At 41.4% G+C, this 57,671-nt stretch carries 48 protein-coding genes and 1 other RNA gene (2 of these 49 cut by a window edge); 5 read left to right on the top strand and 44 right to left on the bottom strand.

The window, feature by feature from the left end; all coding sequences use genetic code 11:
• The 14 genes from G631_RS0103630 to G631_RS0103560 form a co-directional block, all read right to left on the bottom strand.
• Positions 1 to 958: the 5' portion of a 1-deoxy-D-xylulose-5-phosphate reductoisomerase gene (locus tag G631_RS0103630; RefSeq protein WP_026488291.1), read on the bottom strand. The gene continues 185 nt to the left of window position 1, outside the view; the window shows 958 of its 1,143 coding nt (coding positions 1-958); the start codon lies at positions 956 to 958; its stop codon lies off the left edge, out of view.
• Between the two features lie 1,210 nt (positions 959 to 2,168).
• A complete protein-coding gene (locus G631_RS0103620; protein WP_026488290.1) occupies positions 2,169 to 2,993 on the bottom strand; it encodes a phosphatidate cytidylyltransferase in 825 nt (274 codons plus the stop codon).
• Positions 2,994 to 3,015: 22 nt separating this feature from the next.
• Positions 3,016 to 3,732, bottom strand: a complete 717-nt coding sequence (locus tag G631_RS0103615) for an isoprenyl transferase (RefSeq protein ID WP_026488289.1) — start codon at positions 3,730 to 3,732, stop codon at positions 3,016 to 3,018.
• 51 nt (positions 3,733 to 3,783) lie between these two features.
• On the bottom strand, positions 3,784 to 4,335 hold the full coding sequence (gene frr / locus G631_RS0103610; RefSeq protein WP_026488288.1) for a ribosome recycling factor: 552 nt from the start codon (positions 4,333 to 4,335) through the stop codon (positions 3,784 to 3,786).
• Positions 4,336 to 4,368: 33 nt separating this feature from the next.
• Positions 4,369 to 5,064 carry a UMP kinase gene (pyrH, locus tag G631_RS0103605; RefSeq protein WP_330365637.1) on the bottom strand — a complete coding sequence of 232 codons (696 nt, stop codon included), beginning with the start codon at positions 5,062 to 5,064 and terminating at the stop codon, positions 4,369 to 4,371.
• 30 nt (positions 5,065 to 5,094) lie between these two features.
• Positions 5,095 to 6,144, bottom strand: a complete 1,050-nt coding sequence (locus tag G631_RS17850; RefSeq protein ID WP_051196791.1) for a polymer-forming cytoskeletal protein — start codon at positions 6,142 to 6,144, stop codon at positions 5,095 to 5,097.
• 25 nt (positions 6,145 to 6,169) lie between these two features.
• Positions 6,170 to 7,153, bottom strand: a complete 984-nt coding sequence (locus tag G631_RS0103595; protein ID WP_026488286.1) for a polysaccharide deacetylase family protein — start codon at positions 7,151 to 7,153, stop codon at positions 6,170 to 6,172.
• A 114-nt stretch (positions 7,154 to 7,267) separates the two neighbouring features.
• The gene (locus tag G631_RS0103590; protein WP_026488285.1) at positions 7,268 to 7,948 is read right to left on the bottom strand and encodes a hypothetical protein; all 681 of its coding nucleotides are present in this window, start codon (positions 7,946 to 7,948) and stop codon (positions 7,268 to 7,270) included.
• 137 nt (positions 7,949 to 8,085) lie between these two features.
• Positions 8,086 to 9,708: a DUF5722 domain-containing protein gene (locus tag G631_RS0103585; RefSeq protein ID WP_026488284.1), complete on the bottom strand. Its 1,623-nt coding sequence runs from the start codon at positions 9,706 to 9,708 to the stop codon at positions 8,086 to 8,088.
• A 26-nt stretch (positions 9,709 to 9,734) separates the two neighbouring features.
• Positions 9,735 to 10,481 carry a tRNA pseudouridine(38-40) synthase TruA gene (gene truA / locus G631_RS0103580; protein ID WP_026488283.1) on the bottom strand — a complete coding sequence of 249 codons (747 nt, stop codon included), beginning with the start codon at positions 10,479 to 10,481 and terminating at the stop codon, positions 9,735 to 9,737.
• Positions 10,482 to 10,629: 148 nt separating this feature from the next.
• Positions 10,630 to 11,814 carry an NAD(P)-dependent oxidoreductase gene (locus G631_RS0103575; protein ID WP_026488282.1) on the bottom strand — a complete coding sequence of 395 codons (1,185 nt, stop codon included), beginning with the start codon at positions 11,812 to 11,814 and terminating at the stop codon, positions 10,630 to 10,632.
• A 96-nt stretch (positions 11,815 to 11,910) separates the two neighbouring features.
• Complete coding sequence (locus tag G631_RS0103570; protein ID WP_035789288.1) at positions 11,911 to 12,483, bottom strand: hypothetical protein; 573 nt, start codon at positions 12,481 to 12,483, stop codon at positions 11,911 to 11,913.
• A gap of 135 nt (positions 12,484 to 12,618) precedes the next feature.
• Positions 12,619 to 14,052, bottom strand: coding sequence for a 23S rRNA (uracil(1939)-C(5))-methyltransferase RlmD (gene rlmD / locus G631_RS0103565; protein WP_026488280.1), 1,434 nt, complete (start codon positions 14,050 to 14,052; stop codon positions 12,619 to 12,621).
• Positions 14,053 to 14,163: 111 nt separating this feature from the next.
• Complete coding sequence (locus G631_RS0103560; protein ID WP_026488279.1) at positions 14,164 to 14,556, bottom strand: hypothetical protein; 393 nt, start codon at positions 14,554 to 14,556, stop codon at positions 14,164 to 14,166.
• 198 nt (positions 14,557 to 14,754) lie between these two features.
• Between G631_RS0103560 and G631_RS0103555 the strand changes: the two genes are divergently transcribed.
• On the top strand, positions 14,755 to 16,341 hold the full coding sequence (locus G631_RS0103555; RefSeq protein ID WP_026488278.1) for a hypothetical protein: 1,587 nt from the start codon (positions 14,755 to 14,757) through the stop codon (positions 16,339 to 16,341).
• Positions 16,342 to 16,493: 152 nt separating this feature from the next.
• Positions 16,494 to 18,065: a serine hydrolase domain-containing protein gene (locus tag G631_RS0103550; protein ID WP_026488277.1), complete on the top strand. Its 1,572-nt coding sequence runs from the start codon at positions 16,494 to 16,496 to the stop codon at positions 18,063 to 18,065.
• A gap of 52 nt (positions 18,066 to 18,117) precedes the next feature.
• On the opposite strand, the gene G631_RS0103545 is transcribed toward G631_RS0103550, so the two are convergent.
• Genes G631_RS0103545 through G631_RS0103535 form a run of 3 tightly spaced genes read right to left on the bottom strand, consistent with a single transcriptional unit; the run spans position 18,118 to position 20,276 of the window.
• Complete coding sequence (locus G631_RS0103545; protein ID WP_026488276.1) at positions 18,118 to 19,539, bottom strand: DUF4153 domain-containing protein; 1,422 nt, start codon at positions 19,537 to 19,539, stop codon at positions 18,118 to 18,120.
• 31 nt (positions 19,540 to 19,570) lie between these two features.
• Complete coding sequence (locus G631_RS0103540) at positions 19,571 to 19,783, bottom strand: helix-turn-helix domain-containing protein (protein ID WP_026488275.1); 213 nt, start codon at positions 19,781 to 19,783, stop codon at positions 19,571 to 19,573.
• Positions 19,784 to 19,793: 10 nt separating this feature from the next.
• Positions 19,794 to 20,276: a DUF2975 domain-containing protein gene (locus G631_RS0103535; protein ID WP_026488274.1), complete on the bottom strand. Its 483-nt coding sequence runs from the start codon at positions 20,274 to 20,276 to the stop codon at positions 19,794 to 19,796.
• A gap of 264 nt (positions 20,277 to 20,540) precedes the next feature.
• Here G631_RS0103535 and G631_RS20880 point away from each other — a divergent pair, with 264 nt between their 5' ends.
• Positions 20,541 to 20,708, top strand: coding sequence for a hypothetical protein (locus G631_RS20880; RefSeq protein ID WP_155833869.1), 168 nt, complete (start codon positions 20,541 to 20,543; stop codon positions 20,706 to 20,708).
• A gap of 32 nt (positions 20,709 to 20,740) precedes the next feature.
• Here G631_RS20880 and G631_RS0103525 read toward each other — a convergent pair whose 3' ends face one another.
• The 13 genes from G631_RS0103525 to rnpB all read right to left on the bottom strand — a co-directional run bounded on the left by G631_RS0103525 (position 20,741) and on the right by rnpB (position 37,281).
• The gene (locus G631_RS0103525; protein ID WP_026488273.1) at positions 20,741 to 22,687 is read right to left on the bottom strand and encodes an asparagine synthase-related protein; all 1,947 of its coding nucleotides are present in this window, start codon (positions 22,685 to 22,687) and stop codon (positions 20,741 to 20,743) included.
• Between the two features lie 11 nt (positions 22,688 to 22,698).
• Positions 22,699 to 23,595 carry a hypothetical protein gene (locus G631_RS0103520; protein ID WP_026488272.1) on the bottom strand — a complete coding sequence of 299 codons (897 nt, stop codon included), beginning with the start codon at positions 23,593 to 23,595 and terminating at the stop codon, positions 22,699 to 22,701.
• A 150-nt stretch (positions 23,596 to 23,745) separates the two neighbouring features.
• Entirely contained in the window at positions 23,746 to 25,614 is a 1,869-nt protein-coding gene (locus G631_RS0103515; RefSeq protein WP_026488271.1) for a glycoside hydrolase family 35 protein, read from the bottom strand.
• Positions 25,615 to 25,847: 233 nt separating this feature from the next.
• Positions 25,848 to 27,476, bottom strand: a complete 1,629-nt coding sequence (locus tag G631_RS0103510; protein WP_026488270.1) for an ABC transporter substrate-binding protein — start codon at positions 27,474 to 27,476, stop codon at positions 25,848 to 25,850.
• A gap of 84 nt (positions 27,477 to 27,560) precedes the next feature.
• Positions 27,561 to 28,481, bottom strand: coding sequence for a carbohydrate ABC transporter permease (locus G631_RS0103505; protein ID WP_026488269.1), 921 nt, complete (start codon positions 28,479 to 28,481; stop codon positions 27,561 to 27,563).
• 20 nt (positions 28,482 to 28,501) lie between these two features.
• Positions 28,502 to 29,458, bottom strand: a complete 957-nt coding sequence (locus G631_RS0103500) for an ABC transporter permease (protein WP_026488268.1) — start codon at positions 29,456 to 29,458, stop codon at positions 28,502 to 28,504.
• A gap of 256 nt (positions 29,459 to 29,714) precedes the next feature.
• Positions 29,715 to 30,770, bottom strand: coding sequence for a LacI family DNA-binding transcriptional regulator (locus G631_RS0103495; RefSeq protein WP_035789286.1), 1,056 nt, complete (start codon positions 30,768 to 30,770; stop codon positions 29,715 to 29,717).
• 69 nt (positions 30,771 to 30,839) lie between these two features.
• On the bottom strand, positions 30,840 to 32,135 hold the full coding sequence (locus tag G631_RS19880; RefSeq protein WP_155833868.1) for an HD-GYP domain-containing protein: 1,296 nt from the start codon (positions 32,133 to 32,135) through the stop codon (positions 30,840 to 30,842).
• A gap of 230 nt (positions 32,136 to 32,365) precedes the next feature.
• Entirely contained in the window at positions 32,366 to 33,391 is a 1,026-nt protein-coding gene (locus tag G631_RS0103485) for a sugar kinase (RefSeq protein WP_026488266.1), read from the bottom strand.
• 210 nt (positions 33,392 to 33,601) lie between these two features.
• The gene (locus G631_RS0103480) at positions 33,602 to 34,561 is read right to left on the bottom strand and encodes a bifunctional 4-hydroxy-2-oxoglutarate aldolase/2-dehydro-3-deoxy-phosphogluconate aldolase (protein ID WP_026488265.1); all 960 of its coding nucleotides are present in this window, start codon (positions 34,559 to 34,561) and stop codon (positions 33,602 to 33,604) included.
• A gap of 74 nt (positions 34,562 to 34,635) precedes the next feature.
• Positions 34,636 to 35,490: a gluconate 5-dehydrogenase gene (locus tag G631_RS0103475; RefSeq protein WP_026488264.1), complete on the bottom strand. Its 855-nt coding sequence runs from the start codon at positions 35,488 to 35,490 to the stop codon at positions 34,636 to 34,638.
• Positions 35,491 to 35,850: 360 nt separating this feature from the next.
• Positions 35,851 to 36,714: a 5-dehydro-4-deoxy-D-glucuronate isomerase gene (gene kduI, locus G631_RS0103470; protein ID WP_026488263.1), complete on the bottom strand. Its 864-nt coding sequence runs from the start codon at positions 36,712 to 36,714 to the stop codon at positions 35,851 to 35,853.
• A 218-nt stretch (positions 36,715 to 36,932) separates the two neighbouring features.
• Positions 36,933 to 37,281, bottom strand: an RNA gene (rnpB, locus tag G631_RS19960) — RNase P RNA component class A.
• Between the two features lie 181 nt (positions 37,282 to 37,462).
• Here rnpB and G631_RS0103465 point away from each other — a divergent pair.
• Positions 37,463 to 38,014 (top strand): QueT transporter family protein, encoded by a 552-nt coding sequence (locus G631_RS0103465; RefSeq protein ID WP_026488262.1) that lies wholly within the window; start codon positions 37,463 to 37,465, stop codon positions 38,012 to 38,014.
• A gap of 157 nt (positions 38,015 to 38,171) precedes the next feature.
• A complete protein-coding gene (locus tag G631_RS0103460) occupies positions 38,172 to 39,623 on the top strand; it encodes a cell wall hydrolase (protein WP_026488261.1) in 1,452 nt (483 codons plus the stop codon).
• A gap of 126 nt (positions 39,624 to 39,749) precedes the next feature.
• On the opposite strand, the gene G631_RS0103455 is transcribed toward G631_RS0103460, so the two are convergent.
• From G631_RS0103455 to G631_RS0103390, 14 genes are all read right to left on the bottom strand, one after another.
• On the bottom strand, positions 39,750 to 40,676 hold the full coding sequence (locus G631_RS0103455; protein ID WP_155833867.1) for a hypothetical protein: 927 nt from the start codon (positions 40,674 to 40,676) through the stop codon (positions 39,750 to 39,752).
• Positions 40,669 to 41,166: an RNA polymerase sigma factor gene (locus G631_RS0103450; RefSeq protein ID WP_035789283.1), complete on the bottom strand. Its 498-nt coding sequence runs from the start codon at positions 41,164 to 41,166 to the stop codon at positions 40,669 to 40,671. The genes G631_RS0103455 and G631_RS0103450 overlap by 8 nt, the downstream gene beginning before the upstream one ends.
• A 161-nt stretch (positions 41,167 to 41,327) precedes the next feature.
• On the bottom strand, positions 41,328 to 43,007 hold the full coding sequence (locus G631_RS0103445; protein WP_242829055.1) for a vWA domain-containing protein: 1,680 nt from the start codon (positions 43,005 to 43,007) through the stop codon (positions 41,328 to 41,330).
• 154 nt (positions 43,008 to 43,161) lie between these two features.
• Positions 43,162 to 44,820 carry a nucleoside kinase gene (locus G631_RS0103440; protein ID WP_026488257.1) on the bottom strand — a complete coding sequence of 553 codons (1,659 nt, stop codon included), beginning with the start codon at positions 44,818 to 44,820 and terminating at the stop codon, positions 43,162 to 43,164.
• A 66-nt stretch (positions 44,821 to 44,886) separates the two neighbouring features.
• The gene (locus tag G631_RS17840; protein WP_051196787.1) at positions 44,887 to 45,774 is read right to left on the bottom strand and encodes a class I SAM-dependent methyltransferase; all 888 of its coding nucleotides are present in this window, start codon (positions 45,772 to 45,774) and stop codon (positions 44,887 to 44,889) included.
• 2 nt (positions 45,775 to 45,776) lie between these two features.
• Complete coding sequence (gene rpoD, locus G631_RS0103430) at positions 45,777 to 46,991, bottom strand: RNA polymerase sigma factor RpoD (RefSeq protein ID WP_026488256.1); 1,215 nt, start codon at positions 46,989 to 46,991, stop codon at positions 45,777 to 45,779.
• A 439-nt stretch (positions 46,992 to 47,430) separates the two neighbouring features.
• Positions 47,431 to 49,209: a DNA primase gene (gene dnaG, locus G631_RS0103425; protein WP_026488255.1), complete on the bottom strand. Its 1,779-nt coding sequence runs from the start codon at positions 49,207 to 49,209 to the stop codon at positions 47,431 to 47,433.
• 3 nt (positions 49,210 to 49,212) lie between these two features.
• Complete coding sequence (locus G631_RS0103420; RefSeq protein ID WP_026488254.1) at positions 49,213 to 50,220, bottom strand: deoxyguanosinetriphosphate triphosphohydrolase; 1,008 nt, start codon at positions 50,218 to 50,220, stop codon at positions 49,213 to 49,215.
• 158 nt (positions 50,221 to 50,378) lie between these two features.
• Positions 50,379 to 50,684, bottom strand: coding sequence for a hypothetical protein (locus G631_RS0103415; RefSeq protein ID WP_051196785.1), 306 nt, complete (start codon positions 50,682 to 50,684; stop codon positions 50,379 to 50,381).
• Positions 50,685 to 50,686: 2 nt separating this feature from the next.
• Positions 50,687 to 51,145 carry a DUF6465 family protein gene (locus G631_RS19875; protein ID WP_051196784.1) on the bottom strand — a complete coding sequence of 153 codons (459 nt, stop codon included), beginning with the start codon at positions 51,143 to 51,145 and terminating at the stop codon, positions 50,687 to 50,689.
• A 28-nt stretch (positions 51,146 to 51,173) separates the two neighbouring features.
• Positions 51,174 to 55,013, bottom strand: a complete 3,840-nt coding sequence (locus tag G631_RS0103405; protein ID WP_026488252.1) for a SpaA isopeptide-forming pilin-related protein — start codon at positions 55,011 to 55,013, stop codon at positions 51,174 to 51,176.
• Between the two features lie 29 nt (positions 55,014 to 55,042).
• Positions 55,043 to 55,486: a hypothetical protein gene (locus G631_RS0103400; RefSeq protein WP_026488251.1), complete on the bottom strand. Its 444-nt coding sequence runs from the start codon at positions 55,484 to 55,486 to the stop codon at positions 55,043 to 55,045.
• A gap of 871 nt (positions 55,487 to 56,357) precedes the next feature.
• On the bottom strand, positions 56,358 to 57,164 hold the full coding sequence (locus G631_RS0103395; protein ID WP_155833866.1) for a hypothetical protein: 807 nt from the start codon (positions 57,162 to 57,164) through the stop codon (positions 56,358 to 56,360).
• Between the two features lie 274 nt (positions 57,165 to 57,438).
• Positions 57,439 to 57,671 carry the 3' end of a class I SAM-dependent methyltransferase gene (locus G631_RS0103390; protein WP_026488249.1) on the bottom strand. The gene runs 583 nt beyond the window's last position, so 233 of the gene's 816 nt are visible here — the last part of the coding sequence; its start codon lies beyond the right edge, outside the window — the gene reads right to left on this strand; it ends in the stop codon at positions 57,439 to 57,441.

Raw genomic sequence — 57,671 nt, 5'->3', positions numbered from 1 at the left:
TGCTTCCACCTGCATAAGCCGCATCAAAAGCAAGCTTAAGTCCTCTGAAGGTATCTGTATCAGGCTTTTCAAAGGTCAGACTTCCAAGTTCAAAGAGGTCAAGTCTCTTTTCCGCCATTGGTCTTCTGTCAGGGTAAAAGAGTGCGTACTGGATAGGAAGTCTCATATCAGGCACGCCAAGCTGAGCAATAACTGCTCCGTCCACGTACTGAACAGCGCTGTGAACTATGCTCTGAGGATGGATCAGCACCTGGATGTTATCAAGGCTAACGTCAAAGAGCCATCTAGCCTCCATTACTTCTAGTCCCTTATTTACAAGTGATGAAGAGTCTATAGTAACCTTGGGCCCCATATCCCAGTTAGGATGTTTGAGCGCATCTGCAGCAGTCATGGTTGCAAGTTCCTCTCTCTTCTTGCCCCTGAAAGGTCCGCCGCTGGCTGTTAAAAGAATCTTCTCAACCTTATCTCTAGGTTCTCCGTTCAAAGACTGGAAAATTGCACTATGTTCGCTGTCCACAGGAAGTATCTGCACTTTCTTGCTAGCTGCAAGAGGCATGATGATATGTCCTGCGCATACTAATGTTTCCTTGTTAGCAAGAGCAATATCCTTGCCGCTTTCTATAGCCCTTATAGTTGGCTGGATTCCGATCATTCCAACAACTGCAGTAAGCACAGTGTCTGCCTCAGGAACTGATACTATTTCTAAAAGTCCTTCCATTCCTGCAAGAACCTTGATTCCTGTGTCCTTAATCTTTACCTGAAGATCCTTGGCTGCAGCTTCATCATACATGCAGACATATTTAGGCTTAAACTCCCTAACCTGCTTCTCAACTGCATCTACGCTTCTGTTCGCCGCAAGGCCCACAATTTCAAGTTCCTTGCTGTTGTTTCTTACTATGTCCAATGTCTGTGTTCCAATTGAACCTGTGGAACCCAATAAAATAATCTTTCTCTTCATATTCTTGTCCTATTTCTTATCTTATTTTTCTTATTACTTATCTTTATTGTATTTTGGTTTTTATCATATCAACTTTTATAATATATTATGTATGCTACTTTATGAGCAATCGCTAATGTATCAAAGTGCTTATGCCATTTTTCTCAATTCTAAAAATATAAAACTACCTCTTACTATACCACTTAGAACTGTTTTTTCCTATTGTAAAAAATGGCTGCTTTAATTCTGCTTTGTCGTAATAATGCACAACACAGTCTTTTCTTCATTCTGCACTACATGTCTCTATTTCATTGATGCAAAAAATACATTTATACTTGTTTTGCATCATTTTAATCTGGCCAGGTGATGCATATCAGTTGAATTCTTGTTTTCTGCATCACGGCATCTCTTCTAAATGATGCAAATCTTGCTTTTTTCTTGTTTTGCATCATTTTTGTCTAGCCAGGTGATGCATATCTGATAAATTCTTGTTTTCTGCATCACGGCATCTCTTCCAAATGATGCAAATCTTGCTTTTTTCTTGTTTTGCATCATTTTAATCTGACCAGGTGATGCATATCAGTTAATTCTTGTTTTCTGCATCACGGCATCTCTTCCAAATGATGCAAATCTTGCTTTTTTCTTGTTTTTGCATCATTTTAATCTGACCAGGTGATGCATATCAGTTAAATTCTTGTTTTCTGCATCACGGCATCTCTTCTAAATGATGCAAATCTTGCTTTTTTCTTGTTTTGCATCATTTTAATTTGGTCAAGTGATGCATATCAGATAAATTCTTGTTTTCTGCATCACGGCATCTCTTCTAAATGATGCATATCTGTTGAATTCTTGTTTTCTGCATCATTTTAATCTGGCCTAGTGGTACCAAGTACGTTTTTTTTAGAACAAAGAGTCGCTAGCGACTCTTTCGCGCCCGAGCGGTATTGCGAAGCAATAAACTTCATCTCCGCGAGGTGCGCATCCACAGCGGAGCGTTTTTAATTGAATAGGAAAGCAATTTCCTATTCAATAAAAAAAGAAGTAATAGCCCCTAGGATCCATTACTTCTCTCAAATTTCAAATACCTAATCTCAAATTATAAATAGCAAATTTAAATTTTCCAATATCAAATTCCATGCATTAACTTTCAAGCTTCAGCACTTTTGATATCAAAATATCAAACCAGCACATTGAAGCTCCTTGCCTTCAAACTTCTACCATCAAAACTCCATCACCAGATAAGGGGAACAAGCACTGCGGCCAGGAAATAAATACATGGAGTAACGAAGATGACGCTGTCGAAACGGTCCATAATACCACCGTGGCCTGGAATAAGCTGGCCATAGTCCTTGATGTTGTGATCTCTTTTTATGCCGGAAGCAAGAAGATCTCCAAGCTGGGCAATGACGCTTCCTACAAATGTAATAAGAGCAAGCACCACGTATACACGAGGATTAGGCATCTCATTGCGGTAGAGGACATATCCAAAGATAAGTCCCACAAGGACAGATCCCAACACTCCGCCAATTGCTCCCTCTATTGTCTTTTTGGGAGACAGCTTTGGAGTAAGTTTGTGCTTGCCAAAAGCGCGGCCTGTAAAATATGCACAGGTATCACAAACCCAGGCTATAAAAGGTATCCAGGCAAAATATTGACCATAAGGCCTGATCCTTAAAAGATACACAAAAGACATGTTCACAGGGGCATATACAAAACAAAAGAATGCCGTAATAGCCATGCTTGCTGTAAATTTAGGGAAATTTACAACGTAGCACACCATAATAAGGAAAAATGCAAACATTATTGAGAATACATAATATCTGTAGTCCTTTATAAGGATCATCTGAATGTAATGCACAAGGATGGAGACATATCCACAAAACTCAATGGCATTACACTTTTGTCCTTCCTTATGGATGCCGGTAGCTCTTGTAAGTTCAAAAAAGCTAATACATGAAACAGCAAGTAATGTAGCTGCCAAAAGATATCCACCCGGAATAAGGACTCCAGCTAAAACTATTCCTATAACAATTCCACTAATGACTCTAGTTTTCAAATCTTAGCACCAGCCTTACTGATCAGTTTTTTAGACCGCCAAATTTGCGGGTTCTGTTTCCATACGCCTCAACAGCCTTCAAAAGCTCTTCTTTATCAAAATCAGGCCATGCTACAGGCGTAAAATAAAACTCTGTGTAAGCAAGCTGCCACAAAAGATAGTTGGAAACACGCTGTTCGTTACATGTTCTGATAAGAAGATCAGGGTCTGGGAGATAGTTAGTATCAAGATTATCTGCAATATCTTTTTCTGTGATATCTGATGCCTTGAGTTCTCCGTTTTCTACCTTCTGAGCTACCTTGCGGACAGCCCTTGTAATCTCATCTCTACTGCCATAGTTGATAGCAATTGTAAATGTAAGTCCAGTATTTCCGGCAGTTGCCTCCTCAAGATCTGCTATAGCCTTCTGAATGTCCTGTGAAAGAGCACTTTTTTCACCGATAACGCGGCAGCGGACATTGTTCTTCATGGACTTCTTGATACTACTCTTAAGATAAGTACTAAGAATGCCCATGAGCGCAGTTACCTCTGATTCAGGTCTGCTCCAATTCTCAGTAGAAAATGCATAAACTGTAATATATTTAATACCTATATCTCTGGCATTTACCAGCATATCTTCTACTGCCTTGGCTCCCTGCATGTGTCCATAATTTCTAGGCATGCCCTTAGCCTTGGCCCATCTGCCATTGCCATCAAGTATTATTGCCACATGCTGTGGAATGTTTAAATTTTCTTCCATATCAATTACCTACAAAATGATTTGCTCCGCAATAATGCGGAGCAAAAATGATCAAACTGTCATTACTTCTTTATTCTTTTCTTCTACTGCAACATCAATATCCTTGATGAACTTGTCAGTAATCTTCTGAAGTTCCTCGTTAAGATCGTTGATCTCATCCTCAGATACATCTGTGCCCTTAAGCTTCTTGAAAGCATCGTTTCCATCACGTCTAACGTTTCTAACTGCTACCTTGGCATCTTCGCCCTTCTTGCGAATGTCTTTGGTGAGCTGCTTTCTGCGTTCCTCTGTAAGTTCAGGGAAAACTAGTCTGATTACGGCGCCGTCATTACTTGGAGTGATTCCAAGATCTGACATCATGATAGCCTTCTCAATGTCCTTGATAAGAGACTTGTCCCAAGGCGCGATCTGTATGATACGAGCCTCTGGAACTGATACGTTACCAACCTGCTGAAGAGGTGTTGGTGTTCCATAATAATCAACCTTGATCTTGTCAAGAACATGAGGATTAGCTCTTCCAGCTCTTATAGAAGCAAGATCCTCTCTTAAATAATCAAAAGACTTCTGCATTTTGTCATTATATTCTTTTATCTTTTCGTTCATACCTGATTCCTCCTATTAAACTTCAGTAGTAAATTAGTCTGTTGTAACTGTTGTTCCGTTGAAATCACCTGCAGCAGCCTTAACAATGCTGTTCTCTTCCTGAAGTGCAAATACTCTCATAGGAACCTTATTGTCTCTTGCCAGAATAGAAGCTGTCATATCGACAACCTGAAGATTCTGAGCAATTACATCATTGATAGAAACTGTGTCATATCTCTTAGCATCTGGGTTCTTGGCAGGGTCACTATCGTAAACTCCGTCAATAGCCTTAGCCAAAAGAATATAATCTGCCTCAACTTCAATGGCTCTTAGTACAACTCCTGTATCCGTTGAGAAGTAAGGATGTCCTGTACCACCTGCAAAGAATACAACCATATTTCTTGCGAAATACTTGTTAGCCCTGTCTTTGGAAAAGAGCTTGGTAAATGATCCACACTCAAAAGGAGTAAGGATATTAGTCATCATGCCCTCGCTTCTGAAAATCTCAGAAACATAAATACAGTTCATGATGGTGGCAAGCATTCCAATCTGGTCAGCCTTAACTCGATCGATATTCTCACTTGTACGGCCTCTCCAGAAGTTACCGCCGCCAATAACAATACCTACCTGTGTACCATTATCAACAAGCTGTTTAACCTGAAGTGCAACCTTTCTGACTGTCTCCTCATCAAATCCAGTCTTTTTGTCGCCTGCAAGGGCTTCACCACTGAGTTTTAATAAAATTCTCATAATACGCTCCAATTATTTAATTAAAATAGATTATTTATTCTTAAGAGTCTCGAAGAACTCTGAAGGATTAACATCAGCATAAGCCTGTGAGCACATACCTTCGATAACAGCACCATTGTTGATCTGTACTGACTGAGACTTGATGTTACCCATCACGATAGCTGTTGTATCAAGGACAACAGGGCCATGAACATCGATATCACCCTTAACAGCACCTGCGATAACCGCGCTTGAGCCAAAGATGTTACCAACAATTACTGTGCTCTGGCCAACCTTAACGCTGCCCTTACTCTTTATCTCACCTGTGATTCTTGCTGACTCTGCATAAATCTCTGCTGCGTCTGAATCACCTGTGATCTCACCTGTGATATTAAGCTTGCCAAGGCACTTAATGTTACCTGTTACCTTACCAATAAGATCTAAAGATCCTGTTGTCTGAATGTCACCTGTGATGACCATTCCTTCAGTGATGCTAGCTGTCTCATCTGTTGGTGTCTGCTGTTCGAAATCCATAGTATTATATCCCCCATTGTCTGTATTATTAGTTTCAGCTACAGCTTCTGCTGCGGCATAACTCTCTACATTAGCACTACTAATAGCCTCAACTGCTGGCTGTGGCTCAGGTGCTACTATCTCGTCCTCAGTCTGCTCTTCGATCTTCTCTTCAAGTTCCTGAAGTTCCTCTTCTTCCTGCGCCTTCTCCTGGGCTTCAAGTTCAGCGGCAGCCTCTGCTGCGGCATTCTGCTTGAGCTCAGCCATAACATCAAGTGCGCTCTTATGAACCTCTTCCTCAAGCGCCTGTGTCTTTTCTTCCTCGGATACTTCCTCGGAAACTACCTCTTCTGCGTCTTCAGCTTTCTCTTCCTCGACAGGTTCTGTCTCCCCACTAGCCTCGTCAAGTTTAATATCATCCAGCCTGTTCAGCATGCTGTCGATATCTACATTTTTCGCTTTGTCCCCGTGAGCAAGACCTTCTTCCTTCTCATTATCAAGAGTAGCTGTGTCATCTGCCTTGTCATCAGGCATGAGAGTATTAACAGCCTGTGAAAGGTCATTCTTCAGCTCAGAAAAAAATCCCATCTTGATATCCTCCGTCATAAATCTTTTATTTGATATGTTGAACCGGTAACGTATCGTCAGTTATCGGAACTATCACTGTATCATCCATTGCCTGGATAGCCTCAATGATTTCTGGTAACGCCTCTACTGTAGCGTGCTTGTCAGCAGAATCATGCATCAGTACTACACAATGTTTAAATCTTGGAACATTATTCACGATATTGTTGTAGATTGTGGTCTTGTCAGCTCCTGCCCTGTCGTCCCCCGCAGATACATTCCAGTCAAAAAAGGTGATGTCTGCCTTGTCAAGATAGTCAATGAGCTCATGCATATCTACATTGCTGACATCATTGGAGCTTCCTCCAGGAAACCTGTAATACTTGGGCATCACATCATAATTGTGATATAGAAACTCTCTAAGTTTCTTGAGGTCATCCTTAAAAGAATCCAAAGACTCATAGATCACACTATATTTGTGACTGTAGGAATGCATTCCGATTGTATGTCCCTCATCCACAATTCTCTGATAAGCTTCTGAATATCTGGAATCAGGCTTGCCACATACAAAAAAAGTTGCCTTGACATTGTACTTGGCCAAAATATCCAGAATTTCTCCAGTGTTAGAGCTAGGGCCATCATCAAAGGTAAGATATACATATCTCGTACCCTCGATATTCTCAGGATTCTCTGCTCCACTCACAGCTATGCTGGCGTAATCCACATCATATGTCGTATCTGCATTGGCGTCAGTACCTGTCTCCGTAGCAGTACTATCCACTACCTGAGCCTTGTCACCGCCACCTGCCATTATATCTTTCTCATATCCAAAGGTATCACGGTACCATTCAAGGTTCGCCTGAGCCTGCTCTAAATCAGTCTTGATCCTGTCAATTCTCACCGCCAGGATGACGCAAATGCAGGTCGGTACTAGACAGGAGGCCAACACTGTAGCAACTATGAGCCTCCGAAGACGCTGAATGCGCTTGCTGTAACCCTTTTTGGACTTGCTTACTTCCTTGTCCGATGTCATACCTTACAAATCTCTTTCATTCAAAATATGTAACCAGTGAATAGTATAGCATAATTCCGGTACAAAAGAAAAGAGCGCAGGTCTCATTTCCTGCGCTCAAAAAAACTAATGATATTAAAAATCTACAAGCTCGTCATTACCAGCTGAGGTATAGGTCAGAATATAGTTGTCATATGCTCCTGCATTAAGTCCCACAACCTGTGAATTGGTGCTGCCCCCGTGGAAAGTGTAGCCCACATCTGCGATGTTTACTACGTCAAAGCCGACAGCTTTTTTACCATTGAGGAACACTGTTCTGACGCCAACTCCCTGAATGTCGTGTTCTGAGTAATTTGTCGCTGAAACCTGTATACACTCTCCCAACTTGGTTGCATCCACATCTACTGAAGTGTATGTGCAGTTATCAGTCTCTGAATAGTCAAAAGAGTACTTGAAATCCGCAGCATCCTTAATATCCGCATTTTTAAACTGTCCATAGAGAATAAACTGCTGATTCTTTTTAACTGCATCTGAATAGTCGTGAACCTTCATCAGCTCTTTTCCACTCTTGTCAAAAGCAGTAAAATCAGCCTTTATGGATATATCCTTGTCTGTCTTATTGGTTGCAACTACTACATAATAGGTGCACCAGCCAAGATCATCAGGGATCACATATTCGCTATTGATAAGGATCTGGCCGCCAGATTGCTCACTTGCGTATACTGTGAGCTGTCCTATTTCCAGTATGCAGTTTAAAAAAAGGAAAATAACTGACATTCCCACAGAAATTAAACAAGAAAAAGCGCGTTTTTTCATGTACCAAGATCCTCCAACCAGATTTTTTTGATAATTCAATTATGCGTTTTTCAAGTAAATTAATCGATGGTAGCAATAGTTATTTAATCCTTTTTTTAGCTTTATAAAAAAACTATAAATCCCGCACCAGTACTGGCTTAGCGGGCATTCATCGCAGCATTCCAATCAGCTATTCCCATGTACCCGGCCGCCTGATTTATATACGCTCCAGAATTACCTCCATTCATCTGTTTAAAGTATTCGTAAGCCAGTTTCCGTCTGCCATCAAGGGCAGTCAGTCCCACGGAAAGTCCATCTCTTACTTCAAGAGGATAATCCGTCTGACGGTTGAATATGATCATTCTGATATATCTGTTGGTCATAACCCTCTGATAGGCATAAACCATGGCAAAAGCCTGCGCCTCATCCCCCTGAGTTGAGGAATATCCTATCTCCGTCAAAAGAATTGGTCTCACCTGCCCCTTGGTTCCTAGCATATGCGGCAGGCACATATAGTCTGTAAGCTGTTCAATATTCTCCATTGAAAGATAAGGCGTATCAATCGAATGCTGGATCATAGAGGCGCTGAAAGGATTCTTGGGTGTCCAAAAGCTTGTCCAGGTCATAGGATAATTATAGGGGTGTTCGGCAAGTCCCCAGTCAAAGTTGCCCTGAGCACAAACCACTGCATTTATAGCCTCAAGCATACTCCTTGCAGAATAGTAAGAAGCCGGATTATGCACCTTTGTCCAGTTCTGATCAAGGCTGATGCATACTGTGGCATTTGCATTTCTACTTTTTATAGCGTTATAGCAGACTCTAAGAGAATCTGCATATAACTGGGCATAGGTAAGTTCATCAGAAACATTTGAATAATTCCATACGTTTTTGGCATTTACCTCATTGCCAATAACCCAGTTATCCACCTGTCCCAAACCATTACGTCCGTTATATCTAAAGGCCAGGAAGGAAACTGTAGCTTCAAGCCACTCAAGGCCCGCCTGCTCTGAGGTGTTCATCATGTAGTAGTTAGATCTACCTGCTCCTCCTCTGGATGTGGGAGAAATCATAAATTCCTCTCCAGGCACATAGGGATTTAAAAGAACCATGGTAAGCCCAATCCCCTGGCTAGAGGTGGTCCTGACGCAGTGATCGTACTGACTTACGTATCCAGAATCAAAAGCATAAACCTTGCCATTATATTCATACTGGATAACGCCATTTCCACCAATGACATCTTCAAGGTTTATATTATAAGCGCCCTGCTGGACTCCAAGGTCTATAACCTCAGTATTTCCATTGCCAATCTTGGCTCCATCAAGTATAAGACCTTTTTTACCATTATTTTTTGGAGAAAGAGATACAGACGCCAGCACTTCAGGATTTGTTATATAGTGAGCGTTGGATACAGGAACTACAACGCCGCCCTGAAGCACCGCCACTTGAAACTTGTCGTATAAATGGCATTCTGTAGTGTTTAAGTTAAGTGGTATCTGAAAAGAAACAGATGCCCCCATAGGTTTCGCCGCTGCTGGTGCACCTTCTGGGCCATTTTGATATACCTTTTCGGCATAGAGATAAAAGACGCCGTCATCACTATCAGGCAAGTCCTGCGCTGATACAGAGATATTCACATTTCCTCCATGTATCTTGGCAGAAGTAATAGACACAGCCCCTATTCCTGCTGCCTTTGCGCGTATTGGAGCAGATAAAAAAACGAATGTTACTACAAAAAGACTGACAAATGCTAGCAATAGGTTTCTAGTAATTTTTTTGTTCATATACCCCCCGTACATAAGAAAAATTATTAGTAATCTACCTTCATCATGCAAAGCCCTTCTGGTCTTGCAGTAGGGCCAGCCTTACTTCTATCGCACGCTTCCAATATATCTTTTACACTATCTGGTGATATTGTCCCGAATCCAACCTCTAAAAGAGTTCCTGTAAGAATCCTCACCATGTTCTGTAAAAAGCCATTGCCATGGAAATAAAACCTAATATAATTTCCACTCTTTTCAATGTTGATAGTATCAAGTGTACGCACCGTGGACTTTTTAAATTTCTTATTGCCACAAAAGCTCTTGAAATCATGAGTTCCGACTAAATGCATCGCAGCAAGTTTCATCTTGTCTATGTCTGGCTCTTTGTCCAATATTGCAACATACTTTCTGTCAAAAACCGGCTTGGAAGTCCCATACCAGCAGGTATATCTATAAGTCTTGCCTATAGCATTGTACCTGGCATGGAATCTGTCAGAACAGGCCTTTACCTCGTTAACGCTTATATCTTCTGGAAGATACGCATTCATATATTCCTGTATTTGAGTTTCATTAAGATCAGTATTTAGTATAACATTTGCTGTCATAGCTCTTGCATGGACCCCGGCATCCGTTCTGCCAGCACCTATAAGTTCTATGGGATCAGAAGAATCACCTGTCATTTTATTTAGCACATTTTCAAGTTTCCCCTGTATTGTGTCAATTCCCGGTTTTTTCTCCCAGCCATGATACCTTGTACCATCGTAGCTGATCACAAATTTGTAATTATGTCTCATCGAGCCGTAGATCTCCAGTCTTTTTCGCATTTAACATCTATATCTATACTACCATAATATCAATCATCTTTTCACTAAAGAAAAAATGTAGGTGACAAACTTATTTTGTACACCTACATCATATTCATATCCAATGTCTTATTTAGCTTCACCCTTGCTGCATGAACTTGTGCATATCCTCTGCAATCTGCTTGGATACTGCAACTGCAGCCACCACAGTTTTGGCTCCTGTAACTACATCTCCTGATGCAAAAACACCTGGTATTGATGTCTCTCCCAGTTCATTTGTGAAAAGATTACCCTTTTCATTAAGCTTTAGATCTTTTTCCTTACTGATTATTCTATCCTGAGGGATCTGAGAAATGGCTATGATCACGCTGTCAGCAGGGATAAGCTTTTCTCCATCATCTTCCTTGAAAACAGGGCCTTCATCCTCAATTCTGACAATTGTTTTTAGGTATTCAAACTTAACGCCGTCCACTTTGGCATACTCAAATTCTGTTTTAGAAGCTGATACTTCCTGGCCTCTTACGTATACAGTCACTTCTCTTGCGCCGTGCCTTATAGCGGTTCTCGCTACATCCATGGCTGCATTGCCCGCTCCAATTATGGCAACTTTATCGCCGAGCTCGTAAACATCAGGGTTATTTAGATAATTTATTGCGTAAAAGACATTTCCAAAAGTTTCACCTGGAATGCCAAGTTTCCTGGGTCTCCAGGCTCCAGTACCAATAAATACACTCTTGTAGCCATCATTCAAAAGATCTTGTATATTGGTGGAGCCACCGATTGAGAAATTTGGTCTGAACTTGATACCAAGTTCTCTCATCTTCTTGTAATACCTGTCCAGAATGGACTTTGGAAGACGAAACTCAGGGATACCATAGCGCAAAATACCGCCAATCTTGTCATGTGTTTCAAATACAGTTATTGAATAGCCCTTAAGAGCCAGTATAATTGCAATTGTTATTCCCGCAGGGCCAGCACCTATAACAGCAGCTTTCATACCGTTTGATGGTGCTTTCTTTAGTTCAAGTCTCTCAAAGCAGGAGTCTGAAATATAATTCTCGATTGAAGAAATGTGCACAGGCTCTCCCTTTATTCCCCTGACACAATTACCCTCGCACTGGTTCTCATGATTGCAAACAAGCGAGCAGATCATGGAAAGCGGGTTATTATCAAACAGCATCTGTGCTGCTTCCATCATCTTATTTGCCTTAAAAAGCCTTATCATCTCTGGAATATTAGTGTGAATAGGGCAACCATTTTCCCTACATCTGGGATTAGGACACCCAAGACAACGATTTGCTTCATCAATAACGTGTACAGACATAGAATAATCCTCCCTTGGTTTTAGGATTATTCTATATGAAAGCGCTTACAAAAAATACCGGAAATCGTGCAAAAATTCTTGATAAAACTGAAATCATCACATTTCTTTTTTCATAATTTTTCTGAGTGCAGCCCAGATAATAAAAGCATAAACAAATCCTATTGCTGCTGTTATAGCCTGATACAGAGAAAAAGTAGTCTGAAATACAGGGAGCTTGCCATATAATTTACTCTCTGCCGGAATAAATGTAGGAAGGAGCCACAAAGAAATGGTAAGTCCCATAAAAGCACCCTTTAACACTGCACAAATAACAGCTTTTATATAACTAATCGGGGATTTAAGCCCATTTTCACCAGATAAACTCTTTTTCAGTAAAAGGGCTGTAGATACTGCCAGGACAATATTACCAAGCATGATAAATGGAATTATAAGTGGCACCGTGCTCATGACCGGAGATGCTGCGATAATATAAGCCGTAACAGGCGTTATAATGCACAGAAGAATGGCACATGGAAGATTTGCTGCCAGCACAGCTATGATAATACAAGCGTTTATAATTGGTCCCGTAATAAAAATGCTTAGATTCTTGAAAAGCTGACTAATAATGCATATTGCCAAAAGTGCTGCTGTGATTGAAATTTCTTTTACCCCAAAATACTTCTTGTTCATGATTTTCCCCCTATTATGTGTAAAATTATGACTTCTTGTGGGTAAAAGCAGATTATCCCCACAAGAATTCATCTCTTATTGTACCATTTTTCGTTTAACAATTCATTAGTTTGAACAGGTACACCACTTATGCCATCAGCGTTTGGTCAGGCACACCACGGTCTCTATAGATCTGGTGAATGGAAACATATCCACAGGTACGGCCTTTTTAACCTTGTAGCCGCCCTTTGTTATAAGCTCAAGGTCTCTTGCAAGAGAGTCTGGGCTGCAGGAAATGTACACTACCTTCTCAGGGTTAAGGGCAATCATAGATGAGATAAACTCTGGTGTTGAGCCGGCTCTTGGCGGATCCATGAACACAAGATCAACCTTATCACCTGAATCAGCCATCTGCTGCATGAATCTTGTGGCGTCATTCTCGTAGAATGTAATGTTTTCCACATTGTTGATCTTGGCATTAAGTTTGGCATCCTTAACTGCATCTGGATTAAGTTCAACAGAAATCACCTCTTTGACATGAGGGCTTGCAATAATTCCGATGGTGCCAACACCCGAATAGCAGTCAAGAGCTACCTCTGTGCCCTTAAGATCTGCAAGTTCAATAGCTTTATTGTACAGAACCTCCTGCTGGATAGGATTTACCTGGTAGAAGGACTTAGGACTAATCTTGAATCTCATGCCGCAGCACTCATCATAGATAAAGCCAGGTCCATACATGGGCTTTTCCTTGTCTCCCAGTATCATGCTGGTCTGCTTGTCATTGACATTAAGTACAATAGTTGTGATCTCAGGGTGTTCCTTCAAAAGAGCTTTCACAAAGTTGTTCTTGGATGGGAAAATAGGTGATACTGTCACAAGAACCACCATGATCTCGCCGGTTTTCTTACCGATTCGTATTAGAACATGGCGAAGAAGCCCATAACCGTTGTCCTCGTCATAGGTCTTTATCTTAAAGGATTTGAGCATTCCGCGGATTGAAGCGATAATGGCATCTGCCTTCTGATCCTCCAAAAGACATGAATCAATAGGAACTACGTCGTGGGTGCCTTCTCTGTAGATTCCAGACACAGGATTTCCCTTTTTATCATGGGTAAAAACTGCATGAACCTTGCAGCGGTAATGCTCAGGCTCTTCCATGCCAACAAAGGCTGCAACCCTTGTATATGGCTCAAGAAGTTCGGCAACATGAGCATGCTTCTGGCGAAGCTGCTTATCATATGGAGTATCTATCATCTGACAGGCGCCGCACTTCTTAAAATACGGGCAACGGCTTTTCTTTTTATCAACTGCCTTTTCCATATCTTTCTGTGTATTTCTGTCGCCAGGCCTGCCTACAGTATTTCTGCCAGTTCTTCCAACACGCTTATCAGCCGCATTTTTTCCAGCAGGCTTTTTCCTAAATGACACTGCCTCTTCGTATTGGAAGTCATCACTCTTTACCTGCTTTTTCGCTTTAGCCTTATCCTGTGCCTTATCATCTGCCTTACCTAAAGCCTTGGCCTTATCCTTGCCACCGCTCATCTTCTGATTTATCTTTTCAAATTTTCTCATTCTCTCGTTGTATGACATTTTAATCTCCTAAATCAGGAAAACGCCGGGCTATCTTGCGTCAGCCTTCATTTCCCATAAATAATAACTTTGTAAAACAAAAGTAGGGGCGTTTAATCCCCTACTCTATTATCATTCCTCTTCGTAATCATCAGGACTATTCTCAAATTTCAGCTCTGGCATTTCCATTCCATCGCTTGTTTCCTTGACTGCCTCGCTTCTCCTGCGGATGCGCTCGGTGTCCTTGATCTCACCGTAGTCTTTAAACTTGATTCCCTCAATGCCTGTAGCAAGTTCTCTTGCTCTCTGAAGCTCGCCCTTGTTGATCCTGAAGGTGCAAACAATCTTGCTGCCCTTTCTGTCAAACAGGCGCTGTATAAAGTTCTTGTCCTGCCATTCTATAAAATATGAAATCCTGTGTGCAAGAAATCTCTCTTCCAGCTGTTTCTTGCTCTCTACGCTGTAGACCCTGCAGAATGGGACCTCATTATTAAATACCTGGTTGTTCTGGATAATTGAAGACATAACTACCTCTCATAACTACTTATTAAAAATCCAAAAATGATTATAGCATACTGAAAAAAAATTTTAAAAATTTTTAATCGACATGCAACATCATTTTAAAAGATATTGTTATTAGTATTGTAACACGAACTTCACTAAGAGACCACATAAGATGGGGAGAAAAACAAACGGAAGTTCAAAAAATGGAGGAATGAAAAAATGTACAAAAAGACACTAATTAACTTAACAGCAATCACAATGGCTATGTCAATTGCCTTTGCACCAACAGTAACAGCATTTGCGGCTGAAACAGGATCTTACCCTGAAATTGTGAGTGAAACCTGGAATCATAATGAAGGGGAAGTCCTTGAGCACACTGGTGATGTAACTAACGATTCAAGCGACTATTCAGCAGTATATGCAGATGGTTCAGCAGAAGCACCTGCAGTTGTAAAGCAGAATGGTGATGCTACAAATGTAAATGACCATTGGCGTGCAGTTGGGGCTTATGAATACGGTACAGTAGAAGTAACAGGCGATGCTAGCGGAAATTATGGAGCTGGAGCTTTTAAAGATAGCACTGTAATAATCGACGGAAATGTAACCGGAAGAACTGACAACGGAATCCGTGTCCAGAGCGACAGCTACATGATTGTAGACGGTGATGTAAACTCCCAAATGGCAGGAATAGTTACAGATGGTTCATCCACAGTAATTGTTGGAGGAGATGTAAACTCTTCTACCACCGGTATAAGCGTACAGATCACAGATATTAACGGAGAAAGAAAATGCATCTGCACAACATGTGGAGCAAATCCATGTACTTGTGACCACGACACAGGCGATAACAAAAACATCATCGTAGTAGAGGGAACAATCAAAGCTGATGGTACTGGAATTTATGTACAGAAGGACAATGACGAACTCACAAATTGCAACATCCCTACAATTATCGTATATGAGATTGATGCCCAGAATGCCATTTCTTCAAATGATGCAGAGGTAGAGGACTACCTCAAGAATCATGTTCAGTACATCGTAAAAAATGATTCTGGAGACAAGGTCAAAGTTGAGGGTCTCTACTCTACTACAGTTAAGAAGATTGATTCTATTGATGTAGATACTACAAACAAGACAGTATCTGAAAATACAAGTAACCTTAATCTTCTTACAACCACTCTCAATCACGCTTTTACTGTAGCAGTAGAACAGGGATACGAACTCACAGCTGGTGACAATGTATCTATGGTTCTTAATGAGGATGGTACTTATACAATTACACTTACAAATTCAAAGGGTGGTATCACTCTTTCAGCCAGACTTATCCAAGTTGCTGCTCCTACAACCGAGGCAGTTACAGCATCAGGTTCTTCTGAAACTCATGAGCAGGTAGTGGAAGAAGCACCAGCTATTTTTGCTACATTTACTGTAACAGGCAGAACTGACCTCCCAGAGGTTCTTGGTGCATCACGTGATGGCGGCATCGTAGAGTCAAACAGACCAGTAGTTACAGTTAAGGCAAATGGTAACCTCACAGCACTCCAGTACAAGAGAGCCTTCATCGATACAGTTAAGAACGCTCCACAGGGTGCTATCGTAAGACTTGAGACATCAGCTTCATACTGCATCGACAAGATGATGATGGAAGCCCTTGCTGCTCGTGCAGACCTTACACTTGAAGTTACATTCCCAGTTAACCATGAGAAAACTACAGTTGTAGTTCCTGCTGGTTACGACCATATGAGTCTTCTTGATGAGAACGGATATTGCGGATTCCTTTATCTTGCATCTGTTTTCAACAAGTAATAAAGCCAACCCCCGCTATATTTTCATAGCTTTAAACCTTTCCGACGTACTGACTATTAGTTTGGAGTAGATCAGTGCACCACCCCTTCGGTCCCCAGCCGAAGGGGTTTTTGTGTTAGAATGAATATAATTTAAAACACAAGGAGCCTCATATGTTTGAATTTGAAAGATGTTTGCCAGAAGAAGCAGGTGTTTCATCAAACGCAATAAAAGGATTATTGCAGTACCTGGATAAAAAAGACATACCCATGCACTCTCTTCTGATCATGAGAAATGATAAGCTCATTTTTGAAAAATACTATGCACCATGCACGAAGGACACCCTTCACAGGATGTTTTCTATAAGTAAGAGTTTTACTGCCCTTGCCATATCTCTTTTGGCTGACGAGGGCCGTATTGATCTTGATGAATCGATCACGACTTATTTCCCGGAATATACTAGCGAAAATACTCATATGTGGATCAAGGATACCACCATCAGAAACATGCTGATGATGCGCACCTGCCACGCTTCCACAACCTACAAGGTGGACATGAAATCTGACTGGGTAGAGAGCTTTTTTACCGTGTCTCCAACCCACAAGCCGGGCACAGTTTTCCACTACGACACTTCTGCTGCTCACGTGCTCTGCGCTTTGGTGGAAAAAGAGACAAAGATGCCCATGCTTGATTATTTAAAAGAGAAAGTATTAAACCACTTGGACTTTAGTAAAGATTCTTACATGGTAAAGGATCCCTTTGGGGTATCCATTGGCGGAAGCGGCCTTGTGGCAAAGCCTATGGATATCCTGAAGGTTTTATATCTTTTGGATAAAAAAGGAACTGTAACCTGCAGCGATGGTATAAAGCGTACTCTCCTAAACCCTGAATTTATTGAGCTTGCAACTTCTAATCTTAGCCCCAGCATAATGACAGGCCCGATTCCCAGTGAATCTATGGGCTATGGCATGCAGATATGGCAGAATGAAAAGGGCGGCTTTGTCTTGTATGGCATGGGCGGCCAGCTTGCTATCAGTATTCCTGACTACGATATGCTCATCATGACGACTGCAGATACTCAGGGCATCGCAGGGGGCAATCAGTTTATTTATGATGGAATCTACAATCTCCTGCTGCCAGCTATCAAAAATACTACTGTTGATACTACCTCTGATTCAAATTCCACAAGCACTAACTGTCACCAAGATGGCGTTGCAGCGGAGAATGGATCTGGCAGGACCAGCCCATACAGTGAGCTTATAAAGTACGCTGACTCCCTTAGAATTTCCCGCCCACGGATTCCTGGAAAGTCTAATGAAAACCCGCCGATCTGCAGCAGCAGTGTCATCCAAAGCAAACTCATTAACCAGACTAACAGCAAATCAATCCGCCTATGCTACAAATTAACCGAAAATCCTCAGAAGTTTAAAGAGCTTTCTCTTGAGCTTAACGAAACCGGGAAATCAAGCCTTTCCCTGATAGCTTCTGATACCATGACCATTGTTTTTTCTCTATATGACATGGCAGAAGGAAATATAAAAAAATATGACGCCTACTACACAGCAGGCGCCACATGGCTTAAAGATAACGACCTCTACATTCGCGTTCACTTAATCGGCGAATGCGTCGGTTCTATAAGGTTTGAACTCTTCTTTGGCGATAAGGACATTACAGTCTTTATGCGCAAGGTAGAAGAAACCTATTTCAACGAATTTAATGGGCATCTATACGGAATTCTCAAATAATATAGCAATCACCACATCTATCCAATGTTTGCCATAGACATTTCTTTTTCCGTCAGAACTTGAACATATCGATAACAGAGAATGAAACTGCCGCGAGGATGATACCTATCTGAGCGGCAGGTATTTTTTTATAAAAACGAATGATCAAAAGGATGCACCATGCTATCACATTCATTACAACCCATGAAGATAAGATTCTTCTAGGTGTCCAGCCGTAGTAGCCCACATATACGCCCATCAGGTTAAAGGCCGCCATAATTGCAAATCCAAGGGCAAAGATAAAAAGAACTGTCGCAAGGATCCTGGTACCCTTTTCTTCCCAGAGGGCTTTCTTTGAAAAGATGCAGGAGCAGGCGATCACAGCAAAGTTCATAAGAACTACTCTTATAAGGCTCCAGAAGCTGCTAAGAGCTCTTTGGCAGGCCTCAGGTGCTGACTCAGCAAAAAGTCCCTTGTGAGCGATAAAATCATTGATGGATGCGCCTAAAAACAGAGCATATACAAAGCATACGCTGCCAATCACTATATAAGCCGAGTACGAAGGAAGCAGATGGTAACTTCTGCTATCCTCCTCAAAGTCCTTAATCCTGTAGTAAGGCTTGTCACGGAAAAGAGATCCTCCAACAAGTCCAAAGAGATACGCTCCTACAGGGATAGACACGATCAGCATCACGAAATTTTCCCAGATATAATCCCAGAACTTCTGCTTGAGGAAATAATCAAGGTAGTTAAAGAACTTATCCCCCAAAACTGCAAAAGTCTCAGAAGCAGATGTAAGCTCAGCGACTGCGTACAGGCAAACAATAGCTGCAATCACAAGACTGACTATAATAGTGATCACTGTTGCCTTGTTTATCTTCTTGGCTGGTTGCTCGCTTTCATACAGTTCATCATCCATTTCGCCCTTTTTAAATATGGCATTTATTCTCAAAAAGAGATTTGCAAAAGGAACTGTAATAAATCCCTGGAAGCTGTCTATTATAAACATCAGTCCGCTTCTGCCAGCAGCAAGTGTGCCTGTTCTTGCAAGAACGTAGTAGACAAAAGAAAAATGCCATAGCACAAACTGATAAAATGCCCAGTCTTCATGAGTTCCCCACAGGGCATAAGCAAGCGACTGTAGAACAATACACATAGCGTATATAGCTGGCTCAATAAAGGATTTCTTTTTCTCTCTAAGACTATCGTAGGTAACGCCAATCTTATATGCAAAAACCTCTGTGCATGCGACGAAAACTATAGCAAAAATGAGTCTTCCCAAATAAGGGAATCTTGATACTATTCCGCTATTCTCAATACCGTACTTAACATAGATAAATCCAACTATATAGCTAATTACTGCTGCCCATTTGAAAACATCCTTCTGAGCATTACTAAGAATTCTCCCAACTTTTTGTGCATTTGCAGGCGCAGCAGCCGATTGTGGCGTAACCTGTACATACTGAATCTGCTGATTATTAGTGTTTGCTTCCATTTCTCCTCCTTTAGAGTCTATTGTCCTTCATTCATCCTTCATCATCCGGAACATATTCCAGAATATCCCCTGGCTGACAGCCAAGCTCTTTACAAATGGCATTCAGGGTTGAAAACCTTATTGCCTTGGCCTTGTTATTTTTTAGAATAGACAGATTGGCTGGAGTTATATCAACTCTCTCTGCCAAATCTCCTGCTCCTACCTTACGCATGGCCATTACAACATCCAAATTTACTCTGATCATGGTCTCCTCCTCATACAGTAAGATCAAGTTCATCCTTCATAGCAACAGCCCTTGCAAAGGCATATCTTATGACGCTGATTATTGGTGTCATAAAAGCTGCAGCCACAGTAATGACAAAAATCATGTATGTGCAGGTGATTCCAATCACAAATGTGATAAGGCAGGCCAGAAATACCAGATTGCTAAGAAGTCCAAGAGCTCTCACATTCTGCATGACAAAGACTTCTCCCAGCTCTATTCTGCAAACAAGCTTATACATTAGATACAAAAATACAAAAAGTATTGTTGCGAGAATATAGCCTCCAATCAGCATTATCCAGTACCTATATGCATCTGGTACAAGTGGAGATGTCTTGGTCATAATAATATCCACAAGTTTCGGCCCTAATACGCACATAACAATTGCTCCAAGGGTCAGAACAACTATGAAAGCCTTAGTAGCTCCAACGCTAACTGCCTCCCCCACATTTAAAGCCTTCTCATCTTTGTTCATAATATAAGCCTCCATACAACATTTTTTCTTTATCTGTCTTTATCGTACGTACATTTTTATACTCCATAATATAATCCTGTCCAAATTGAAAGTCAATATATTTTTATTGTTATTCGATATATTTTTATTGTTTATCAGCTTTGCATGTGCAAAAATCAGGCATTTATAACATTTTTGAAAGAATTGTTTACACAATTTAATTTTGCTGATATTATTTCATATATAAAACTTATATTATTAAGTTAATCTTTAAGGAGGGGAAATATGAAAGCGTGGAGTGCACCCGTTATCGAAAGTCTTGAACTGGATCAGACTCAGAGTGGCGGACATGTAAGTCCAAAACACGACAATCATTGGATTACTATTGATGGTGAGCGTTTTGAAGGTACATGGCCTGCAAGTGGTGAACCAGTTGGTCCTGATGTAGACTAAAAAAATGAAGTATCAAAAAAGAGAGCTGGTTTTTATACCAGACTCTCTCTTTTTTTGCGCACGTTCTTCATAAAAATACTGCAAGCCAGAATTTTTACCTTTCTGCGAATATTGTCTTCTGTAGTTTCTTCCTGCATTATGGCCCTTGCCTTATCAATATCAAAATATCTTGCAATATCCTTATCGATAAGGTTATCTTCTTTTTCTCCACCTGGAAGTCCAAAGCTCTTATATCGAAGGAGTGCATCTCCGCTCTGCCTTCCTCTATGGCGGCTTACAAGACGAATCTCATCAGGAATATAATCCTTCATGTATTCTCTTACAAGTCTCCTGTCCTGGCCATCCCAGGCAAAACGCTCATAGGGAAGTTTTAAACAAAGCTCCAGAATCCTCTTATCTCTTGTGGGGTCTCGCACAAGAACACCTGTATCCAGGCTATCTTTTGTCTCATACAGTCCCATAAGCTGTAAAACAAATGTGGACACTACACTATTTTCAAACTGCTTTCTGGTAGAAATACCATCTCCTTCGCGCTTCATAAGATCTTCCCAGGCTTTTCTGACTCCGTACTTATCAAGCAGTTCTTTTCTATAAGACTGATCCGTAACAATCTCATCAATAGTGATCATTCTTCTATCATCCTGAACTGCCTGAAAAAATCTCTTCAAATGACCCTTTCTGCTTATTTTTTTACACTTAGCGTCATAACAGACCTGATTAAATGCAGTTACTATCCTGCCCTCTCTCAATGCCCTGTAGGCACTATTAAATATACTGCCATGGGAAATAGTATAGTTACCATGATTTCCGCATAAAAGTATCTTACATCCATCAGCCCTGGCCTTTTCATAGGCCTCATACATCCAAACATGGTTAATAAGCGCCTTTCCAGGAAATTCCATGTAATCAACATACTTTTTTATATTAGACAGCACGCTCTTTCCTTCGCAATCCATGAAAGTAGGCTTTATATTGTCATATCTTTTACAGAGAATCTTCACAAGACCTGACTCGTCATCAGTCCAGTAATTTCTGGGATTATCATAGTTCTTATCAAAGACCTTAAGCGGAATCGAAGTATAACTATGGAGCAAGCTATCGCCCCTATACTTAAGTATTGTTGCTGCCATGCTGGCAACTGTCGTGGAATCAAGGCCACTACTAAGGAGCACTCCCACTTCTCCATCAGTTCTGAGCATCCCTTCCACAGCCTTTTTAAAGGTATCAATAAACAGCTCTTTTGCCTGAGCATCAGTTATGCTCTTATCTTCATGGATCTCAGAAATAGGATCGTAATACCTTATCCTTGTAGCCTTGGCCTTTCCTTTAGAAAGCACAGCCTTCACACCGCAGCCATAAGGCAGCATAAAAACATTCTCAAATGGGCTCAGCCCCTCAAACACAGTAAGCACCGGAAAATCCATTGCCATGCAGGCGCTCATCCACTTATCGCACACATCAATTTCAGGGCAGACATCGGTTATGCAGCTAGTCAATGTTCCAAAGAATAACCTATCCCCCTGAACATAGTAGTGAACGCTCCTTGAAGAGATGTGGTCTGTAAAAAGATAAAACTCATTAGTATCTTTGTTGTAATTGGCAAAAGAAAAAGCGCCCAGAACATGGTCTCCAAACTTTTCGCCCCAGATCTTAAAGGCCAGATATAGAAGTCTTCCATCAGGGGTATCTTCTGACAGCCTCTCACCTGGCAGTTCTTTTCCAATCTCAGAGATAAGTTCTTCTCTGTTGTCCAGATAACAATCTGCTGTAAAAAAGTCAGGGCCCTCGCTAATAGGCAACTTCTCTGCTCTATCCTGTTTAGTAATATACTGAAGGCCACATCCCATATAGGCATTGTCCTCAGAAAGCTCCATAACTTTATCAATTCTGTAGTTCTCAAGGCATTTGCTCATTCTAGAAGAAAGCGCCTTGTTTATCTCTTTTCCCGAAAGATCAACAACTCCCCAAATCGCTGACATAACTCCCCAAACTACGCTATCTGCGTCTCAATATAATTTACAATCTCATTAAGTGTGTCTTTTTGTCTGTTTCGTGTTATCTGATGTATCCTGATATCCTTGGCAAATTCTATACACCGCAGTATATCCTCTGCCTCAAGTTTAAAAGCCTCGTTAAAAAACCAGTTTATAAATATAGCCTTGGTGACAGCCTGTACCTTGCCTGCACCATCTATGTCCTTCATCTCTACTCTGTCCACCTGGCCAAGATCGATCCAAAACATGTGATCCACTTTACTTGGAGCATCATAGAAAATGTCATTTCTTGGAATTTCGTACTTATTAAGGTCATACTTGACCTGATTAAGCCCTTCTGTGCAGATTCCATTCTTCTCTACCTGGTCTGCGCATAGCTTTTGCCCTGGGAAAGCCGGATATACGTAGTACTGGCCGTTTTCCTTTTTGATTCCGGTAACATCATCTGCTATCAAAAGAGCTCCCCTCTTTATCAGCTCTGTAGATGTCGAAGATTTGCCGCTTCCGCTTCCTCCCGCCACAATAATTGTCTTGTCATTTAGCCTAAGGCAGGCGCCGTGGAGCATTATCATTCCATGCAGCCACAAAAAGATTGAAAGACAAAGTCCCGAAATGTACTGGGCCGCATCATCTATAGTTCCCCCATTATAGCCTTCAAAAGAAATATATTTATCATGGATCCAAAAGAGGCCAACTCCGGTGTTAAACCACATTTCTTTTTCTCTGAAGCCGAACCTTTTGCCTTCATCAGCCAGCTTTTTTATGTCTCCTGTGATATGTCCGATTTGGACAACGATATCCGGATCAGATGTTTCATCTGCAGATAGAAACTGTGGAAACTCATAGTCCGAAACAAGAATAAATCCGTATATTCTATAGTAGTATCTTCTCAAATCCCCCGTCCCCCACTATTTACGTATGTTTCACCACTTCAATATATCGTTTTTTCAAGGCTTTTACAAGAAAAAAGTCACAATAATTCAAATAAATAAACAGAAAGGTCAAGGAAACTAAACGCTTCCCTGACCTAATCTTCACATTATTTAGCCGATATCTGGCTCATCCCTAAGCTCAATTGTATCTTTTACCTTGCCATCTGTCTCAAAGATGATGATCTCGTTCTCTCCATCCTTAAGAAGAGGTGCTGGAATATAAAGCCTCTTCTGAGGTCCGATTTCCCAGAATCTTCCAAGGTTAAAGCCATTTATAAAGGCTACGCCCTTGCCCCATCCCTCAAAATCAAGGAATGTATCGCCCTTTTCTGTTACATCAAAGGTAAAGCGATAGAAGGCTGGTGTTCCCTCTTTGTAATCCTTGCTAAAATCAACCTTATCCACATTATCAAGAGGAAGTGTGTAGATATCCCAGTCATTGTGCATGTGGCCATTTACCTGTACGCAGCGGCCAATGCCCTTTCTCTGAGTTTCCATTCTAGGTCCAAAGTTAACTCTTCCCATGTTCTCAACAAGGATATCGAATTTCTCGTTAAGACCTGTGAGGCATCCAGTAGAAAGACCTGCCTCTCCGATAGCTGCAGCAGCTGTTTCTGGTGTAAGGCCTCTCTCCATCATGAACTTGCCGGCCAGCATCTGAGCTGGCTGTGAGCAGGCAAGGAACTTCTCTATAGGAATGTTGTGTTCCTGATCCAGTTCATGGTCGTAAAGAGTGATAAGAGGATTCTCATCAACAAATACATTGGCTCTATCAGCTGTCTCCCAGAGCTTTAGCTTGGCAATTCCTGCCTCTGAGTGAAGCCTTGATCTATACAGGATATATCCGTAGCTCTGATCAAGCTCCTCCATGTTAACTGTATATGGAAGGTGCACCGGTGTGCTCAGGTCATCGACAACAGAGAAAAGAGATACCTTTTCCTTGCAGGAAAGTGTTCCATAGCTCTTTCTCTTGATATCCATAGAAAACTTAACTTCCGGAATATCAACGTACTTGCTGATCACCTCTTTATACTTGTTGTATTTCTCTGTGATCTGGCCGTCTTCTGTCAGGATTCCATCGTAGTCATAGCTTGTTACATCTGGTGTAAGCTCATCATAGTAGTTAGAACCGTTCATGAATCCAAAGTTTGTGCCACCCTGGAACATATAAATGCTGACATTTCCAAGTTCAAGCATCTTATCAAGATCTGCCGTGCTCTGAACGAGATTTCCCTTCATATGACCGCCATTTCCCCAGTGGTCAAACCAGCCAACCCAGAACTCAGCGCACATTAAAGGTCCATTATTTGTATACTCTTTTATTACATTAAATCTCTCTTCTGTCTTGGAACCAAAGTTTCCTGTTGGATGAGCACCCTCTGCAAAACCGCCTCTGTAGCTCTCATGGTATGGACCATCAGATGTGATAAGAGGTACAGTTACGCCATATTTTACCATCAGATTTCTCATAGCCTTCATGTATTCATGGTCGTTAGCATAGTAACCATACTCATTCTCGACCTGCATGAGAATAATGTTTCCACCATTATCGATCTGATATGGTGTGATCCTTGGCATAAGGACCTTATAATAATCCTCTACTGCGTCAAGGAATGGCTTGTAACTTACTCTAAGGCGCATGTTTCTATCTTTTAACAGCCATGCTGGAAGTCCGCCAAATTCCCACTCTGCGCAGATATAAGGTGATGGCCTGATAATGATATAAAGTCCTAATTCTGTTGCAGTCTTAATAAATTTCTCTATGTCGCACATGCCCTCAAAGTTAAACTCACCTTTTTTAGGCTCTGTGAGATTCCAAGGAATGTAGGTCTCTACAGTATTGCAGCCAAGTGCCTTTAATTTCTCAAGTCTGTCTGTCCAATACTCTGGGACAGTCCTGAAATAATGAAAAGAACCAGAGATAACCTTAAATGGCTCTCCATTCAAATAAAAGGTATCCTTGATCTCAAATTTTCCCATTTCTTATTTCTCCCTCTATTAACTGAAACAAAACGTTTTCTTTTGTTCTTATATAATATTTTTTAAACGGTAAAAAACATTATATAAAAACAGAAGACATTTGAAAACTATTTTTTATACACTAGTTTCCACTTCTAACTAGTTAAAGGGAATACTGCAAAGTCTCACAGTATTCCCTTTTTTTCTAGTAATTATGAACCATAAGGTTCATTGACTTCTCTTTTGCCTAAAGATTATTTGTAGAGTTCGTCAAACTGTCTCTGGAGCTCAGCTGTTACATCATTGATGCCTGCCTTCTCAAGAGCTGCCTGGTACTCAGCAACGATATCCTCAGCTGATCCCTGGTACTTACCAAATGCGATCTGCTTCATGTATGTTGTATGAATGTCGTTGATGTTCTCAATCTTGGACTGGATATCGTCAACGTTAGGAACGAACTGTCCATATGGATAGTCGATCTTGATCTTGTCATACTCATCATAAAGAGCATTGATTGCATCCCAGTTAAGTGTTGAATCCTTGAGCTCGAGGTCGTCGTTACGTCCCCACCAGAAGTTAGTTGTGATACCATCTCTGTTTCCGTCATAGCCTTCTGGGTTCTTTCTCATGCCATCAGCTGTAACTTCGTATGAAACGCCTTCTACACCGTAGTTGATAAGTCTGTAGCATTCAGGGTCGTTTCTAAGAAGGTCATAAACCATAAGTGCTCTCTCAGGGTTCTTAGAAGCTGCAGATACAGCCATAGCACCGTGTGTGATTGAAAGAGCTACAAGGTTCTTGGTCTCTTCACCAAAGTAGAAGAAGCCTGACTCAGCCTTAGGATCATCATAGATTGTGTAGCCATCTTTGTGTGAGCAAAGGTCTGTCCATGTCTGTGTGTGGTGCTGCTCAGCTGCAACACGACCGATCTTATAGTCTTCTCTGTTATCAGAAGCTGTGTTGTTGAGAACGTCTGTCTTCCAAACACCGATCTCATCCCACTCCTTCATCATCTTAGCAAATTCAACAAGTGAATCTGTGTCTGTCATGTAAGGTGAGTATACTGTGTAAAGGTCATCCTTTGTACCACCCCACATAGCGCCTGAGTTGATACCATCGATTGGCACATAGTTAGAATGTGATGTGATCCATCCGCCAACCATTGTAGCGTACTGAGTACCATCTGAATCCCAAGGAATAACATCAGGATATGTCTCTTTTACATACTTAAAGTATGTTGTAAGGTCTTCCCAGCTGTGAACGCCGTTTTCAAGACCAGCTTCCTTAGCCCAGTCAAGACGGTATGTAAAGCCGTGGTTTGTCCACTGTGCGTAGTTATCTTCTGGCATAAGATAAATCTGTCCGTCGTATTTGCAAAGATCCCAGTGCTCAGGAGAAACTGATTCCCATGTCTTAGGTGCATATGTCTTGAGCATTTCCTCTGAAAGTGGAAGGAAAGCTCCGTTCTTGGCATTTGGCCATGCATCAAGCCAGTCAGATGCTGTACCAACAAGGTCTACAGTACCATCCATACGAGCAAGTGTTAAGTTGTAGTTTGAAAGATAATCTGTCCAGTCGATGTAGTAGATTTCAAGCTCAGCATTAACCTTCTCTGTAAGAATCTTGTTAAGCTGCTCAAGCATTTCATCTGTCTGGTTTCCTTCTGGAGCGCCACCAGTTGTCATGTAAGTGATCTTTACGTGCTCTGATGTGTCAATTGCAGGAGCTTCAGCTGTCTCTGTTCCAGCCGCCTCTGATGTCTCTGTCTTTGTCTCTGTTGCAGGTGCATCTGTGCCTGCTGGAGCGCTTGTAGATGAGCCGCATGCTGCAAGTCCCATTACCATGCTTGCGCTAAGTAATGCTGCTAATACCTTTTTTTTCATTTTTATCCTCCTTTTTGATAAGAAAATGAATATTTGAACCCCTCTACGGGATTGCTTACATATATGTTTTTTGCCGGTCTCTGCTCAACCCTTTACGGCGCCGACTGTAATACCACCAATGAAATACTTCTGAACGAATGGGTACAGGAATACGATAGGGCCTGTAGCCATTACTGCTGTTGCCATCTTAAGTGACTCTGTAGGAACATCTGTAAGTGTGATGTACTGACCTGCGATAGAGTTCTTAAGTGACTGAACCTCGTTAACTACCTTATAAAGCTGGAACTGAAGTGGCTTAACAGCGATACGTGAGCTCAAAAAAAGTGATGACTGATACCACTCATTCCAGTAACCAAGTGCAAGGAAAAGACCTATTGTAGCCAGCGCTGGCTTGAGCATTGGAAGGATGAGTCTTGTAAAGATCACCATATCTCCAGCTCCGTCAATCTTACCTGACTCTGTGATCTCATGAGGAATAGCCTTAACGAAGTTCTTCATGAGAATAATGAGCCAAGGTGACATAAGGAGTGGGAAAAATACTGCCAGATAGCTGTCATTAAGTTTGTATGTCTGTGTCATCAGAAGGTAGTATGGAGCAAGACCTGCTGAAAACAGTGATGTAAAGTAAATGTAAAAGGAAATTGCATTTCTAAGAGGGAAATCTTTTCTCTGAAGTGCATAACCTGTCATGGCAATGATCAAAAGTCCTACTACTGTTCCGCAAAGAGTAAGGGTAATTGTAAGTCCATAGCTCTTCCAGATCATTCCGCCTCTCATGACCATCTCATAAGCTTTGGTAGTAAACTCCTTAGGGAAAAGCTGAACACCCTCAGCTCTGATAACTGATTCATTTGTAAAAGATGTACCTATAATGATCAAAAATGGAAATATGCAGGCAAGTGCATAAAGGGTGATCAGTATATATCCAAAAGTTCTGATAATAATATCAGATGCGCCAAGCTTGACCTTAACGCCTGTCATTTCAAAATTGTTATCTCTAGACATGTTCTCTGACCTCTCTTCTATTAGAATAATGAATAGTCTGGATCAATCTTCTTAACAATGAAGTTGACTATCATGACCATAGCAAAACCAATGATTGACTGGTACAATCCAACTGCTGAAGCAGTTGAGAAGTTGAAGTCTGTAATAGTTGCTCTATATACGTAAGTCTCAATGATATCCGTTGTAGGATAAAGAAGAGAGTTAGTACCGATAATGTTGTAGAACAGACCAAAGTTACCTTTTACGATTCCACCAAGTGCAAACAAAAGAAGAATTACGATTGTTGGCTTAAGTCCTGGAAGAATGATGTATCTGATCTTCTGGAAAGCATTAGCTCCATCAACCTTGGCTGCCTCGATGATTTCTGCATCGATACCACAGATAGCTGCAAAGTAAACAACTGAGTTGTAACCTGTCTGCTGCCATAAGTGAACGATTACCAGGATTACCGGCCAAACTGAAGGATCTGAATATGGTCCCCATTTCTCTCTGCCAAGAGCTGAAAGAATCTCGTTAACAAAACCATAGTCATAGTTTAAAAGGTTATAAACAAGAATTCCTACAAGAACCTGTGAAATGAAGTATGGCAGGAACATCATTGTCTGTGAAACCTTTTTGAACATCTTGCTCTGCATCTCGTTAAGGAGAATAGCAACTAATATAGCAAGGAAATTACCTAAAAGGATAAATGCTATGTTATAAAGAATTGTATTTCTTGTGAGATCCCAAAGCTTACCTGACTCAGCAATAAACTGGAAATTCTTAAGTCCAACAAAAGGGCTTCCAAAAATACCCTTACCATAATTGTACTTAACAAATGCTACATATATGCCAGGCATAGGCATGTAACTGAACATAAAGAAAAAGATTACTGCAGGTAAGCACATAAGCTCAAGTACTCTGTATCTCCACAGAGTTTCTAAGACTCCACGCTTTTTAACTACCTGAGTAGAAGATGATTTAGAAACTTTACTCATTGGAACCTCCCTAGTTACTCGCGATTGCTTTTAATTCTAAACACAGTCCCCGTATTGTGCATATTAACAACTTGCAACCGATTTCATACTATTATTTAATCATTAATGACCAACATTCGTCAATGTCTTTTTTGAAACCGATTGCAGTTTTGTAGATAGTTAACAAAAAAGAGGATGTATTTATAGGTACATCCTCTTATATTTGTGAATAATGACAAATATTGTATACAAAGATACGATTTAACGATTTATAGTTTCAAAATGTTTCATTGATCCTGCCTGTACTGTCTCTTATGATCAGCACCGGCTCAACCATCTGAAGGTCTTCTATCTCCTGGCCATTAGAAACTGCAACTGCAGTATCTATCAGCTTTTGACCGTATTTATCGTAGTTATAATCAATGCTAGTAAGTTTAGGCGACATAAGATCAGCTATATATGTATTATCAAAGCTGACAACGGAAATATCCTCTGGAATCCGGAGGCCTTTTTCTCTTACACTTCTGAGAACACCGCTGGCAGCAAAATCGTTTATTGCAATTATTGCTGTGGGCCTGTCCTCCAGGGCAAGAATCTTATTAGTGGCATTATATCCCGTTTCAGGATCATACGAGCCATTAACTACGTAATCTCCATTCACCTTAATACCGTGATGTGCAAGATTTTCCTGGTATCTTTGGTATTTATAGAAAGTAGAAGCAACTCTCATTTCTCCGCCAACAAGAGCAATCTTCTTATGTCCAAGACCTATCAAATGATCCATAACAAGGTTCATGCCTTCCGCCTCATCGATTACAACTCTGTGAACAGGGGCTTTATCAAGCTTTCCAGTCACTATTACCGGAGTAGTCTTACAGACTTCCCTGACTTTTTTGGCATAAGCATCATCTGTTATAAGATCATCTACTCTTCCGCCCATCTGTATTATTGCATCCACCTTCTGCTGCATCAAAAGATCCAGCTGGGACTGCTCTCTTTCTTTTACCCCAAGGGAATTGGCAAGGCCTACACTATACCCAGCCTTCTCAGCCGCTATCTCGCAGGCCACAAAAAGCGCAGAATAATAAGGGTTCCTGACATCTGCTGCTATGATGCCAATAGTCTTGGTGGCAGTGTCTGAAAGCCCCTTAGCCAGCGCGTTAGGCTTGAAATTATACTTATCAATTATACTCTGGATTCTGTCCTTCTTCTCCTTGCGTACGGAAGCACTTCCGTTTAGGACACGAGAAACAGTAGAAGCAGAAACTCCCGCTTCTTCTGCAATATCATAGATTGTAATAGTCTTACCGGCGTTCAGTCTATCGTTTTCCATAAAAAACTCCGTCTTGGGGACTGTCTGAAACCGATTTCAATTCAATATTACGAAATTTCATACATCATGTCAATACCCCATATAAACTCCCGGGATATCATCTTCAGTAATGTGGAAACCAGCCTTTCCTTCATCGTTGTCTGCCGTTTCCATCTTAACCACATTAACATAACCATCATTTATCATATCAACCATATATTTGACTATATCCGGGTCAAACTGAGAGCCTGCGCCCTGTTGGATTTCTTCAATTATCTCGTCCTTATTAAGATGCCTTCTGTAGACACGGTTACTGGACATGGCATCGTAGGAGTCTGCAACGCCAACGATCCTTGCATAAAGCGGAATGCTCTCTCCCTTAAGCCCTTCAGGATAACCGGTTCCATCATACCTTTCATGGTGATAAAGAGCTGTCTCTCTGATGCCACGGATAGACGATAGTTCTTTTAACATCTTACCACCAGCAACGGTGTGATTCTGTATAAGGGCCCTCTCTTCATCAGATAACTTTCCCGGCTTATTAAGGACTGCATCTGGTATGCTGATCTTTCCAGAATCGTGCAAAAGACCTGCATAGTAAATATTCTGCACCTCATCCTCCGAAAGCCCCATTCTTTTTGCAATTTCAGCCGCATACATTGCAACTCTCTTGGAATGACCTCTTGTATATGGATCCTTGGCATCTATGAAACTTATGAAGGTATTCATTGACTGCAAAATAATCCTTATATCATTCTGCTGCTTTTCCTTATAATTTCTAAGATTGTACCTTGTGACCCAGTAGCCAACAAAGACTACAGCCCACACCATGACTGCAAGGATTATGATCATGCCCATCATATTGCCACTGGCATCAATAACTTCATAGCCTATAAAGGTAAGAAAAGTGGGATTAAAGATTTCTTTTGTCTTTAGAGTAATATAAAAAACAATGTATTCACCAGGGTATAGCTCAAGATTATAAAACTCTGGAGATATCACAACATCATTACTTCCAATAGACTTGGCAGCGCCTACTTCTGCGCATCCAAGAACCATTGTCTTATCTGGAACAGGAAGTATCATCTTCCAATTAGCAACAGTATTATCACTCATGTTATAAAACTTAAACTCAAACTCTGTCTCATAGCCCCCGAGATTTTCCACCTCTGATATTTTAGTCATAGTTGTATAAACCTTCTCAGAAAGTTTGGATCCTGTAAGGCTCATCTCAGTTACATATTCAGTTCGTACATTATTACGTATGGCGATATTATTTACATAGTAGGCAGTTAGCAGCATTGTAAGCACCGCCAGAAACATCAATAATGCATTAATAGTCTTGTCGATTCTCATATTAGCATTTTTATTATTCCTATTAGGCACATTTCCACTTCTACATTATAGTTCATGCTAATATGGTAAATCAGTTATTAATCTATGATATTTTAATAAATAATTTGAGTAAGACTGGTTGCAGAGAGTATTTTCAAAAATATTAGTTTCGAGTAGTAAAAAGAGCTAAGGAAATCCCATAGGGAAAGCCTTAGCTCTTTTTACTCATATTTTTATTCTAAGTCGCAGATACAAGTCATACCTGCTATGCTGAAATCAAATTATCTCTGGATACGTCCTGATCCATCGCCACCAGCAAGCTTGTTAACTTCGTCAACAGTTACAAGGTTGAAGTCACCTTCAATAGAGTGCTTGAGTGCAGATGCAGCAACAGCAAACTCGATTGTTGCCTGAGGATCAAAGTTGTTTACGCAGCTGTAGATAAGACCGCCTCCGAAGGAATCTCCGCCGCCTACACGGTCAACGATGTGAAGCGCATACTTCTTGGAGAAGTAAGCCTGTCCATCAGTGTAGAGCATAGCGCTCCAGTTGTTGTCATTTGCTGATATAGACTCACGAAGTGTGATAGCAACCTTCTTGAATCCAAATCTCTCTGTAAGCTTCTGAGCAACTTCGATGTAGCCCTCTCTATTAAGCTTACCTGTTGTAACGTCTGTAGAAGAAGCTGCAATTCCGAATACATCAGAAGCGTCCTCTTCGTTAGCGATGCATACATCAACATACTGGCAAAGCTCAGCCATAACCTTTCCAGCCTTCTCCTTGCTCCAGAGCTTACCTCTGTAGTTAAGGTCGCAAGAAACTGTAAGGCCGTGCTCTTTAGCCTTCTTACAAGCCTCAAGAGTGATAGCTGCAAGGTTGTCACTTACAGCTGGAGTAATTCCTGTGAAGTGGAACCACTCAGCGCCATCAAAGATCTCATCCCAGTCAAAATCAGCTGGAACAGCCTCAGCGATAGCTGAATGTGCTCTATCATAGATGCACTTTGAACCTCTCTGTGAAGCACCCTTCTCGTTGTAGTAGATACCTACACGATCGCCGCCTCTTGTGATCTTAGATGTATCAACGCCATACTTTCTAAGAGAGTTAACAGCAGCCTGTCCAATCTCGTGCTTAGGAAGCTTTGTAACATATACAGAATCAAGACCATAGTTTGCAAGAGAAACAGATACGTTAGCCTCTCCGCCACCAAATGTAGCCTCAAGATGATCAACCTGAACGAATCTAAGGTAGTTATCAGGCTGAAGACGAAGCATGATCTCACCAAATGTAACAACTTTCTTTGACATAATAAAATCCTCTTTCTTATTCTTTCTAATAATATTCAATATGAGTGATATACGGATTGCTCCGTTCCACTCTCGCAATCCTACATACATTCGGAAATCGATATGTTCATTCCATTCACATATCTTTTTTCCTCATGTATGTTCGCATCCCGAGGTCATACATACATTTGTGTAAACACATGTATGTATGACTTCTGTCTGCTATATCACTCAATTCTTTACAAGATGAACAGCGAAACCGCCAAATTCATCTGCAAGGTAAGCAACCTTAAGATGGTTATCAGCATCATAGCTAAATGAAGTCTCGTCGAACTTAACGCCCTGCTTGCCAAGGTGATATACTGCTCTGTCAACGTTATTTGTTCCGATAGCAATATGTCCGTGTGTTCCACGTCCCTGTGACTTCATAACTTCTACAACAGAACCAGCAAATACGGATGAGTTACCAACCTTCTTGCCAAATCCAAAGAGATCAAACATCTCAGCTGTCTTCTCAGCAGCTGCTGCATCTGTCTCATTGATTCCTACGTGCTTCATTGTGAAGCCAAGCATAGCATTAACAGCGTCTCTAGTCATAGCTTCGATCTCATCAAACTTTCCAGCAGAAATGAGATCCTTCTTGACCATCCAGCTACCGCCGCAGCAGAATACCTTGTTGAATCCAAGGTAATCATTTAAGTTGTTCTTGTTAACGCCACCTGTAGGCATGAAGTGCATCTTGGTATAAGGTGCTGCCATAGCCTTGATCTTGGCAATACCACCATTCTGCTCAGCTGGGAAAAACTTAACGCAGTCAAGACCAAGCTCGATAGCCTGCTCAACTTCTCCAGGAGTAGCTGTACCAGGAACTACTGGTACTCCGATTGACTGGATGTACTCAACATTTGATCTGTTGAAGCCAGGGCTTACGATAAACTTAGCTCCAGCTGCCTTAGCACGATCAGCCTGTTCCTTATTAAGTACGGTACCAGCACCAACGATCATCTCAGGGAACTTCTCAGAAATAATTCTGATTGCTTCCTCTGCAGCAGCTGTACGGAATGTAACCTCAGCAGCTGGAAGTCCACCGTTAATAAGAGCCTGTGCAAGTGGCTCTGCATCCTTGGCATCGTCAATAGCGATAACTGGAACAATACCAATCTTATAAAGTTCTTCACAAATCTTATCCATTTTATTGCCTTTCTATGTATCTACATATATGTTTTGTTTCTAATATTCCTAAAAAAAATTTATGCCTTAAATTATTACTGAGCTGTGCTCTCGTCTACATCAGCAAACTTTGAAGGATCAAGGTTGTTAGGATCCTGTCCGATGTAAGCTGAAATACCACCATCAATGTAAACAACCTGTCCATTGATGAAGTCAGAAGCAGGAGAAGCAAGGAATACTGCAAGTCCCATAAGGTCTTCTGTCTTGCCCCATCTCTGAGCTGGAGTCTTGGAACGGATGAATCTGTCGAATGGATGCATCTCTCCGTTAGGTCCTTTCTCACGAAGAGGAGCTGTCTGTGGTGTAGCAATGTAGCCAGGTCCAATAGCATTACACTGAATGTTGTACTGACCATACTCTGAGCAGATGTTTCTTGTAAGCATTTTAAGACCGCCCTTAGCAGCTGCATAAGCAGATACTGTCTCACGTCCAAACTCAGACATCATTGAACATGCGTTGATGATCTTACCTGATCCCTTCTTGATCATAGCTGGAAGAACAGCCTTAGAGCAGATGAATGGGCCTGTAAGGTCAACATCAATAACCTGCTGCCACTGATCAACTGACATCTCGATCATAGGAATTCTCTTGATGATACCTGCGTTGTTAACAAGGATATCGATTGTACCAACGTTAGCCTCAACATCAGCAACAAACTTCTGAACCTGATCTTCCTTAGTAACGTCGCAAACAGCACCAAATGCCTCGATACCGAGCTTCTTGTACTCAGCAAGTCCCTTATCTACAAGTTCCTGGTTGATATCGTTGAAAACAACCTTAGCTCCGCTCTCAGCAAATGCTACTGCATAAGCAAGTCCAAGTCCATATGAAGCACCTGTAACCCATGCAATCTTACCTTCAAGTGAAAAGTTCTTTAAAAAATCCTGCATTGTAATACCCTCCTAATTATCTCTTTGATATGTTAAATAATTATTCTCACTACTTGTACATTGATGTACGGATTGCTCCACACTTCGTGTTCTCGCAATCCTACATCCATCACTCTGTGTCTGTTCGCATCCTGAGGTCATGAATCCACAGGTGCAAGCACCTGTATTCATGACTTCCGTCTGCTATACTGTTCGTGATATACGCATGGCTCCACTTCGTTCTCGCCATGCTACATCCATTCGGAAATCGATATGCTCTTTTCTTTCGCATATCTTTTTTCCTCATGTCTGTTCGCATCCTGAGGTCATGAATCCACAGGTGCAAGCACCTGTATTCATGACTTCCGTCTGCTATATCACTCACAATAAGTCTTGCATTGCGCAGTCATCCATGTCGTCGAAGTCCTGATTCTCTCCAACCATGCCCCAGATGAATGTGTAAGCCTGAGTGCCGCATCCTGAGTGAATTGACCAGCTAGGGCTGATAACAGCCTGCTCATTTCTCATGATGATGTGGCGTGTCTCCTGTGGTTCTCCCATGAAGTGCATAACGAATGCATCCTCAGGAATATCAAAGTAAAGATAAACTTCCATTCTGCGATCATGTGTATGGCATGGCATTGTATTCCATACGCTGCCTGGCTTAAGCTCAGTCATACCCATCTCGAGCTGACAAGTCTCTACCTGACCAGGAAGAATGTACTTGTTGATAACTCTGTGGTTTGCACCCTCAAGACTTCCAAGCTCCTTCTTGTTCTCGTCCTTGATGATAACAACACCCTCTTCTGGTGTGCCCTCTCTCTTGATAAGAACTGTAGGATATGTCTTGTGTGCAGGAGCACTGTTTATGTAGAACTTGGCAGGCTTACTGGAATCTACACTTGCAAAAGAGATATCTTTTGCTCCCATTCCAATGTACATACCCTGCTTGTACTCTACCTGATACTTCTTGCCATCAATAGTGATGACGCCAGCGCCTCCGATGTTGATAACTCCCATTTCTCTTCTCTGAAGGAAGTATTCTGCTCTAAGCTCATCTCCAGCTGTGAGCACAAGCTCTTTGTTAACAGGAACTGCAGAACCAGTTATGATTCTGTCGATGTGGCTGTAAACAAGCTTGATATCATCTGGCTGAAAAAGATCATCGATGAGAAACTCTTCTCTAAGTCTCTTAGTATCGTAGTACTTCTCATCTCTAGGTGAACATGCTGTTCTAAGTTCCATAGCCTTTCTCCTTTATATTTTAAATAAATCATTTTCTTTTGCGAAATTTTTTATCGAATAGGAAAGCAATTTCCTACTCAACGAAAAACAAGAGCCAAATGAAATATTTCATTCGACTCTTGTATCATATCGTATTATATATTCTTTGTCAGTTCATTTTTGTAAAAAAATATTGCAAATCTTGTCCTTTTGTAAGTGCTTTCAATTTTTTTACATTTTTAATGAGTAGGACTGTAAGCCGGGTTATGTCGTGGATGATCATCTATCTAGGACTGCCGTCGCCGACAGCCTCAAGCGACCCACCTGAAAGCGAGCCGGGCCGACTCATAGCTTTCTATTCGGTCTTGCTTCGGATGGGGTTTACATGGCTACTGATGTTACCACCAGCACGGTAGTCTCTTACACTGCCTTTCCACCCTTACCTGATTAAATCAGGCGGTATCTCTCTGTTGCACTATCCTGGGAGTCACCTCCACCAGACGTTATCTGGCATCCTGCCCTATGAAGCCCGGACTTTCCTCTCCCATGCCCTTTCGTTTGCATGGCAGCGATCACCTGTCCTACTCATGTGTTCATTATAATAAGAACTAACCAAAATTACCACACATCAGAAAACTTTGCAATGATTAATTAGACAAAAAATTCGGGTCGTGCTATTATTTTTTGGTTGCTCAAATGGCAACACGCAAAAGAAACATGTCAGTTCGAAACCTTCCTGACACAAAACAAAACTAAAGGAGAATAAAATATGCGTAACAAAAAGGTACTATTCATCACTCAGTCTGCGGCAATCGCAGCACTCTATGTAGTTTTAACACTACTAGCTAATGCATTTGGTCTTGCCAATCATGCAATCCAGGTGCGTTTTTCCGAGGCACTCACCATTCTGCCTTACTTCACACCAACAGCAATCCCAGGATTATTTGTAGGTTGTATCATCAGTAATATTCTAACAGGTTGTCACCCAATCGATACAGTTTTCGGTTCCCTGGCAACACTTGTTGGAGCTATCATAACTTACCTTATCGCTCATGGCTTTAAAATTCCAGGCTCAGAGGGTTACAGATGCAAGAGCACTCTCAGAAAGTGGCTCTGCCCAATCCCACCAATCGTAGCCAACATAATAGTTGTTCCTCAGGTTATCAGATACTGCTACGGCTCTGAAGATTCAGTTTCATTTCTCATGCTCACTGTTGGAGCAGGTGAAATCATTTCCTGCATGATTCTGGGAATGATTCTTCTATATGCCCTTGATTCCAGAAATGTGGGCAACAAGATTTTTGGAACCCCAAACAATTAAGCTTATTCACAGGCCATCTCCTCGGAGGTGGTCTTATTTTATAAAATATTGTAAGATATAGTTGTAAATGTGTTGATGTCTAATTTAAGGGGAGCCTATGATAAAGAGGGGATTATCGGGGATCTTAATATTTGTATTATGTTTCGAGGCCTTGTTTATGAATGTAAGGGCTCAGGAACTTGATGAAACACTTTCGACCATGCAACAGCAGGAAGCTGAAACCAAGGCCACTATTTCTGACCTTGAAAAACAGACCAAGGAAACAAAGGACGCCATCACACAACTTCAGGGCCAGCAACAGCAGACCCAGCAAAACGTATCTGCACTTCAAAATCAAAGTTCTTCACTTCAGAGCACTATCAATGGCTATACCAGCAAACTCACCACCCTAGATCAGGAAATTACAGAAGCAGAAACTGCAATGGCACAGGTTTCATCAGAAATCGTCCAGCTTGAAAAAGAGCTCCAGGCTGCACAAACCCAGGAAAAAGACAGATATAACCTTTTAAAGAAGAGGCTTCAGTCAACCTATGAAAATGGCGGTTCTAAAGGTCTTTTGCAAATTCTTTTAGTGTCTGGGACCCTTGAAGAATTCCTGACCAAGTTCGAATATTTGGATGCCATAATCAGATACGACAAGCGCAAGATTGCAGAATATCAAGCCCTTCAGGACACTATCTCTGCCAAAAAAGCTGCTGTAGAGGAAAAAGAATCCGAGCTTGATAAATACCAGGCTCAGCTCGATGAAAAGCACGATGAGCTCGCGACTCTTACTGACAACGTAAAAAGTCAGTTAAGTTCAACAAATTCAAATCTAAATTCCGAAAGAAACAAACTGGCCAACTTCGACCAGCAGTTAAAAGATCTAGATGCAAAAATGAAATCTCTTGAATCCCAAACCGCCGCAGCCCAGGCCAAACTTGCTCAGCAAATTGCAGAAAGGCTTGCTCTCACAAGAGAAGATACCTCCGGTTCCTACGATGCAAGCGATGAAGAACTTGTGTGGCTTGCCACCACTATCCAGGCGGAAGCTGGCGGTGAATCCTATACAGGAAAACTTGCTGTGGGATCAGTTATCATGAACAGAGTAAAAAGTTCTGCCTTCCCTAACACTATTGTTGCGGTTATCACACAAAATCTTCAGTTTGCTTCCTATAGATCAGGAAAAGTCGACCTCATAATGTCAAATGGTCCCAACTCTACATGTGTAAACGCTGCAAGAGAGGTTCTTGCTGGCGCTCGTGTTGGTGACTATCTCTTTTTTATGACAAAATACTGGGCAGACTACTACTGCATCAGCGAATATACAATGATTGGAAATCACGCTTTCTTTTACCGCTGGGTTACTACCCCCAAACCTGAACCTGCGCCAGTTTCAGAAGAAGCTCCTGCAGATCAGTCAACTGAAGAGGCTACTTCCCCGGAAGAAACTCCTCAGCCAGCAGAGCCTGCTACTCCTGAGCCTCAACCTACTACTCCTGATGAAACTCCTGCACCAGAGCCCACTCCCGCCCCAGAGGAAACTCCTCAGGACGAGCAGACTACACCTGAAGAAAACCCTCAGCCAGAGGAGCCTGATCCTACTCCAGAAGATAATCCTCAGCCATAGCAAGAAGAAGCTCCACCCCACCTTTTCTTGACTATTTGTAAAGAGACGCTGCTTATAAAAACAAGTGAATTAAAAAACCCCTCCATTACCATTTCCTAGTAATGAAGGGATTTTTTTCACTTATCATCAAAATGCAAGTATGTTGTTCATAAGCTCTGTCATTTCATCAAGATTGATCTTCTCTGCGCTATCAAGAGAATAATCTATTCCATCTACTGTCCAGAAGGCTCTATTATAGCCATCTTCTGTGCCGCTTACTGTAACTTCTGTATCGCCAGCTGTGATAGTGTCAACAACTACTCTATCAGAGCCGTTCTTTTTACTGCCGCTGTCAGACTGTGCACTACCTGCAATAGATTGGGGCTCAGAAGTCTGTGGTGCCGCTTCAATTGCTATATTGGGTTTTGAAATCTCTCCTGCTGTTCCACTAACTGTCTCTGCTTCTGCTACATTTCCGCCAGGCTCCTGACCTGTAGCAGTTCCTGCGTCTTCGCCAACAGACTTTTTCTGGGTTATTGTAATAGCATTACCAGAAACATCATATACAATAGTAGCATCTGTGCCATTATCAAGGTAGTAATCAACCTCTGATGACACACTGCTCAAATACTCGATTTCTGTGAAGTCTGTACCTGTTGCCTCAGCCATTTTCTCTACTGACTCGTACTTGACCCAGCTGTTCTTGATAAATTCAGCTTCCTTGTTGTGCAGATCTGCAGCCGCCTCATGTGTCAGCTCCTGAGCTTTCTCAGATAAACTGCTCCCTGTTTGCTTGCCGATAGTCTCACTTTTATCAAATACAGTAGCTGCTCCTATAAAAAGAACTACTGCAGCCGCAGCAACTCCAATATATCTGGTAAAAGAGTATACTGATTTCTTCCTGTTCTCTGCCCTCTTCGAAAATTCAATAGGGGTCTCTACCTTGTTCTCCAAGGTATCTTCATCAGTATTATTGTCCTCTGAAAATTCATTCGCAATATTCTGAAGAATTCTGCTGCGCATTTCTTCAGTAACTTCTATTTTGTTCATTACTTCATTATATTTATTACTCAAAGTCATACGCCTCCTTCAAAATAGCCCTAAGTTTATCTCGCCCTCGTTTGAGGTCTGATCGTACTGTCGATTCATTTCTGCCTAATATCTCCGCAATTTCCTTGGTTGCATATCCTTCCTGATAAAAAAGATGCACTACTTCTCGATACTTCTCAGGCAACTGCTTGACCGCTTCCCACACATAAGCCAGATCATCTTTGCCAGCTTCTGATACAAGCTCCTCCGACAATTCATCGGTCTGCCTGCGCTTTAAATAAAGTATCTTGTTCTTACTAAGATTAGAAGCAACTGTTATAAGCCACGCTTTCTCATGAGAGTCATTGGCAAAGGTCGGATCATTTCTCAAAAACTGAATAAGTGTGTCCTGCAAAATATCCTCCGCATCCTCCATGTTATGTAAATAGGAGTACGCAACTCGTAATATCATATTTCCATATTTATCCATTAACACTGCTGCCCGATCAGCAGCAGAGACTTTCTCTGTTCCCATATTTCCTCCGTAAAGCACTTATATTACACGCATATTTTTCCAAAATAACACATGTAGTATACCATGCCTTACGGAGTTTTGAAATAAGGAAAGTTTTAAGCTGTTTTTGCCTTCTATCGTAGATGACATTAGTATTTGCCTAATATCGTTTGCTATAGAATTTATCCATTCTCATTTAATGTATCAACAAGAGCATAGAACTCATCCTGATATTCATCAGTTTCCTCAAGTTCCTCATATACTTCGAGAATATCCTCAAGGCTTGCTGAGCCCTTGTTCTCTGAATCTGTGAGGATAAGGGCAAATTCTGCTACTGAACCTGCAAACCTGAAATTCTCAGAAGGATTACTTGTAACTGACTCATTTCCAACCACAACACTAACAAGCTCTGACTTATCTGCGTCGATTTCCTTGTAGCGAACACTAACTGTTGCAAGTTCATCTGAGTAATCGCCTTCTTCCTTCTGCTCGCCGCCCTGATACTTAAGGCTAATAGCCTTTGCAGAATCTGTAGGAATGATTTCGTAAAGAGCAACTACCTCATGACCTGCGCCAATCTCGCCACCGTCCTTGGAATCATCGTTGAAATCCACATCCGCCATTACTCTGTTCTCATAACCTATCAGTTTATAAGCATTTACATTCTCAGGATTAAACTCAACCTGAAGCTTAACGTCCTTGGCTACTGTGTAGAGAGTTGATGTCATCTCGTCAACTAAAACCTTCTTGCCCTCTGAAAGAGAATCAATATAGGAATAGTTACCATTTCCGCAGTCAGCAAGTTTTTCCATCTTGTCGTCTTTATAGTTGCCATTTCCAAAGCCAAGAACCGAGAGGAAAACGCCATCATCTTTTTTCTCTGTAATAAATGCTTCAAGATCTTCAAGACTAGAAATACCAACGTTAAGGTCTCCGTCAGTAGCCATGATCACTCTGTTGTTTCCGCCCTCTATAAAATTCTCAAGTGCAATTTCATAAGCCTTCTGCATACCTGCCTGACCATTTGTTGAGCCATGAGCTGAGAGCTTTTTGATCTCTTTCTTGATCTTCTTTTTATTTTTCATGCTCTCTCCAGAGAGGATTACCTTTTCCTCGCCAGAATATGTTACTACTGAAATAGTACCCTCATCAGGAAGTGCATCCACAAGCTCTGTCATGGACTTCTTAAGAAGTGGAAGCTTATTCTCGCTATTCATTGAGCCAGATACATCGATAAGAAATACCAAATTGTTGACTGGCGCTTCGTTTTTGTCTATTTCTGCTGTCTTCATTCCAACAAACATCAGCTGATTATCTTCATTCCATGGGCATGTAGAAACCTCCGTAGTAAATGCAAATTTCTCGCCGTCCTCAGGATAATTCAGATCATAGTTAAAATAGTTGATGAACTCCTCAGGTCTTACGGCATCTGGGTTAATATCACTTACCCTGTAGCCATCCTGGATCATTCTGCGGACATTTGAATAGGAAGCTGTGTCCACATCTGCTGCGAAGGTTGAAAGTGGCTGAGTCTGCACCAGACAAAAGCCGTTTTCTTCAGGCTTGGTGTAGGACTCATTTTCATTTCCAATTGTTGGATCACTCCACCCCTCCTCATAGGTAGTTGTTGTCTCTGTCTTTGAATTTGACTGATAGCTACTTTTTTTATCTCCCTTTGAGGAAGATGCTGGAGCTGCCGGAGCTGCGTCATATGAAGCATTTGATTCTGTAGCTTCATAAGTGGTTGTTGTGGTAGTAGTTGTCGTAGTTTCAGTGTAATGACCACCTCCACAACCTGTCAGGGTTCCCGCAAGGAGCGACGAACCAATTAGTAGTGACAAACATCTTGCTTTCTTTTTCATAATTTTTCCCTCCAAAGTGTACCAGCAAGTTACTGGTTTTTATTCACCTTCTACTAGGGAAACATAAGGGAAAAAATATATGTTGCAAAAACGGCAAAAAAATTCGCCAGATTTTTTATTCTGGCGAATTTCCAATTATGTCACATATATTTACTTATACCTTAAAGCAGCTTCCGCCAACAAATTCTCTGCAAATAGAATTTCTTGGAAGGAAAGAACTGTCTACGCTCACAAAGTAGTCAAGGAACTTAAGAAGCCTTTTGGCCTCATAGTACTCAGGCTCATCTTTGCCTATGTTAAAAAGAAGTGGCTCAGCAAAAGGCTTTATAACTGCAAGCTCATAAATCTGTGCTGAGTTAAACATCTCATCTGCCTCTTCCTGGAATGGAAAGATATTGGCTTCCTCTCCTGCCCTTACTGATCCCCACATACTGATAGTTCTCTTGGCAGAAGCCCCTCTGGTCCTGGCATCTCTTACAATTCTTCTAAGGAGACGACCATCTGTTGTAGGAATTCTGTTGTGGTTATCAATGCTAAGAGTTGTCAGAGCACTGATATAAATCTTAAACTTGGACTCAGCAGGAAGAGCATAGCTCATTTTCTCATTAAGTCCATGAATACCCTCGATAACAAGAATATCGTTCTTGCCAAGCTGCAGATACTCTCCATTCATTTCTCTTTTGCCAGTAATAAAGTTAAATTCTGGCATTTCAACTCTCTCTCCGTTAAGAAGCCTTGTCATGTCCTTGTTAAACTGCTCAACATCAAGAGCCTCAAGGCATTCAAAGTTATAGCTTCCATCAGCATTAAGAGGAGTCTTTTCTCTGTCCACAAAATAGTTATCAAGGCTGATAGGATGTGGGACAAGGCCAAATGCCCTTAGCTGTATGGATAATCTGTTTGCAAAACTGGTCTTGCCAGAAGAGCTTGGGCCAGCGATCATAACGAATTTAACATCAATTCTCTTAAAGATTTTCCTTGCTATATCTGCAATGCGGCTCTCCTGAAGTGCCTCCTGAACCAGCATCATCTCATTGATCCTGCCCTCGCAGATCATATTGTTAAGATCTCCAACATTATCAATTCCCATCATGCTGCCCCAATCTGCAGAAAGCATCATGGTCTCAAAGAGCTTCTCTCTTGGCTCAGAGACAATGACTTTCTTGGGCTCCGCCTTGGTAGGAAGGGTAAAGAGAAGTCCTCCATGATAGCAGTCAACCTGGAAATTCTCAATATATGAGGTGTTTGGAAGCATGTAACCATAGAAGTAGTCGTACAGATCATCAAGCTTGTAAATATTGATCTCAGAACTTCTTCTATATTTTAAAAGAGCTACCTTATCATCCATGCCCTGCTTGGCAAAAAGCTCCACAGCATCATCAAGTGGATAAACCTTTTTAGTAATAGGAATCTTGGCATCAATAAGTTCCTGAATCCTGTCTGAAACCTTTTTAGCAAATGCCTCGTCCACTTTTTCATTGCCCATGCCCTTTATGGTGCAGTAATAGCCGTTTCCAACAGTAAATTCAACTCGTGTCTTAAGCTTTTTATCACCACCCACATCACGAACAGCCTTGATCAGCATCATGACTGCTGTTCTGCGCATAGTCTTGTAACCGATAGTATCAGCAAAGGTGATAAAAGAAAGCTCGCCGTCTTTTTTGACAGTCTTCATAAGCTCTCTTATCTTGCCATTAAAAAGAACTGCCGCAATCCTGTGCTCATATTCTCCCTGATGTTCCCTTGCTATATCTTCAAATGTAACGCCCTTATCATATTCTTTTGTAATACCATTTATAGTAATCTTTGCCATAAGGATTTCCCCTTTTCGCATATATTATTTATGACGCTTTGCAAGAAACCTGTATCCTAAAAAACCTCATCGATACAGTAAAAGCGCACTTTCTATCTCAAGAAGGTCCTTTTTTAGTTCCTCTGCCCTCTCTAAATGTCCCTTATCTTCTAAGGTCTTTAAGATGGACTCAGATACCTTTTTTCCGTGCTCGAGATAGTTTTTTAAGACTTCATCCCTATTTAGGATGTTAATTTCTCCAAATCTGTCGCAGATGTGTCTTGCCATAGTCTCATTGCAGGAAGTCTTATCCACAAGAAGAGTCATAGCTTCATGAAGATAGTCATGAATTCTTCCATGCCTGTCTGCAGCCAGCCTCTCATCGCCAAATACAACCCTCATCGGGAAATAGAACTTACCATCATCCAAAAGAACTTTCTCATCCACAATGATATATCCCTTATCCCTAAGGTATGCCCTGAACTCATCAATATCTGACTGAGGCTGGAGGATTCCCTGGCTGATAAGTAGCCTTTTAGGATCTCTTTCCTCCAAAATGCGCATCATGAGCTTGCCGCCCATTCCAGCGACTATAAGGGCATTGGCTTCGCCTGCCGATAGTTCTTTTAACCCGTCAGAGAGCCTTGTCTCAATAAGGCCATCAAGACCATATTCCCTGATGTTATCATAAGCTCCAGATAGAGGCCCTTTCCTGACATCCATGGCTATGGCACCCTTTGCGATGCCGCTCTGCAAAAGATATATTGACACATATCCATGATCACAGCCAACGTCAGCAACCACAAGGCCCTTCTCTGCACAAGTATCGCCTTTATCAAAATCGCCAGTACCAGATTCTCCTGCATCCACGCCTCGGAGCATCTCAGCTATAGCGATGAGCCTTTTAGACATTCTGGCAGCAACGCTTATCTGTGCCATATTCGCATCTGCATTCTCAGTGTTATTTCTTTTCATGATCAATCAAGATAATCCTTGAGCTTGCGGCTGCGGCTAGGGTGACGAAGCTTTCTAAGAGCCTTAGCCTCAATCTGACGGATACGCTCACGGGTTACGTTAAATTCCTTACCTACTTCTTCAAGAGTTCTTGCTCTTCCATCATCAAGACCAAAACGGAGTCTGAGAACCTTCTGCTCACGCTCAGTAAGAGTTCCAAGAACCTCTACCAGCTGTTCCTTTAACAGTGTGAAGGCTGCAGCATCTGCTGGTACTGGAACGTTATCATCCTGAATGAAATCACCAAGATGTGAATCTTCCTCTTCACCGATAGGTGTCTCAAGTGATACTGGTTCCTGAGAAATCTTGAGGATCTCACGAACACGCTCTACAGGCATATTCATCTCTTTTGCAACCTCTTCTGGAAGTGGCTCACGGCCAAGCTCCTGGAGAAGCTGACGGCTCACGCGGATGAGCTTGTTGATGGTCTCAACCATATGTACAGGAATACGGATAGTTCTGGCCTGGTCAGCAATAGCTCTTGTGATAGCCTGTCTGATCCACCATGTAGCGTATGTAGAGAACTTGAAGCCCTTACGGAAATCAAACTTCTCAACTGCCTTGATAAGACCAAGGTTACCTTCCTGGATAAGATCAAGGAAGAGCATTCCTCTACCAACATATCTCTTGGCAATACTTACAACAAGACGAAGGTTTGCCTCTGCAAGACGCTTCTTGGCCTCTTCGCCCTCATAGATAATAGCGTTAAGTTCTTTCTTTCTGGCATCTGAAAGCTTGTTCTTGCCCTCGTCCTCAGCAAGCTCTTTTTCTGCATCGATTCCAGCTTCCATTGCCTTGGCAAGGTCGATTTCCTGATCAGCTGTAAGAAGAGGCACCTTACCAATTTCCTTGAGGTACATTCTGACAGGATCTTCAATGCTGATTCCATCTGGCACTGAAAGATCGATGTTCTCCATATCTACTTCTTCATCGTCATCAACAAGAAGCATGTCCTCATCTTCTGGAAGATCATCAATATCTTCTTCAGATACTCTAAGAACGTCAATTCCAGAATTTTCAAGAACTTCCAGAACATTGTCAAACTGTTCATCGTTGAGATTGAGCTCTGCAAAGAAATCACTTATCTCTGCATACTCAAGAACGTTTTTCTTTTTCTTGGCAAGTGCAAGGATATCCTTGACTTTCTGTGCAAAGAGCTCCTTTGTAGCCTCATCGATCTCGCCATCATCAGATGATGTTGTCTCCTCTGCCTTGGCAGCCTTCTTGGAAGTCTTCTTAGCCTTTACTTCCTCCTTGGGTGCCTCAGCCTCTGCTGCCTTCTTGCCTCTCTTTGCTGTCTTCTTTTCTGTAGCAGCCTCTTCTACAACTTCTTCCTCAGCAGCCTTCTTGGTCTTTTTAGCCTTAGTGGACTCATCTGTTACGATTACTACTTTCTTGGTAGTTTTCTTTGCAGTCTTTTTCTCTGGTTCAGCCTTCTCTGTTTCCTTCTTGGCTGTCTCTTTCTTGGTTGTAGCCTTCTTGGTTGTCTCCTTGGATTCTGCCTCCTTGGCAGTTGTCTTCTTAGTAGTAGCCTTTACAGTCTTCTTTGCCTCTGTTTCCTTGCTTGCAACTTCTTTCTTTGCCATTTTATTCTATCTTCCTTTTCTATTAGTTTACTTAATCATCTGGAGAAATATTGGCATGAGCCAGCTTCTCCAACTCTTTCTTGCCCTGGATGGTCTTGGTTAAAAACTCAGGATCATCAGGCTTTAGTTCTCTCTTTTGCCTGTCATATCCTGCCTGCCTTACGCCCAGGATAATGTCCCTAAAGGCCTTGCGCCTCTGATCCTTGGTTTCAATATCCACCAGGTTTGTGTTAAACATCTCTGCCACCTGACTATACTGTTCCTCCTCTGTAAAGTGGTCCAGTATTGCCGCCGGTGAAAAATTGCCATTTTCCATTCCGGAAAAGACCTCTTTTGCCACTTCTCTGTACAGATCATCAGCGAAGTCCTGCGGTTTAACATAGGCCTTGACTTTCGGAAATATCGAGGGCTCATCCGATAGCCATGTAAGGAGAAGTCTCTGGTTCTTTCTGGCTCCGTCCTCTGGCCCCGTTTTCTTTTGTATCCCTGATTCCGGTCGTCTGGCTGGCCTTACCATTCCCGCCTTGGCCGCAAAAGATGCTACGAGTTGCTTTAAATCTGCTACAGCTATGTTGTACCTTGCTGCCACAGCCTCTATGTAATTGTCCCTTTCAAGAGCTTCCTCAAACTCGCATAATTTCTGGGCCACTTCCTTGTAAAACTCGGTTTTGTCCTCAGGATCAGCCATGTTATGACGGCTCTCCATTATCCGGACCTCGAAAAAGAAAGTGTTCTCCGCTCTTCTGATTCGCTCCTCAAAGGCTTCCCTGCCTTCATTCTTGATAAATTCATCAGGATCCTTGTGGGGCCTGAGGTCTAAGACCTTGCCCTTAAGTCCTGCCTCCTTGAGAATACCTATTCCCCTGAGGGCTGCCTTGGTTCCCGCTTCATCACTATCATAGGACAGAATCACCTCATCGGTGTACCTCTTAAGTATCATGGCCTGCCCCGGTGTAAACGCCGTTCCAAGAGAAGCCACGGCCATATTAAAGCCTGCCTGATGCATAGCTATAACATCCATGTAACCTTCACAGATTATCATGTAGCCTGCCCTTGCGTTCTTGGCATAATTAAGGCCAAAGAGGTTTCTGCTCTTATCAAAGATAGGTGTTTCCGGCGAGTTAAGGTACTTGGGCTTGCCATCTCCCAAAACTCTTCCTCCAAAGCCTATGACCTTGTTGGAGGCATCCTGAATCGGAAACATTACTCTGTTCCAGAATTTATCATGTGTTCCATATTTCTCGTCATAGGATGCAAGTCCTGCCTCGATTATCTGGCTGTCCTGGTATCCCAGTTTCTTTAAATGCTTGACCAGATCATCGCTTGTTACATTGGCATATCCAAGTCCAAAATGCTGCATGGTTTCATCAGAGAGTTCTCTCTTTTTGAAATATTCCATACCCTTTTGACCGTTCTTGCCTCTTAGCTGATAGTAATAATACTTGGCAGCCTCTTTGTTGATATCAAGTAGGATCTGCCTCTTATCGCGCATGGCCTTGGCCTGCGGTGAATCATCCTCATCTGGAAGCTTGATGCCGGCTCTGTCTGCCAGTTGTTTAACTGCTTCCTGAAATGTTAAGTTGTCATATTTCATCAAAAAAGTTATGACATTGCCCCCGGCTCCGCAGCCAAAGCAGTAATACATCTGCTTGTGACCTGAAACGCAAAACGAACCGGATTTCTCATTGTGGAAAGGACACAGGCCAAAATGATTGGCGCCTTTTTTCTGAAGGTGGACATACTGCCCTATCACATCAACAATGTCATTCCTGCTGCGGACTTCTTCGATGATTTCGTCCGAATATCGCATAAATTATAAAACTCCCCATGCCCTTGGTATGTATATTTCTTCAAATACCGCCACTGCATATCTGTCAGTCATAGAGCTGACATAGTCACATACAAGGCGCTCCTTGGTAGCTCCCTTGTCCATCATATCCTTGAGATATCCAGGAAGCTTATCAATATGATCAATGTAATAGTGATATAGAATCTTGATCATATCCTCAACCTTGCCCTCCTGCCCCTTGGCTATCGGGTTGGTATAAACTCTTTCAAACATAAATTTGCGAAGTCTGTGGAAAGCATTGTAAACCTCCTCAGACATTCTGATATCATCAGTATCCATACTGACTGAGATAATATCGTGGATAAAAGTGTCTATCCACTCCCTGTTGGAATTACCGATCACCTTGGCAAGATCCCGTGGAACATCACTCTCCACCAGAATTCCGCCTCTTATGGCATCGTCCATGTCGTGGTGCATATAGGCAATCTTGTCAGAGAGCCTTACAACTCTTCCCTCTAAAGTAGCAGGGCGAAGATCCATTTCATGGTTAAGGATTCCGTCTCTTACCTCCCAGGTAAGATTAAGGCCCTGTCCGTAATTCTCCAAAACTTCTACAATACGAAGGCTCTGTTCATTGTGTTTAAATCCAAAAGGGCAAACCTCGTTAAGTGCTCTCTCTCCGGCATGTCCAAAAGGAGTGTGTCCAAGGTCATGTCCAAGAGCTATTGCCTCTGCCAGATCCTCGTTGAGCCTAAGAGCCTTGGCTATTGTCCTGGCATTCTGAGATACCTCCAGGGTATGTGTCATACGGGTTCTGTAGTGATCCCCATCTGGAGATAAAAAGACCTGTGTCTTATCCTTGAGTCTTCTAAAGGATTTAGAGTAGAGAATCCTGTCTCTGTCCCTCTGGAAGCAAGGCCTGATGTCACAAGGCTTCTCGTCCTTCTCTCTGCCCTTTGTTTCTGTGCTAAGAGTAGCATGCTTACTAAGTATCTGCTTTTCTCTTTCCTCGAGCTGTTCTCTTATTTTCATTGGCAAGTCCTCTTTATGAAACTTCCGCTACTAAATGCCCCCACAATGTACTGTATATCATCTTTGTAAAAAGAAAACCCCACATCTACTAATATTCGACGTGGGATTCTCATTTCCTTTTTTAATTGTAAAAATTTTTTGAAAAGTTTTACCAATTCTTATTTCTGCCAGTTTCCGGCTTCGTGCTGCTCATTAAACCATTTCACAGCCGCCTCAAGGCCTTCCTCTGAAAACTCGAAATCCTCGGATTTCATAAGGGCCTTGTCTGTATGAGCGTAGGCATAGGGCTCTGGCCATATAGTCGCGCGAAGAGTTGCCGGTCCTCTTTTATCAACAGGTACAAAAAAGACATTTTCAAGAGGCTCTCTTGCTAGTCTGTAGCGCATTCCCTCGTAGCTCCCATAGAATGCCTCTCCATATAAATAATGGTTGAAGTTAAAAAATGTGTGTTTATCTATTGCCATGATCAAAACTCAATTCTGCCAGTTTCTTTGTGATTGACCACATAGTAAGCTGCATTGTCAGCAGGCTTGATATAAATCTGGATCTGGTCAATGTCTCCAGGCTTGTTTCCGCGGCTGTAGAAATCGGCCTTAGCCCTCTCAACAAGATCAGTTGTCCTGATCTCATGGTCACTGTACTGGATAAATACTTCCTCATTGCAGGCAAGACGTGCGGCCTGTCTTGTAATATTCTCTTTGGCATTCTGAGCCACCTTGGAAGCCTTCATGGCAACGGGAGTAGCTTTCTCTTTTACCATATCGATAACTGGTTCTGCCTTGCTGATAATATCCTCAACATAGGGCTGTGCCTTGCTCTTAACATCTTCAACTACTGGCTGTGCCTTCTCAATATATGGCGCAGCTGCATCTGAAACTTCTCTTGCGATCTCTCTGATTCTTTCCTCTGGTGTCTTCTTAGCCACTGTGGTCCCTCCTAAAGAAATTTAGTAGTTATAGTTTACCCACTTTATTTCTTTTAGTCAAAATAAGTCCAAGACATACTACTGCAACTATGATAACTGCTATAGAGCCTGCCATACTCCTGTCACCTGTAGCACTTCTTCTTGCTCCAAGTACTGCTGGCATATTGCCGTTTCCAGGAGTTCTTCTGGCTCCAAGAACCTGCGGAATATCAGTTGATGGAATAGTTGTGGTGATTGTTTCTGTAACAACTGTGTTGCCTGTAGGTGGCTCTGGTGTAGGATCATCTGGAACATCAGGAATCAGATCATTTTCTACGACAGCGCCATAGGTTGATCCTGTCTCTGATGTATTTATGTCATACTCCACAAGTCCGCTTATTCCATGGGCTGTAAGGTATGCCTTAATTGTTGCGGCATTCTCACTATATTTTTCACCCTTAAATACTATGTAGTGCTTGGTATCATCGAGCTTGTATCCCTTAGGAGCTGATGTTTCCTGGTAATAATACAGGTTGTCAAAGATAAGAGAATCATATTTTCCATCTTTTTCAAACTTAACAACTCCGTTTGAGTCGGAGGCTGCTGTTGCAACGACTTCCTCTGTTCCCTTTTCAGCATCAATTCTAACAAGTCTAAATACTGCTCCCTGAAGTCCCACAAGGCTGTTACCTGTAGAAACTTTAGTAATCTTGATAAAGCCCTTGTCACTTGTAATGTCTGCCTGAGCATTTTCTATGATGTAGGATTCCTTGACTCCAGTAGAAATGGTACCCTCACCGATCAGAGTAGCTGTATTACCGACTGTAACCTGCTTCTTGCCATCTCCTACATCTACAGCATCCTTGGAATCTGGAATTACTGTGTACTTTACAACAAAGGCCTTGTTGTCTGGAATTGTAATAGCAAAAGACCTGTTATCGTCTGAAACCTCTATCTTGCTGATATCAAGCTGATACTCAACACCACTCTTGTCCTCTTTAGAAGGATCATAGTTGTAAATCTTAAGAGTGCCCGCTTCGTAAACGCCGCCTTCAAGCTTATCTGTAAGCTTGACCTCCTCTCTGTCTGAGAAGATATCTGTTCCAAGCTCATTTACAACAACTGAATATTCAACGTGACCCGTCTCTTCATTAAGATTAGCCTTTTTCTCAAGAAGTGTAATGGTATTCTGGCTTCCGCCGTTTGCCATGCCACTTGCTCTGCCGACCTGTCCAAAAGCTTCGTTGTCAAAAGATAAAGTGATCTTGCCACTACCGCCCTTCTTAATAAGACTCTTTATGTATGTATCTACAACTTTAGTCTTAAAGGAAACAGTGTAGTACTCTGCTTCCCAGTCAAAGTTCCAGGTAAGTGTTTCCCTGTTATCTTCCCTGGTAACTGTTGGCTCCAAGGAAATACCATCTGCTGCATCAGCCTTTGTTATAAGAGCTGAACCCTCTACGTACTCAAGACCCTCTGGAAGCTTGTCTGTTACTGTTGCCTTGCTGCCAGATACAAGTGTAGTGCTCTGTCCAAGGTCGTTCTTATTAACCTTTATATTCCAAGGAATAAGGTAATTGCCAGATGCAGTGTCGTAACTTCCTGGCATAGCTGTTTTATCCATTGGAAGTCCATCTGTTGAAAATTCGTATGCCTTAGGATCAGCAGGAATTACTGTCTTATCAATCTTAAGTGAAGCCTCGTTTGTAAAACGAATTGTGCTTCCGCTTGGGAAAGAATGGCCATCCTTATTACCATAATAGTCCTGAGTGCTATATTTTATAACATACATGCCTGCAGGAAGTTTATTTGCTGTTAATGTGTAAGAGCTGCCATCTTCACTAAATGTTACCTTAAAGCCTGTAACTTCTGTCTCGGTTGTACTATCGCTGCCAAGTCTGTATAATTTGATGCTGTCCTCAATCATGTAGGCGCCAACTGTCTTGCCGCCAATAAGAGCCACCTCAGGACTTATTGTATCTGTAATAACCACATTATTTGAATCTCTGCCTTCAGTAGTAAAGACAGTTTCCCAGTTAACAAGGCCTGCATCTGAACGCTCGCCAAGCATATCCTTGTAAATTGAAGCAAAGAATACGCCAAAGTAGTCATTTGAAGCCTCTGCACCAGCTATGAACTCATCTCCTCTATAGATAGATGCCTTATTGTTGTACTTGGTCTTCTCTTTTGTTGGATAGTCCTTCTTGTCACCTTTAATCTTTGTATTGTAGAAAATTCTGTAATAGGCAACTGGAATATCTTTTGTAAACTTGATAGTAAACTTATTTCCATCAACTACAATAAGATTTCTAAGAGCCGGAAAATCTTTCCAGGTCATCTGGTCATAAGAAATCTTTACTTCAAAAGAGTCCTCAATATACTCCATCCTATTGTCAACTTCATCAACGAAGGTATAACCAGTAAGATTGTGTGGTACAGAGCCTCCGTTAATATATATCTGCCACTGGGCAATACCATCAGGAGTTACTCCACCAGGATTTGATCTGTTTGTACCAAACTTTGAAAGCCATTTGCTCTCACTTTGAGTAGCATAGCTATCTACAGAATGGATATTAGAACCCTGCCAGCTCCAACTAGCCTTATTGCTGTTCTGATGCTCAGCTATGATCTGTTCTGCAGTCTTGCCGGAAGTATTGTAGTCGTCAATAGCTCTTACCTGATAGTAGAGAGTATATTTACCCGCCGGCACATCTCCTGCATGAACAACCAACTTATGAGGTGATTGTTTATCAAACTTGATGTGAGCAAGAACTGTGGATTCATTATTGAGGTTCCATCTTCCTGTAAACTCAAGGTTATCTCCAAGTTCATCTGTGATCACAAAATCTTTTACATCACTATTTACTGTGAACTTTACGCTAAACCAGGCTGTACCGTTCTTTATGGCAACAGGCCTTTTGTAAGCTGTAATAACAGGATTCTCGATATTAACCTCTATCTCATCTCCATTGGAGAAAACAACCTTAATAGGTGTCTTGTCTTCAATAGTCTCAGCATCAAACTTGCAGCTAAGGCTAACGCTTCCCTTAAGCCCGTTTGGCTTATTGACTACGTTTTCCGGAGCAATGCTAAATCTCATAACGTTGTCAGAGCCAACAACTGCTGTTCCTATATTTCTGCCATCCTCATATACAGGAATCTCACTACCTGCTGCCTTTGAAAAATCAAGGCTTGCTGGAAGAGTATATACAAACTTTCCATCAGGAATAAGTTCTGGCTTAAAGATCTCAAAATCAAATCCAATAGAAAACTCTTTGCTGGTATCACTGATACTTTCTGGTAAATGATTAGTAACCTCAGCAAAAGATTTATCACTCAGATCAGGTGTAGTTGCTGGTGCAGGAGTTTGAGCCAGCATAGTTCCTAAAAGTGCTGCCTTCTCCTCATCTGTCAGATTATCTAAATCCTCAAGATCTGACAGGTCCAGCTCTGTAACCTCATCTGAGCTAGCTTCTGAAGCAGCCTCTGATGCTTCCTTAGAAGTTTCCTCTGCTGCATCTTCTGTATCAGCCTTTTGGCCAGCCTCTACGGCTTCTGAAGTTCCAGACTGGGCATCTGTTCCCTCTATTGTTGAGCCTGTAGCAGCTGAACTTGCATTGGTTTCTGTTCCCTGTTCGCCGGAGTCGCCCCCAACTTCTGTCTCATCCAGTGAGACAGTTTCTGTATTCTGGTTCAGACTCGCTATCATACTCTCAGTTAAGGGCTCAAAAATAGAAGCTCCCTGAGAAGCTTCTAAAGATTCAGTACTAACTGAGTATACAGCTTCCTCCCCATCTGCAGCAGTAACCACCGCTGTTCCAATACTAGAAAATGCTGTTGTAAGCACAATAAGGCCTACCAGCAATTTCCTTCCCCAAAACTTTTTCATTATCTCTTTCCTCCCTTAAATTATCCCTCTTAATTGGATTTGCCAAAGAGCTTGGCTAAAGGACCTACGGCACTTTGAAGATCCGTGATTGCCTTGTTAAGTCCTTCGAAATCTATCTCTGATATTGACTTTATTGATGATGTAAGCTTCTCGCTGTTGTCATTTAAGAGTTTGTCAAAATTACCAGCAGAATTAGATACGCTCGTAGTCATGGTATTCACATTTTCAAGTGATGTCTCGGCCTTTGTGGCCACAGTATTTATGTGAGTGAGCGTAGTAGAAACCCTAGGGATCAGGACGGCAACAGCAATTATCATAACCAGCAGCATCCCCGCAATACAACTAGTAGCAACCTTCTGATAAAAGAGCTGTTTCTTGCCAATTTTGATCAGCTCAGACAACTGATCATCAGACACTTTTTTAACTTCTGTAGTTTCAATTATGTCTTTTTCTTCTTTAAAATTTTCCTTCATAATTACCCCCTGGAATTAGAATAAAATTTCATTTGTACTTTAACACAATTCTGACTCTCATTCAATTGACATTATAGTTAATTTAGCGCATTTTCATTCTTTTTCAAAAAATAAGTGTCTTAATTGAATGCACAATTAAGACACTTAATATAATGTATCAGATAAAATATTTGTTTTTACATCAATGACTTATAATAATTGGATTTTTTATCCCAAGAAAGCGAAATCAAAAATCTCCGTAAACCAGATTATCAAAGGTTTCACTCATCTTCTGGCCATTAACCTTCTGGTTCTCTTCTCTTTGACCAAACTTGTTCCCACTCTTTTAGGCTAAATCTACTTTTGTGTTGAATTACATCCTTTTCTAAATTTTTATAAATCTGGACACGTTAAAAAATTGTCAATACGTACGGAATTCATTTTCCGCCAAAAAGGTTGTAACAAATAACTGAAGTCTTCGACGATGCACTTGTTAGTTCTAATATTTTTACATCTTTTTTCCCAATATTGTTGCATGTAGATGTAATTTTAAAATGAAGAGACTTGATAGTTCCAAAAATCATACGAAGTTGCTACAACTTTTTTGCCAAAGGAGAAATTAAAGTTGTATCGTAAAATTTTGCTCTCATCCTTTTTGGCAAAAGCTTTATTTTGGATGTAAATTCGGTTTTATCTCTTTGATATCTTTTTATCTCTTTGATATCTTTTTATTTCTTTTATCTCTTAAGTAGTCTTAGTGGCATTTCATTTTTAGTGCCATTACATTTGCGTTATTATTCTTAAGCTTTCAGTTCAAATGCAGGCATTATCAAGATTGTATTTATAGAGCAGATAAATTCAGATACAAGCAATTTGGTTAATTATGAATGAGTCAGTTCTCTAGTTTATATGTTACATAAACGCTCTCGGAGCCTCTGATTGTTTCAAAGCCCATTTCTTCAAATAAAGCAATTTCTGGCGCATCGTCAACATCAACCTGTACCATCATCCCATTTGGCCTATTTAGCTGTATTGCCTTAGCTAGCATATCTTTTCTATACTTCTCATATCCTTTTTTAGTAAAAAGAGCATATGGCTCATTTTCCTTAAAACAAGATGTGATATCCATATATCCCACAAGTTCTCCATTATCAATCGCTGCAATAACTCTGAAACGATCCTTGGCAGCTAATACCTTTTCTGCTGTCCAATATGTATCTTTTTCATGTAAAGAGATATATTGGTTCTCGAAAATTGAGTCTAGTTCAACACTCTTGCATTCTAAGCCGTTTGTCACATCGCGCATCAGCCTCAGCTTCTTCTGGGGCTTTTCAAATGTAGCATTCTTAGATTGCAAAATGCCAGTAAGAACAGTATTCCCCGGATTATATACAAAATCCATTTGCACTTCCGGATTATTCTCTTCAATAAATTCAATCATTGTTATCCAGGCTTCTTCTGAACGAGACAGTCCAACTATCAGCTCAGCATAATGCTCCTCTGGGATTAACAGCCAGACAAATATGCCATCGACCATTCCATCCTGGCTCGACACATATATTTTCTGATTCTTTTTCTGACTGGCTTTATATAAATTGTTCTGATCATAGGAAAAATGCGGATCCGAAAAATTTGGATCCTGAGATAATTCATTTATAAATGATACATATTGATAGACACTGTTTGTTTCTGATAACATAATTTCTTCTTTCACATCAAAATAGATTTCCAAACTGTCAAACAGGCGCCAATGTTACCCCTTAAAGCATAAAAAAGGGGTAACAATTCTAAGTTTTGGCAAGATTATTAAAAAAGAGCTTTGAAAAACATGCAAAATAAAGGCCAAAAGGGGTAACAACTTTCAAAAACAAGCATTTTTGTCTCTGCACAAAATGGTATCTTGACTCCGTCCCTCCTACGAAGGACCCCCTTAGGGAACCCCTCTTAATAGGAATCTTGTTTCTCTTCATGATTCATTTTTTTATTACTTGAACTATGTGATCCGAGTAGCCCATCAAGTCAGTACGTTCAGCGGTTGCAATGAGATATTGGATCCACTCAGCGAAGGATTCATCTGACATCGAATTAACATATTTGCTGATGATCTGGGACATACCATCCTGTGTAAATCGGCATACTTTCTGAGCATTCGTTTCTATGCAAAGGTCGTCTATCAATTCATCTACCACACGGATCGTATCAAGAA

It is taken from the genome of Butyrivibrio sp. XBB1001 (assembly GCF_000424505.1).
Taxonomy (GTDB): domain Bacteria; phylum Bacillota; class Clostridia; order Lachnospirales; family Lachnospiraceae; genus Butyrivibrio.
Note: the sequence above shows the minus strand (reverse complement) of the source record. Positions and strands in the feature narration are given on the sequence as shown.

Coding starts and splice junctions, on each gene's coding strand:
- G631_RS0103615 (WP_026488289.1), bottom strand. CDS start 3,732: ATGGAAGAAAATTTAAACATTCCACAGCATGTGGCAATAATACTTGAT.
- frr (WP_026488288.1), bottom strand. CDS start 4,335: ATGAACGAAAAGATAAAAGAATATAATGACAAAATGCAGAAGTCTTTT.
- pyrH (WP_330365637.1), bottom strand. CDS start 5,064: ATGAGAATTTTATTAAAACTCAGTGGTGAAGCCCTTGCAGGCGACAAA.
- G631_RS17850 (WP_051196791.1), bottom strand. CDS start 6,144: ATGGGATTTTTTTCTGAGCTGAAGAATGACCTTTCACAGGCTGTTAAT.
- G631_RS0103595 (WP_026488286.1), bottom strand. CDS start 7,153: ATGACATCGGACAAGGAAGTAAGCAAGTCCAAAAAGGGTTACAGCAAG.
- G631_RS0103590 (WP_026488285.1), bottom strand. CDS start 7,948: ATGAAAAAACGCGCTTTTTCTTGTTTAATTTCTGTGGGAATGTCAGTT.
- G631_RS0103585 (WP_026488284.1), bottom strand. CDS start 9,708: ATGAACAAAAAAATTACTAGAAACCTATTGCTAGCATTTGTCAGTCTT.
- truA (WP_026488283.1), bottom strand. CDS start 10,481: ATGAGACATAATTACAAATTTGTGATCAGCTACGATGGTACAAGGTAT.
- G631_RS0103575 (WP_026488282.1), bottom strand. CDS start 11,814: ATGTCTGTACACGTTATTGATGAAGCAAATCGTTGTCTTGGGTGTCCT.
- G631_RS0103570 (WP_035789288.1), bottom strand. CDS start 12,483: ATGAACAAGAAGTATTTTGGGGTAAAAGAAATTTCAATCACAGCAGCA.
- rlmD (WP_026488280.1), bottom strand. CDS start 14,052: ATGTCATACAACGAGAGAATGAGAAAATTTGAAAAGATAAATCAGAAG.
- G631_RS0103560 (WP_026488279.1), bottom strand. CDS start 14,556: ATGTCTTCAATTATCCAGAACAACCAGGTATTTAATAATGAGGTCCCA.
- G631_RS0103555 (WP_026488278.1), top strand. CDS start 14,755: ATGTACAAAAAGACACTAATTAACTTAACAGCAATCACAATGGCTATG.
- G631_RS0103550 (WP_026488277.1), top strand. CDS start 16,494: ATGTTTGAATTTGAAAGATGTTTGCCAGAAGAAGCAGGTGTTTCATCA.
- G631_RS0103545 (WP_026488276.1), bottom strand. CDS start 19,539: ATGGAAGCAAACACTAATAATCAGCAGATTCAGTATGTACAGGTTACG.
- G631_RS0103540 (WP_026488275.1), bottom strand. CDS start 19,783: ATGATCAGAGTAAATTTGGATGTTGTAATGGCCATGCGTAAGGTAGGA.
- G631_RS0103535 (WP_026488274.1), bottom strand. CDS start 20,276: ATGAACAAAGATGAGAAGGCTTTAAATGTGGGGGAGGCAGTTAGCGTT.
- G631_RS20880 (WP_155833869.1), top strand. CDS start 20,541: ATGAAAGCGTGGAGTGCACCCGTTATCGAAAGTCTTGAACTGGATCAG.
- G631_RS0103525 (WP_026488273.1), bottom strand. CDS start 22,687: ATGTCAGCGATTTGGGGAGTTGTTGATCTTTCGGGAAAAGAGATAAAC.
- G631_RS0103515 (WP_026488271.1), bottom strand. CDS start 25,614: ATGGGAAAATTTGAGATCAAGGATACCTTTTATTTGAATGGAGAGCCA.
- G631_RS0103510 (WP_026488270.1), bottom strand. CDS start 27,476: ATGAAAAAAAAGGTATTAGCAGCATTACTTAGCGCAAGCATGGTAATG.
- G631_RS0103505 (WP_026488269.1), bottom strand. CDS start 28,481: ATGTCTAGAGATAACAATTTTGAAATGACAGGCGTTAAGGTCAAGCTT.
- G631_RS0103500 (WP_026488268.1), bottom strand. CDS start 29,458: ATGAGTAAAGTTTCTAAATCATCTTCTACTCAGGTAGTTAAAAAGCGT.
- G631_RS0103495 (WP_035789286.1), bottom strand. CDS start 30,770: ATGGAAAACGATAGACTGAACGCCGGTAAGACTATTACAATCTATGAT.
- G631_RS0103485 (WP_026488266.1), bottom strand. CDS start 33,391: ATGTCAAAGAAAGTTGTTACATTTGGTGAGATCATGCTTCGTCTTCAG.
- G631_RS0103480 (WP_026488265.1), bottom strand. CDS start 34,561: ATGGATAAGATTTGTGAAGAACTTTATAAGATTGGTATTGTTCCAGTT.
- G631_RS0103475 (WP_026488264.1), bottom strand. CDS start 35,490: ATGCAGGATTTTTTAAAGAACTTTTCACTTGAAGGTAAGATTGCATGG.
- kduI (WP_026488263.1), bottom strand. CDS start 36,714: ATGGAACTTAGAACAGCATGTTCACCTAGAGATGAGAAGTACTACGAT.
- G631_RS0103465 (WP_026488262.1), top strand. CDS start 37,463: ATGCGTAACAAAAAGGTACTATTCATCACTCAGTCTGCGGCAATCGCA.
- G631_RS0103460 (WP_026488261.1), top strand. CDS start 38,172: ATGAATGTAAGGGCTCAGGAACTTGATGAAACACTTTCGACCATGCAA.
- G631_RS0103450 (WP_035789283.1), bottom strand. CDS start 41,166: ATGGGAACAGAGAAAGTCTCTGCTGCTGATCGGGCAGCAGTGTTAATG.
- G631_RS0103445 (WP_242829055.1), bottom strand. CDS start 43,007: ATGAAAAAGAAAGCAAGATGTTTGTCACTACTAATTGGTTCGTCGCTC.
- G631_RS0103440 (WP_026488257.1), bottom strand. CDS start 44,820: ATGGCAAAGATTACTATAAATGGTATTACAAAAGAATATGATAAGGGC.
- G631_RS17840 (WP_051196787.1), bottom strand. CDS start 45,774: ATGAAAAGAAATAACACTGAGAATGCAGATGCGAATATGGCACAGATA.
- dnaG (WP_026488255.1), bottom strand. CDS start 49,209: ATGCGATATTCGGACGAAATCATCGAAGAAGTCCGCAGCAGGAATGAC.
- G631_RS0103420 (WP_026488254.1), bottom strand. CDS start 50,220: ATGAAAATAAGAGAACAGCTCGAGGAAAGAGAAAAGCAGATACTTAGT.
- G631_RS0103415 (WP_051196785.1), bottom strand. CDS start 50,684: ATGGCAATAGATAAACACACATTTTTTAACTTCAACCATTATTTATAT.
- G631_RS0103405 (WP_026488252.1), bottom strand. CDS start 55,013: ATGAAAAAGTTTTGGGGAAGGAAATTGCTGGTAGGCCTTATTGTGCTT.
- G631_RS0103400 (WP_026488251.1), bottom strand. CDS start 55,486: ATGAAGGAAAATTTTAAAGAAGAAAAAGACATAATTGAAACTACAGAA.
- G631_RS0103395 (WP_155833866.1), bottom strand. CDS start 57,164: ATGTTATCAGAAACAAACAGTGTCTATCAATATGTATCATTTATAAAT.